Source organism: Acinetobacter pollinis (genome assembly GCF_015627175.1).
GTDB classification, from domain to species: Bacteria; Pseudomonadota; Gammaproteobacteria; order Pseudomonadales; family Moraxellaceae; genus Acinetobacter; species Acinetobacter pollinis.
On the sequence record NZ_VTDQ01000004.1, the window covers coordinates 57672 to 115342 of the forward strand.

At 36.5% G+C, this 57671-nt stretch carries 54 protein-coding genes, 1 other RNA gene and 1 pseudogene (1 of these 56 only partly in view); 35 read left to right on the top strand and 21 right to left on the bottom strand.

The features are described from left to right. On the bottom strand, positions 1–864 hold the 5' portion of the coding sequence (locus I2F23_RS02930) for a beta-ketoacyl synthase N-terminal-like domain-containing protein (RefSeq protein WP_195771076.1). 366 nt of this gene lie to the left of the window's left edge; the window shows 864 of its 1230 coding nt (coding positions 1–864); its start codon is at positions 862–864; the stop codon falls past the left edge of the window. A gap of 254 nt (positions 865–1118) precedes the next feature. On the opposite strand from I2F23_RS02930, the gene I2F23_RS02935 reads away from it, so the two are divergent. The 6 genes from I2F23_RS02935 to rimI all read left to right on the top strand — a co-directional run bounded on the left by I2F23_RS02935 (position 1119) and on the right by rimI (position 7534). Beyond that, entirely contained in the window at positions 1119–2132 is a 1014-nt protein-coding gene (locus tag I2F23_RS02935; protein WP_195771077.1) for an EcsC family protein, read from the top strand. Between the two features lie 282 nt (positions 2133–2414). Continuing rightward, positions 2415–2789, top strand: coding sequence for a 30S ribosomal protein S12 (gene rpsL, locus I2F23_RS02940; RefSeq protein ID WP_023272703.1), 375 nt, complete (start codon positions 2415–2417; stop codon positions 2787–2789). 156 nt (positions 2790–2945) lie between these two features. Beyond that, on the top strand, positions 2946–3416 hold the full coding sequence (gene rpsG / locus I2F23_RS02945; RefSeq protein WP_070069440.1) for a 30S ribosomal protein S7: 471 nt from the start codon (positions 2946–2948) through the stop codon (positions 3414–3416). 125 nt (positions 3417–3541) lie between these two features. Further along, the gene (gene fusA / locus I2F23_RS02950) at positions 3542–5674 is read left to right on the top strand and encodes an elongation factor G (protein WP_195771078.1); all 2133 of its coding nucleotides are present in this window, start codon (positions 3542–3544) and stop codon (positions 5672–5674) included. Between the two features lie 92 nt (positions 5675–5766). Beyond that, entirely contained in the window at positions 5767–6957 is a 1191-nt protein-coding gene (gene tuf, locus I2F23_RS02955; protein WP_195771079.1) for an elongation factor Tu, read from the top strand. A gap of 118 nt (positions 6958–7075) precedes the next feature. Then, positions 7076–7534 carry a ribosomal protein S18-alanine N-acetyltransferase gene (rimI, locus tag I2F23_RS02960; protein WP_195771080.1) on the top strand — a complete coding sequence of 153 codons (459 nt, stop codon included), beginning with the start codon at positions 7076–7078 and terminating at the stop codon, positions 7532–7534. A gap of 4 nt (positions 7535–7538) precedes the next feature. Here rimI and I2F23_RS02965 read toward each other — a convergent pair whose 3' ends face one another. From I2F23_RS02965 to trxB, 3 genes are all read right to left on the bottom strand, one after another. Continuing rightward, positions 7539–8354 (bottom strand): arginyltransferase, encoded by an 816-nt coding sequence (locus I2F23_RS02965; RefSeq protein ID WP_195771081.1) that lies wholly within the window; start codon positions 8352–8354, stop codon positions 7539–7541. A 21-nt stretch (positions 8355–8375) separates the two neighbouring features. Further along, the gene (gene aat, locus I2F23_RS02970) at positions 8376–9110 is read right to left on the bottom strand and encodes a leucyl/phenylalanyl-tRNA--protein transferase (RefSeq protein ID WP_195771082.1); all 735 of its coding nucleotides are present in this window, start codon (positions 9108–9110) and stop codon (positions 8376–8378) included. A 62-nt stretch (positions 9111–9172) separates the two neighbouring features. After that, a complete protein-coding gene (trxB, locus tag I2F23_RS02975) occupies positions 9173–10123 on the bottom strand; it encodes a thioredoxin-disulfide reductase (RefSeq protein WP_195771083.1) in 951 nt (316 codons plus the stop codon). Positions 10124–10366: 243 nt separating this feature from the next. On the opposite strand from trxB, the gene I2F23_RS02980 reads away from it, so the two are divergent. Next, positions 10367–13288: a DNA translocase FtsK gene (locus I2F23_RS02980; protein WP_195771084.1), complete on the top strand. Its 2922-nt coding sequence runs from the start codon at positions 10367–10369 to the stop codon at positions 13286–13288. A 24-nt stretch (positions 13289–13312) separates the two neighbouring features. Here the strand turns inward: I2F23_RS02980 and I2F23_RS02985 are convergent, their stop codons facing one another. Then, complete coding sequence (locus tag I2F23_RS02985) at positions 13313–14377, bottom strand: RNA-guided endonuclease InsQ/TnpB family protein (protein ID WP_195771085.1); 1065 nt, start codon at positions 14375–14377, stop codon at positions 13313–13315. A gap of 20 nt (positions 14378–14397) precedes the next feature. Between I2F23_RS02985 and tnpA the strand changes: the two genes are divergently transcribed. From tnpA to I2F23_RS03025, 8 genes are all read left to right on the top strand, one after another. Beyond that, positions 14398–14805 carry an IS200/IS605 family transposase gene (tnpA, locus tag I2F23_RS02990; protein WP_195771086.1) on the top strand — a complete coding sequence of 136 codons (408 nt, stop codon included), beginning with the start codon at positions 14398–14400 and terminating at the stop codon, positions 14803–14805. A 265-nt stretch (positions 14806–15070) separates the two neighbouring features. Next, entirely contained in the window at positions 15071–15856 is a 786-nt protein-coding gene (locus I2F23_RS02995; RefSeq protein ID WP_195771087.1) for a chymotrypsin family serine protease, read from the top strand. A gap of 21 nt (positions 15857–15877) precedes the next feature. Then, entirely contained in the window at positions 15878–16123 is a 246-nt protein-coding gene (locus I2F23_RS03000) for a DUF4124 domain-containing protein (protein WP_195771088.1), read from the top strand. A gap of 103 nt (positions 16124–16226) precedes the next feature. After that, complete coding sequence (locus I2F23_RS03005) at positions 16227–16604, top strand: hypothetical protein (RefSeq protein ID WP_195771089.1); 378 nt, start codon at positions 16227–16229, stop codon at positions 16602–16604. A gap of 678 nt (positions 16605–17282) precedes the next feature. After that, positions 17283–17783 (top strand): hypothetical protein, encoded by a 501-nt coding sequence (locus tag I2F23_RS03010; RefSeq protein ID WP_195771090.1) that lies wholly within the window; start codon positions 17283–17285, stop codon positions 17781–17783. Between the two features lie 11 nt (positions 17784–17794). Then, positions 17795–18403: a hypothetical protein gene (locus I2F23_RS03015; RefSeq protein WP_195771091.1), complete on the top strand. Its 609-nt coding sequence runs from the start codon at positions 17795–17797 to the stop codon at positions 18401–18403. Positions 18404–18546: 143 nt separating this feature from the next. Next, complete coding sequence (locus I2F23_RS03020) at positions 18547–19053, top strand: hypothetical protein (RefSeq protein WP_195771092.1); 507 nt, start codon at positions 18547–18549, stop codon at positions 19051–19053. Between the two features lie 10 nt (positions 19054–19063). Continuing rightward, a complete protein-coding gene (locus I2F23_RS03025) occupies positions 19064–19672 on the top strand; it encodes a hypothetical protein (RefSeq protein WP_195771093.1) in 609 nt (202 codons plus the stop codon). A 43-nt stretch (positions 19673–19715) separates the two neighbouring features. Here the strand turns inward: I2F23_RS03025 and I2F23_RS03030 are convergent, their stop codons facing one another. The 6 genes from I2F23_RS03030 to I2F23_RS03055 form a co-directional block, all read right to left on the bottom strand. Next, positions 19716–20003 (bottom strand): PA4642 family protein, encoded by a 288-nt coding sequence (locus I2F23_RS03030; RefSeq protein WP_195771094.1) that lies wholly within the window; start codon positions 20001–20003, stop codon positions 19716–19718. 81 nt (positions 20004–20084) lie between these two features. After that, positions 20085–20357 carry a cell division topological specificity factor MinE gene (gene minE / locus I2F23_RS03035; RefSeq protein WP_195771095.1) on the bottom strand — a complete coding sequence of 91 codons (273 nt, stop codon included), beginning with the start codon at positions 20355–20357 and terminating at the stop codon, positions 20085–20087. A 2-nt stretch (positions 20358–20359) separates the two neighbouring features. Further along, a complete protein-coding gene (gene minD, locus I2F23_RS03040; RefSeq protein ID WP_195771096.1) occupies positions 20360–21172 on the bottom strand; it encodes a septum site-determining protein MinD in 813 nt (270 codons plus the stop codon). Between the two features lie 78 nt (positions 21173–21250). Then, on the bottom strand, positions 21251–21964 hold the full coding sequence (minC, locus tag I2F23_RS03045) for a septum site-determining protein MinC (RefSeq protein WP_195771097.1): 714 nt from the start codon (positions 21962–21964) through the stop codon (positions 21251–21253). Positions 21965–22018: 54 nt separating this feature from the next. Continuing rightward, on the bottom strand, positions 22019–23065 hold the full coding sequence (locus I2F23_RS03050; RefSeq protein ID WP_195771098.1) for a preprotein translocase subunit SecA: 1047 nt from the start codon (positions 23063–23065) through the stop codon (positions 22019–22021). Between the two features lie 19 nt (positions 23066–23084). Continuing rightward, a complete protein-coding gene (locus I2F23_RS03055; RefSeq protein ID WP_195771099.1) occupies positions 23085–24011 on the bottom strand; it encodes an acyltransferase in 927 nt (308 codons plus the stop codon). A 242-nt stretch (positions 24012–24253) separates the two neighbouring features. Between I2F23_RS03055 and I2F23_RS03060 the strand changes: the two genes are divergently transcribed. From I2F23_RS03060 to I2F23_RS03100, 9 genes are all read left to right on the top strand, one after another. Beyond that, positions 24254–24916, top strand: a complete 663-nt coding sequence (locus tag I2F23_RS03060) for an OmpA family protein (protein WP_195771100.1) — start codon at positions 24254–24256, stop codon at positions 24914–24916. A 156-nt stretch (positions 24917–25072) separates the two neighbouring features. Next, positions 25073–27118 (top strand): UvrD-helicase domain-containing protein, encoded by a 2046-nt coding sequence (locus tag I2F23_RS03065; RefSeq protein ID WP_195771101.1) that lies wholly within the window; start codon positions 25073–25075, stop codon positions 27116–27118. An 18-nt stretch (positions 27119–27136) separates the two neighbouring features. Beyond that, positions 27137–27589 carry a dUTP diphosphatase gene (dut, locus tag I2F23_RS03070; protein WP_195771102.1) on the top strand — a complete coding sequence of 151 codons (453 nt, stop codon included), beginning with the start codon at positions 27137–27139 and terminating at the stop codon, positions 27587–27589. Positions 27590–27722: 133 nt separating this feature from the next. Next, complete coding sequence (locus tag I2F23_RS03075) at positions 27723–29165, top strand: phosphomannomutase/phosphoglucomutase (RefSeq protein WP_195771103.1); 1443 nt, start codon at positions 27723–27725, stop codon at positions 29163–29165. A 39-nt stretch (positions 29166–29204) separates the two neighbouring features. Further along, complete coding sequence (gene argB / locus I2F23_RS03080) at positions 29205–30104, top strand: acetylglutamate kinase (protein ID WP_195771104.1); 900 nt, start codon at positions 29205–29207, stop codon at positions 30102–30104. Positions 30105–30298: 194 nt separating this feature from the next. After that, positions 30299–31147 (top strand): class II glutamine amidotransferase, encoded by an 849-nt coding sequence (locus I2F23_RS03085; RefSeq protein WP_195771105.1) that lies wholly within the window; start codon positions 30299–30301, stop codon positions 31145–31147. Between the two features lie 191 nt (positions 31148–31338). Continuing rightward, entirely contained in the window at positions 31339–31794 is a 456-nt protein-coding gene (locus I2F23_RS03090) for a bacteriohemerythrin (RefSeq protein ID WP_195771106.1), read from the top strand. A 119-nt stretch (positions 31795–31913) separates the two neighbouring features. Next, a complete protein-coding gene (locus I2F23_RS03095; RefSeq protein ID WP_195771175.1) occupies positions 31914–32996 on the top strand; it encodes a hypothetical protein in 1083 nt (360 codons plus the stop codon). Then, on the top strand, positions 32997–33311 hold the full coding sequence (locus I2F23_RS03100; protein ID WP_195771107.1) for an RnfH family protein: 315 nt from the start codon (positions 32997–32999) through the stop codon (positions 33309–33311). Between the two features lie 63 nt (positions 33312–33374). Here the strand turns inward: I2F23_RS03100 and I2F23_RS03105 are convergent, their stop codons facing one another. Continuing rightward, positions 33375–33758 carry an outer membrane protein assembly factor BamE gene (locus I2F23_RS03105; RefSeq protein WP_195771108.1) on the bottom strand — a complete coding sequence of 128 codons (384 nt, stop codon included), beginning with the start codon at positions 33756–33758 and terminating at the stop codon, positions 33375–33377. Positions 33759–33866: 108 nt separating this feature from the next. On the opposite strand from I2F23_RS03105, the gene fur reads away from it, so the two are divergent. Next, positions 33867–34304 carry a ferric iron uptake transcriptional regulator gene (fur, locus tag I2F23_RS03110; protein WP_195771109.1) on the top strand — a complete coding sequence of 146 codons (438 nt, stop codon included), beginning with the start codon at positions 33867–33869 and terminating at the stop codon, positions 34302–34304. A gap of 61 nt (positions 34305–34365) precedes the next feature. Here the strand turns inward: fur and I2F23_RS03115 are convergent, their stop codons facing one another. Beyond that, positions 34366–35478: a PilT/PilU family type 4a pilus ATPase gene (locus tag I2F23_RS03115; protein WP_195771176.1), complete on the bottom strand. Its 1113-nt coding sequence runs from the start codon at positions 35476–35478 to the stop codon at positions 34366–34368. 25 nt (positions 35479–35503) lie between these two features. After that, complete coding sequence (locus I2F23_RS03120) at positions 35504–36541, bottom strand: type IV pilus twitching motility protein PilT (protein WP_195771110.1); 1038 nt, start codon at positions 36539–36541, stop codon at positions 35504–35506. 105 nt (positions 36542–36646) lie between these two features. Between I2F23_RS03120 and I2F23_RS03125 the strand changes: the two genes are divergently transcribed. Both I2F23_RS03125 and I2F23_RS03130 read left to right on the top strand, forming a co-directional pair. Beyond that, positions 36647–37330 carry a YggS family pyridoxal phosphate-dependent enzyme gene (locus tag I2F23_RS03125; RefSeq protein WP_195771111.1) on the top strand — a complete coding sequence of 228 codons (684 nt, stop codon included), beginning with the start codon at positions 36647–36649 and terminating at the stop codon, positions 37328–37330. 13 nt (positions 37331–37343) lie between these two features. Next, complete coding sequence (locus I2F23_RS03130; RefSeq protein ID WP_195771112.1) at positions 37344–38741, top strand: DHA2 family efflux MFS transporter permease subunit; 1398 nt, start codon at positions 37344–37346, stop codon at positions 38739–38741. Here I2F23_RS03130 and I2F23_RS03135 read toward each other — a convergent pair. Together I2F23_RS03135 and sbcD are read right to left on the bottom strand one after the other, a co-directional pair. Further along, positions 38738–42331, bottom strand: coding sequence for an AAA family ATPase (locus I2F23_RS03135; RefSeq protein WP_195771113.1), 3594 nt, complete (start codon positions 42329–42331; stop codon positions 38738–38740). The genes I2F23_RS03130 and I2F23_RS03135 overlap by 4 nt on opposite strands. 3 nt (positions 42332–42334) lie before the next feature. After that, the gene (sbcD, locus tag I2F23_RS03140; RefSeq protein ID WP_195771114.1) at positions 42335–43600 is read right to left on the bottom strand and encodes an exonuclease subunit SbcD; all 1266 of its coding nucleotides are present in this window, start codon (positions 43598–43600) and stop codon (positions 42335–42337) included. A 116-nt stretch (positions 43601–43716) separates the two neighbouring features. Here sbcD and I2F23_RS03145 point away from each other — a divergent pair. Further along, positions 43717–44191, top strand: a pseudogene (locus I2F23_RS03145) (OsmC family protein). A gap of 140 nt (positions 44192–44331) precedes the next feature. Here I2F23_RS03145 and I2F23_RS03150 read toward each other — a convergent pair. Then, the gene (locus I2F23_RS03150) at positions 44332–44511 is read right to left on the bottom strand and encodes a hypothetical protein (protein ID WP_195771115.1); all 180 of its coding nucleotides are present in this window, start codon (positions 44509–44511) and stop codon (positions 44332–44334) included. 504 nt (positions 44512–45015) lie between these two features. Here I2F23_RS03150 and I2F23_RS03155 point away from each other — a divergent pair. Further along, positions 45016–45471: an ABZJ_00895 family protein gene (locus I2F23_RS03155; RefSeq protein WP_228284733.1), complete on the top strand. Its 456-nt coding sequence runs from the start codon at positions 45016–45018 to the stop codon at positions 45469–45471. Here I2F23_RS03155 and thiO read toward each other — a convergent pair. Further along, positions 45448–46566: a glycine oxidase ThiO gene (gene thiO, locus I2F23_RS03160; protein WP_195771117.1), complete on the bottom strand. Its 1119-nt coding sequence runs from the start codon at positions 46564–46566 to the stop codon at positions 45448–45450. The two genes, I2F23_RS03155 and thiO, sit on opposite strands and share 24 nt — an antisense overlap. 9 nt (positions 46567–46575) lie before the next feature. Next, positions 46576–47589, bottom strand: a complete 1014-nt coding sequence (gene hemB, locus I2F23_RS03165; protein WP_195771177.1) for a porphobilinogen synthase — start codon at positions 47587–47589, stop codon at positions 46576–46578. Positions 47590–48049: 460 nt separating this feature from the next. On the opposite strand from hemB, the gene I2F23_RS03170 reads away from it, so the two are divergent. The 6 genes from I2F23_RS03170 (at position 48050) to I2F23_RS03195 (ending at position 56393) form a co-directional block, all read left to right on the top strand. Further along, positions 48050–49198, top strand: coding sequence for an HlyD family secretion protein (locus tag I2F23_RS03170; protein WP_195771118.1), 1149 nt, complete (start codon positions 48050–48052; stop codon positions 49196–49198). Positions 49199–49204: 6 nt separating this feature from the next. Next, positions 49205–50728 carry a DHA2 family efflux MFS transporter permease subunit gene (locus I2F23_RS03175; protein WP_195771119.1) on the top strand — a complete coding sequence of 508 codons (1524 nt, stop codon included), beginning with the start codon at positions 49205–49207 and terminating at the stop codon, positions 50726–50728. A gap of 54 nt (positions 50729–50782) precedes the next feature. After that, positions 50783–51142: a transfer-messenger RNA gene (gene ssrA / locus I2F23_RS03180) on the top strand. A 174-nt stretch (positions 51143–51316) separates the two neighbouring features. Next, a complete protein-coding gene (locus tag I2F23_RS03185) occupies positions 51317–52465 on the top strand; it encodes a tyrosine-type recombinase/integrase (protein ID WP_195771120.1) in 1149 nt (382 codons plus the stop codon). A 1015-nt stretch (positions 52466–53480) separates the two neighbouring features. Further along, positions 53481–55010 (top strand): hypothetical protein, encoded by a 1530-nt coding sequence (locus I2F23_RS03190; RefSeq protein WP_195771121.1) that lies wholly within the window; start codon positions 53481–53483, stop codon positions 55008–55010. 510 nt (positions 55011–55520) lie between these two features. Beyond that, on the top strand, positions 55521–56393 hold the full coding sequence (locus I2F23_RS03195; RefSeq protein ID WP_195771122.1) for a YagK/YfjJ domain-containing protein: 873 nt from the start codon (positions 55521–55523) through the stop codon (positions 56391–56393). A 61-nt stretch (positions 56394–56454) separates the two neighbouring features. Here the strand turns inward: I2F23_RS03195 and I2F23_RS03200 are convergent, their stop codons facing one another. Together I2F23_RS03200 and I2F23_RS03205 are read right to left on the bottom strand one after the other, a co-directional pair. Then, the gene (locus tag I2F23_RS03200; RefSeq protein WP_195771123.1) at positions 56455–57051 is read right to left on the bottom strand and encodes a DUF805 domain-containing protein; all 597 of its coding nucleotides are present in this window, start codon (positions 57049–57051) and stop codon (positions 56455–56457) included. A 22-nt stretch (positions 57052–57073) separates the two neighbouring features. Further along, positions 57074–57436, bottom strand: a complete 363-nt coding sequence (locus I2F23_RS03205; RefSeq protein ID WP_195771124.1) for a hypothetical protein — start codon at positions 57434–57436, stop codon at positions 57074–57076. Between the last annotated feature and the right edge of the window lie 235 nt (positions 57437–57671).

Here is a 57671-nt window from a genome sequence, read left to right on the forward strand (position 1 = left end):
CTGTTTTGCTTCGTCAAGTGCCATCAGTACACAACGTGTTGCACCTTCACCACTTGGAGCAACCATATCTGCACCATCACTATTTGCAGCGTAAGCAACAATTTCTGCAATAATATTTGCACCACGTGCTTGAGCATGTTCAAGTGATTCAAGAACAAGGAAGCCACCGCCACCTGCAATGACGAAACCTGCACGGTCTTTAGAGTATGGGCGAGAAGCAGACTCTGGTGTGTCATTAAATTTATTACTTAATGCACCCATTGCATCGAACAGTAAGCTTTGTGACCAGTGGTCTTCTTCCCCACCACCTGCAAGCATAAGATCTTGTTTGCCAAGTGCAATAAGGTTATAAGCGTAGCCAATCGCATCTGCAGAAGTTGCACAAGCACTTGCTACAGAATGAGCGACACCTTGCAATTTAAATGCAGTGCCAAGGTTCGCTGTGATTGTGTTTGTCATGTTTCTTGGTACAAAGAATGGACCAACTTTACGAGCACCTTTGGTCTCTAGTATTTCATTCATTTCAACAACTGAAGCTGTTGAACCACCACCTGAACCACCTGCGATACCGTAACGAGGGTTGCCACCCAAGTCAGAAACCTCTAATCCTGCTTGTTTTAATGCATCTAATGCAGAGTTGTATGCATACATTGCACATACACCCATAAAGCGCTTTGTTTTACGATCAATATGGTCAAACTCTTGCTCAGCAGGTGCACTCACATGGCTCTTAAAGTTTAGATCTACATGTACTTGATTAAGGCGAGTACCTGAGATCCCTTTTTTTAAAGATTCAGTGACTTGTTCTAATGAGTTACCAATGCATGAGTTAATTCCCATGCCTGTAATGACGACACGTTTCATCGACAGATCCCTTTAATATGGTGATGAGTAAGTATTATCATTATGATATCAATTACTCATATATTGATGTTTAATGCATAATAACAGAAAGCTTTTTTAAATCTTATGGCAAATGGTATATGTATTTTTAGGATTCATATAAAAAATGAGCATGTTGTCGTATTTAATGAAAAGATACATATTAAAGTTGAGATAAATGGTGTGTAATTCTAATATTTATTAAGTATCTAAAGAAAAATAATTGGGAGATGGATATGCCAAAAACAGGTAATAACCCTTCATTAAAGCCAGTCCATCATATTTTTGGAGTGGCTAAAAAGCTCAGTAGCGAAGCGTTTCAAAAACTCAATGACCATACAATGAAAACAGATCCCATGAAAATGCAAACGAATAATACAACAAAACTAAATAACCAAACTTTAGATAAATCACAATTAGTCATGCGCCAGTACGTGCCAGATATGTCGCAAAAAATATTTGGCAGACATTATGGTTCTGTTTCTAAAATTGCGAGTTTTTTATCTCCAATTGGAGGAGATCAGGTTGCAGATTATTTGTATAATAAGATAAATCAAACAGCTGAAAAAATGAGTGCAACAGATCTTATTTTATCGCAAGCTGGTGTAAAATCGTTGCAGGACTTAGAGCACGATATTTTACGTGCAGGACGTTTAAGTCAGGCACTCATTGAACAAAATAAATGGCTTGTAAGTATACAAGCAGGCATTTGTGCGCCATTAGGTATTGTAGGATTGGCCATAGATGTACCTTTATCTTTAATTTTTGTATTAAAAACAGTTTACCAGACAGGTCGTGCTTATGGTTTTGAGTTGACCGATAAAGATCAAGATGTAATTCAATTTATTTTTCAAAATATTCCAATTGAAAAGATCGTAGAAAAGCAAAGTCTACTTTTGTTAATTCGATCAATTTCAGGTGCTTTAGAAACACATGATATTCAGAAATTACAAAGTTTTATGGGATCACAAAGTGACTTTGAATGGTTCTCTAATTTATTGAAAGATCAGTCGATTCAGCCTGAATGGCTTGAAAAAATATCTAAGATTTCTTTAGCAAATAAGCTCACGCCAGTTATTTTATCTGGTTTGGGGGCAGTATACAGTTGGAAGCTTATTGATGAAGCGGGGCAACAATCACAGCATATCTTTTCTATTGCACGTGATTATCTTTTAAACCACCCCAATGAGCCACTTTCAATTCTTGATGCTTATCAGGCTTCGGTAAAGTCGATAGGAAACAGAAATTAGATATTTTTGTCTAGTTTCATGCTGTATTAAAAGATAGCCTGATCAAGGTGTGTTTATATCAATTTTTTTGTCAATAAATATATTCTTTCATACTTAATTATGCCGATGAAATAGTTAATATTTGTTTTATATAAATTTTTATTAAGTAATCGATTGGATTGACTCTAAAAAGGCTTTTTCATCTTATATTGACCAAGATACAGTTTTTGAATACAATTATGTGCCCTCAAAAAGAGTTAAATTTCCTTTTGTGGGGTTTTTTATTAACGGGAGAATTGCCATATGGCAACAACAAATCAATTGATCCGTAAGGGTCGTTCAACTTTGGTTGAAAAATCCAAAGTTCCTGCGTTGAAGGCTTGTCCACAACGTCGTGGTGTATGTACTCGTGTTTATACAACTACACCTAAAAAACCAAACTCAGCAATGCGTAAAGTTTGCCGTGTACGTTTAACTTCAGGTTTTGAAGTTTCAAGCTACATCGGTGGTGAAGGGCATAACCTACAAGAGCACAGTGTTGTGCTTATCCGTGGTGGTCGTGTTAAAGACTTACCAGGTGTACGTTACCATACCGTTCGTGGTTCATTAGACTGTGCTGGTGTAAAAGATCGTAACCAAGCACGTTCTAAATACGGTACTAAGCGTCCTAAGAAATAATTAGGCCTTAAAACCAAAAAAACCTTTAGCGTTTCGCTTGTTTGATCATTTAGATTTTTAAATCAAGCGACGTATAGTAAGGCCAGCGTCATGTGCATGACACTTTGCACAAACTGCTGGATCATCCTGAAGTGTCATATTATTAGGTGTATTAAAATGCCAAGACGTCGCGTAGTCGCTGCCCGTGAAATCCTTCCGGATCCTAAGTTCGGTAGCCAAACAATCGCTAAATTCATGAACCACGTTATGCAAGACGGTAAAAAATCGATTGCAGAAAGCATTGTTTATGGTGCTTTAGACCGCGTTCAAGAAAAAAATAAAGTAGACCCAGTTGAATTCTTCGAGACTACTCTTGAAAAAGTTCGTCCTATGGTCGAAGTAAAAGCTCGCCGTGTTGGTGGTGCTACATACCAAGTACCTATGGAAGTGCGCCCATCCCGTCGTACTGCTCTAGCTATGCGTTGGTTAGTAGACGCTGCTGCAAAGCGTTCTGAAAAAACTATGGCTTTACGTCTTGCTGGCGAGTTGCTTGATGCGGCTGAAGGCAAAGGTGCTGCAATTAAAAAACGTGAAGACGTGCACCGTATGGCTGAAGCTAACAAAGCCTTCTCTCATTACCGTTTCTAAGCGGATAAAACAGGCCTTCAAAAAAATAATATTAAAAATACTTGTATTTTTAATATTTGAACGCATTAAGTCATTTAGACTTAATGCGTCCTGTTTTATAAATAACATTAGGAATGTAAAACATCATGGCTCGTCAAACTCCTATTTCTCAATACCGTAACATCGGTATTTCTGCACATATTGACGCAGGTAAAACGACCACTACAGAACGTATCTTGTATTACACTGGTGTATCTCACAAAATTGGTGAAGTGCATGACGGTGCTGCAACGATGGACTGGATGGCGCAAGAACAAGAGCGTGGTATTACAATTACCTCAGCTGCAACAACTTGCTTCTGGTCTGGTATGGCTAACCAATTTAAACAACACCGTATTAACGTAATTGATACTCCAGGACACGTTGACTTCACAATTGAAGTAGAACGTTCTATGCGTGTTCTTGACGGTGCTTGCATGGTTTACTGTGCAGTTGGTGGTGTTCAGCCTCAGTCTGAAACTGTATGGCGTCAAGCAAACAAATATAAAGTACCTCGTTTAGCATTCGTGAATAAGATGGACCGTACAGGTGCAAACTTCTTCCGTGTTGTTGAACAGATGAAAACACGCCTTGGTGGTAACCCTGTACCTATCGTAATTCCAATTGGTGCAGAAGATACATTTACTGGTGTTGTTGACCTTCTCGAAATGAAAGCAATTATTTGGGATGAAGAATCTCAAGGCATGAAATTCGATCTAGGTGAAATCCCAGCTGATCTTGTTGACACTGCAGAAGAATGGCGTGTGAACATGGTTGAAGCAGCAGCAGAAGCTTCTGAAGAGCTCATGGACAAATACCTTGAAGAGGGTGATCTTTCTAAAGAAGACATCATGAAAGGTTTACGTGCGCGTACATTAGCATCTGAAATTCAAGTGATGCTTTGTGGTTCAGCATTCAAAAACAAAGGTGTTCAACGTATGTTGGATGCTGTGATTGAATACTTACCATCGCCAACTGAAGTACAAGCGATTCGCGGTATTTTAGATGACAAAGCTGAAACTGAAGCAACTCGTGAAGCATCTGATGATGTTCCGTTCTCTGCACTTGCATTCAAAATTATGAATGACAAATTCGTAGGTAACTTAACGTTTATTCGTGTGTATTCAGGTGTTCTTAAGCAAGGCGATCCTGTATTTAACCCAGTTAAGTCTAAGCGTGAACGTGTTGGCCGTATCGTGCAAATGCACGCAGACCAACGTCAAGACTTAGATGAAATTCGTGCGGGCGATATCGCTGCATGTGTAGGTCTAAAAGACGTAACAACTGGTGATACGCTATGTGATGAGAAAAACATCATTACACTTGAGCGTATGGAATTCCCTGAGCCAGTAATTGCACTGGCAGTTGAACCAAAAACAAAAGCTGACCAAGAAAAAATGTCAGTGGCGTTAGGTCGTTTAGCAAAAGAAGATCCTTCATTCCGTGTACGTACAGATGAAGAATCTGGTCAAACAATTATTGCTGGTATGGGTGAACTTCACCTTGACATCATTGTTGACCGTATGAAGCGTGAATTCGGTGTTGAAGCAAATATTGGTAAACCAATGGTTGCTTACCGTGAAACAATTCGTAAAACAATTGAACAAGAAGGTAAATTTGTTCGTCAAACAGGTGGTAAAGGTAAATTCGGTCATGTATATGTTCGTTTAGAGCCAATGGATCCTGAAGGCGATAAAGAATACGAATTTGCTGAAGAAGTTGTTGGTGGTGTAGTACCTAAAGAATTCTTTGGCGCTGTGGATAAAGGTATCCAAGAGCGTATGAAGAATGGTGTCCTTGCTGGTTACCCAGTTGTAGGCATTAAAGCGACATTGTTTGATGGTTCTTACCACGATGTCGACTCTGATGAATTGTCGTTCAAAATGGCAGGTTCTTACGCATTCCGTGACGGTTTCATGAAAGCAGATCCTGTTCTTCTTGAACCAGTTATGAAAGTTGAAGTAGAAACTCCAGAAGACTACATGGGCGATATCATGGGTGACTTAAACCGTCGTCGTGGTATGGTTCAAGGTATGGATGACCTACCTGGTGGTACTAAAGCAATTCGTGCTGAAGTTCCACTTGCTGAGATGTTTGGTTACGCGACACACATGCGTTCTATGTCTCAAGGTCGTGCAACTTACTCTATGGAATTTGCAAAATATGCTGAAACTCCGCGTAACGTGGCTGAAGGCATCATTACTAAATTCCAAACAGGTAAATCAGGTGACGACGAGTAATCTTTCGATTACTATATTACCTAACCCAATTTGAGTTAAAAACCTATTGCTCATAAGTGACCCTTATGAGCAGTTAATAAAGGAAGATCATCATGGCTAAAGCCAAGTTTGAACGTAATAAACCACACGTAAACGTGGGAACAATTGGTCACGTTGACCATGGTAAAACAACTTTAACAGCTGCTATCGCAACGATCTGTGCGAAAACTTATGGCGGTGAAGCTAAAGATTACGCAGCAATCGACTCTGCGCCTGAAGAAAAAGCTCGTGGTATTACAATTAATACATCTCACGTAGAATATGATTCTCCAACTCGTCACTACGCTCACGTAGACTGCCCAGGACACGCCGATTATGTTAAAAACATGATCACTGGTGCTGCTCAGATGGACGGTGCGATCCTTGTATGTGCTGCGACTGATGGTCCTATGCCACAAACTCGTGAACACATCCTTCTTTCTCGTCAGGTAGGTGTACCTTTCATCATCGTATTCTTAAACAAGTGTGACCTTGTTGATGATGAAGAGTTACTTGAATTAGTAGAAATGGAAGTTCGTGAACTTCTTTCTTCTTACGACTTCCCTGGTGATGACACTCCTGTAATCCGTGGTTCAGCATTAGCTGCACTTAACGGTGACCAAGGTGAGTATGGCGAATCTGCAGTAATTGCTCTAGTAGAAGCGTTAGACTCTTACATTCCTGAGCCAGAGCGTGCTATCGATAAAGCATTCTTAATGCCAATCGAAGATGTATTCTCAATTTCTGGTCGTGGTACAGTTGTAACTGGCCGTGTAGAATCAGGTATTGTAAAAGTTGGTGAAGAAGTTGAAATCGTTGGTATTAAAGACACGGTTAAAACAACTGTAACTGGCGTTGAGATGTTCCGTAAACTGCTAGACGAAGGTCGTGCAGGCGAGAACTGTGGTGTTCTTTTACGTGGTACTAAGCGTGAAGACGTACAACGTGGTCAAGTATTGGCTAAGCCAGGTGCAATTAAGCCACACACTAAATTCGACGCAGAAGTATATGTACTTGCGAAAGAAGAAGGTGGTCGTCATACTCCATTCTTAAATGGTTACCGTCCACAGTTCTATTTCCGTACAACTGATGTAACTGGTGCAATCCAGTTGAAAGAAGGCGTTGAAATGGTTATGCCAGGTGACAACGTTGAAATGTCAGTAGAATTGATCCACCCAATCGCAATGGACGCAGGCTTACGCTTCGCGATTCGTGAAGGTGGTCGTACTGTAGGTGCTGGTGTTGTTTCTAAAGTAACAGCATAATCACTGAAAAGTAAAAAAACGCTCCTTTGGGGCGTTTTTTTATTGCAAAAAATTTGTTTTATCTAGAAAAAACGCTTAAAAAGATTATAATCAGCAAAAATTTACTGACTCATCAATTATGATTCGTTTTATGGAGCAAGCTGATATTGCTCAGGTTTATGAAATAGAAAAAGCAGTACAAACACATCCTTGGTCATTAAAGCAATTTGAAGAAGCTTTAAACTATCAGGCAACAGTATATGTTAAAGATAATAAAATATGCGGTTTTTGTATTTTACAGCCCGTTTTAGATGAGGCGAATTTATTACTTATGGCAGTGATGCCTTCAGAACAAGGTCAAGGAATTGGTTTTAAATTATTAGAAGGATCTTTAAATTTATTAACGAATCATCCAATACAAATTTTTTTAGAGGTTCGTGAAAGTAATCTGGCAGCAATAAAATTATATGAAAAAGCTGGATTCCATCAAATTGATGTTAGAAAAAATTATTATCCCAATAAAGATGGTTCACGAGAACATGCGATCATCATGATTAAATTGTGTAGTGATGATTTTAGTGCATACATGAAAAAATAATCATTTATTTCCCCAAAAGATTTTGCAAATCTGTAGGATAGGTTGTCATTAAAGACTCGCCTAAATGAATGATTTCTTCTGATGATAATTGCTTATTTAAAGTATGCCATTGACCATCAATAAATAATTGAAAAGGGGCATATTGTGATTTGTAATTCATTTTATTAGAGTGGGGTACCCAATAACCAAGATAAACATAATCCAGATTAAGTGATTTCACATATTCGATTTGTTTAAGAATAGCGAATACACCAAGTGAGCGTTTATTCTCTTCAGGTTCAAAAAATGTATAGACTGCAGATAGTCCATCATCTAAAGCATCGCATACAGAAACACTAATAAGCTGTTCATTTTTCCAAAGTTCCAAGAAAAAACTTTCTGTACATGTATGCAGTAAGAACTTTTCAAATTGTTCTTGGCTTGCAGGGTACATATCACCATCTTTATGTCGGATGTTAATATATTTCTCGTACAAGTGATAATGCTGTTCAGTAGCTTCCTGAATCGGTGTGATTTTCATACTTAAGTCTTGGTTACGTTTCCAAGCCTTTTTCTGTTGGCTATTCATTGTGAATTCTTCAACAGGAACACGGCAAGAAAGACATTGTCGGCAAGAGTGACATTCTGGTCTGTAAATATAATCGCCACTGCGCCGAAAACCAGTTCTAGATAGGTCTGACAATGTAAGTACGTCAATACGTTGTTTCGGGTCAAGAAAAACCATTCTTGATGGACGTGCATTTAAGTAGCTACAGTCATGTGGAGGCGTAATAAAATACTGTAGCGTACTTAAAGGGGACTTCGGGGTGTATGTATTCATATTCGTCTCCCTCCAGTTTGATTATTTGGAAAGTAATTGCTTCATATTTGCAATGTTCTTACTAGAAAATACACTGTCCTGATACTTTTTCCAATCAATTCTAGGATGTTTTATAACAGATTGTAACGAATTTAAATAATTCTCTCGACTCATCGTAGTAGCACCTAAGCTGAGTAGGTGATCATTTACCAATTGACAATCGATCCATGGTAGATTTTGTTCAGTTCCTACTAGCATTAGTGTATAAAAAGCCATTTTTGATACATCTGTACGTTGACTAAACATGGACTCACCAAAACAGCCATGACCAATAGTTAAACCATATAATCCACCAATTAGCTCATCTTTGTCCCAAACCTCTATGCTATAACCAAAACCCTGCTCAAACATGGAGACATAGCTTTCAATAATATCTTCGCTAATCCATGTTTCATTGGTGTAATTTCTTGGTAGTGCGCATTTACGTATGACTTGCTCAAATGCATGATTAATCGTGATTTTATAATCATACTTTTTCATATTTCTTAATAACGACTTACTTGGAATATAAGCATTCGGCAAGATAATACAGCGTGGTTCAGGACTCCACCAACAAATGGGTTCATCTTCATTAAACCAAGGAAATAGTCCATGTGTGTATGCTTCAAGCAGAGTTGAAGGGGAGAGGTCAGCGCCGAAGCAAATTAAACCATGTCCTTCTGGGTCGGCATCTTTAGGCAATGGAAATGTATAATGCGATGGGTGAATATGACTCATAGTTAGATAACAATTTTATTTTAGGTATAAAAGAAAAGCCGTAATAATTACGGCTTTTAAAGTTATTCGATATTGTCTAGATATTTTTCAGCATCTAGTGCAGCCATACAGCCTGATCCGGCAGAGGTAATCGCCTGACGATAAACGCTATCTGCAACATCACCAGCAGCAAAAACACCCGCGACAGAAGTTGCTGTTGCATTACCCGTAGTTCCGCTGTGAATTTGGATATAGCCATCTCGTAATTCTAATTGGTCTTTAAACATCTCTGTATTTGGTTTATGGCCAATTGCAATAAATAGACCTTGGACATCTATATTTTGCGTTGAATTATCTACTGTAGATTTTAAGCGTACACCAGTAACACCAGTCTTATCGCCTAATACTTCATCTACTTGATGATTCCAAACAATTGAAATTTTACCTTCTTTTTCTTTTTCGAAGATATGATCTTGTAATATTTTCTCAGAGCGTAGGCTGTCTCTGCGGTGAACAAGTGTTACATGTGCAGCAATATTAGAAAGATACAGTGCTTCTTCAACTGCAGTATTACCACCACCAACAACCATTACATTCTGATTTTTATAGAAAAAACCATCGCAGGTTGCACAGGCACTCACGCCTTGGCCCATAAATGCTTGTTCAGAGGCTAGACCTAAATACTGTGCAGTCGCACCAGTAGCAATAATGAGCCCATCACAAGTATATTCACCCATATCACCTTTCAGGGTAAATGGACGATTTTTTAAATCAACTTCATTAATATGGTCATAAAGAATTTCTGTACCAAATCGTTCCGCATGTGCTTGCATACGTTCCATTAATGCAGGGCCTGTAAGACCTTCAGGGTCACCTGGCCAGTTATCTACTTCGGTCGTCGTTGTTAATTGACCACCAAGTTGTAGCCCTGCAATAAGTGTAGGCTTTAAGTTTGCACGTGCTGCATATACCGCTGCGCTATAACCTGCAGGGCCCGAACCTAAAATGATCAATCGCGAATGGCGAGCGCTCATAAGAATTCCTTTATAATAAATCGTTAATAAAATTATACGCCAAAGAAGAATCTTTGTGTTGTGCGTAAATGTTGATATTATGGATGGGCTAAATCGATTTTAGCTATGTTAATATATAAATACTAACAAAGCGTTGCATATTTTCTTGTATAACATGTGCATAATATTAAAATTAAATCGTTGAAAAAAGTAATTTACTTTATTTCATAAATATTCATTGATTTTTCAAGTACAGGACAGTATATGACTGCGGTGTCGAGTGTGTATGCACAGCGCTTAATTACGACATTATTTTTAGTATCGTTTGGTATTTATTTGTTTTTAGCAACGGTCACATATACACCATTTGATCCTGGGTGGATGCACATATCAAGTGACACCCAACAAGTATCAAATGCAAGTGGTGTTGCTGGTGCTTGGATTGCAGATTTATTATTTGGATTTTTAGGATGGGCAAGCTTACTCATTCCCATTTTTTTGTTCATTGAGGCGATTCAAGTGTGGTGGCCAAGAAGCTTTTTAAGTCGCCCATTCCGCTATGCTGCTCAGTTCTTTATATTGCTCGCAACTTCAAGTTTACTTTACCTATTTTGGAATGTACCAACCGATGCACTAACGAATGCGTCCGGTGGTATTATTGGTTACGAACTTGGAGAAAGTCTTTCTCATCTAATTACAATTTATGGTGCTAGTTTATTCTTAATTGTACTTTGGGGCGTACTTTTTACACTTGCCTTTGGTATACAGTGGAACAAAACATGGGCAACGCTGCAAGCGACGCCTAAATATTTACAGGATTTATTTTATCGTAACGTACCAGAAGCAGAAGCGGCTTACGATAAAACAACTGCGCCGAAAAAAATTGAAAAATTAGAAGAAAATGAAGCAATCACTCAGGAAGCTGAAAAGGCACCTATTGAAAACATAAAGAAAGCACCAGATGCAGATCCTGCTGCTGAAAAATTATTTGATGATTTAGTCGTAAAACAAGCTGAGCACGAGTCTGTTACATCAAAAGTTTCAACGCCTACAACGAAGGCTACTCCTCATTCGTCTAATTCGACTGTTGCAACTGGTCAAGTTTGGCGTGTACCGGATCAAAATACTGAAGATGAACAGCAAAAAGAAATTCATGCATTACTTAAAGCTTCAGAAGACGAAAATATTACTCATACACCTCATTCCAGTGTGAATTGGGATGATGACCAAGTATTTAATGATTTATTAAAGACTGTGCCAAAAGATGCGGTTGCACCAGATGTACACACACCTTTTCATATTGAGTCTGAAAAAACTGAAAATACATCTGTAGCTAAACCATCGGTTGCATCTACAAGTTATGATTCTCATGTTGATGATATTGAAAAATTACTTGCATTGGATCAAAAGGAATCTGAGCCTGAAATTCAGCACACTCCAGTAGAAGAAACCAATAAGTCAGTTGTAGAGAGTAAACCTAGAGAAACAAATAGTTATGCACAGTCTTCCGCTTTTGTCCAAGCAGATATTCAAACACATTTAAATACCACACTTTCAAAAGAAGAGTTTTTAAGTGCATGGCAAGAAACTGCTGGAAAACCTGATGAAGAAGAAGATGAGTTTGATTTTGATGCACCATTGACAGATGCATCTGGTCGACCAATGTCAAGAGCAATGCAGGTTGTTGCAAAAAGGAAAGGTTTATCTACTTTACCCGAGAAAAGCTTACTTGATGAAGTAGATCCTAATAAAAAAGTAAATTTTACTGAAGAGCAGCTTGCACGACTGTCTGAACTTCTCGAAATTAAGTTACAAGAATTTAATGTCAAAGCAACAGTGGTCGAAGCACAACCAGGCCCTGTTGTTACACGTTTTGAGCTAGATTTAGCACCTGGTGTAAAAGCTTCGAAGGTAACGAATATTTCACGAGATTTAGCACGTTCTATGTCTATGGCATCTGTGCGTGTGGTAGAGGTTATTCCGGGTAAACCTTATATTGGTATTGAGGTACCCAATAGTAGCCGTGAAATGGTACGTTTAACTGAGCTACTAAATACTCAAGAGTATTTAGATCCTAATGGCCTAATTAGTATGGCTATGGGTAAAGATATTTCTGGACAACCTGTTTTAACTGATCTGGCAAAAGCACCACATATGTTAGTTGCAGGAACAACAGGCTCTGGTAAGTCTGTGGCAGTCAATGCAATGCTTTTATCTATGTTGCTTAAATATACCCCTCAAGATTTAAGATTAATTTTAATTGATCCTAAACAGTTAGAGCTTGCTAACTATAGCGATATTCCTCATTTATTAACACCAGTTGTTACAGATATGAAAGATGCTGTAAGTGCACTAAACTGGTGTGTGAATGAAATGGAACGCCGTTATAAACTAATGTCATTTCTTAAAGTTCGTAAAATTGTAGATTATAATAGAAAAGTAAAAGAGGCATTAGAGACAGGCGAGGACTTGATTGATCCAACATGGAAACCAAGTGATTCAGCGACTCAGGAGCGTGCACCAAGATTACAAACTTTGCCAATGATTGTGATTGTTGCTGATGAATTTGCTGACATGATTATGCAGGTGGGTAAAAAAGCAGAGGAAATGATTACTCGGTTGGCACAAAAATCTCGTGCTGCTGGTATTCACTTGTTACTGGCGACTCAGCGTCCTTCTGTAGATGTTATTACAGGTCTAATTAAAGCCAATATTCCAACGCGAGTTGCTTTACGTGTAAATAGTAAAATTGACTCAAGAACTATTTTAGATGCCGGTGGGGCAGAAGATCTTTTAGGCCATGGCGATATGCTGTTTTTAGGACCCGGAAAAATTGAACCTGAACGTTTACATGGCGCATTTATTAGTGATGATGAAGTAAATAGAATTTGTGATGCATGGCGTGAACGTGGTGATCCAGATTATGTGGATGAAATTCTAACGCCATACGATGAGGAGCCATCGGCAAGAGCTGGTGGCGAAGGTGGCGAAGGTGCCTCAGATCGTGATGTACTTTATGATCAAGCCGTGGCTTTCGTACTTGAAAGTAGAAAAGCTTCCGCTTCATCTTTACAACGTAAATTTAGTCTAGGCTATAACAGAGCAGCAAGGCTAATTGATCAGATGGAAGACAATGGCGTGGTGAGTGCTGCTGGACCCAATAGTAAACGTGAAATTTTAGTTTGACATCTTTCTCGCTTTTAGAAGCTTTTAGCTTCTAAAAGCGAGAATTTCTCCTGCGAGACGCTCATGTCCGAGCGCAAGAATATTCAGTGCTGAGTTTACATCCCGATCATGGAGCGTACCACACTCCATGCACTGCCATTCTCTTATTCCAAGACCTGTTCTACCTTTCGGACTACTGAGCCGTGAGCTACAGCACGAACACGTTTGGGTGGTATACATTTCATTGACTTCCTCAAACCATACACCTGCGTTCTCGCATTTGTACTTGAGCATGGTCCTTAAGGTCGTCCAACTTGCATCGAGTACAGACTTAGCTAATTTTGTCTGTGCCAATGCTTTGGCATTTACATTGCCAACAATGATCATTGCATGGCTATTCACAAGTTTGTATGTGAATTGATGTAACATATTCTGTCTAATATTCTTAATCTTGGCATGAATCGCTTTGACACGTTTTTTGTTATTAGCTCTTTGGGCGATGCCAAGCTTTTGTTCATACTGACGATATATTTTAGGGGCTTTGAGTTTTACACCATCTGAGCATGTAGCAAGGTCTTTTAACCCTAGATCAATGCCTATTGCTGTGGTTGATACTGTTTTCTCAATCTTTGGTGTATCTACGACCAAACACACATACCAACGCCCACGACTATCTTCAACGAATGAGCCTGTCTTAACTTTGTATTTTGAAAGTCCGTAGCTATCCCATAGTTTGAATTGATGTTTACCGTATTGAACATAGCCATCAGCGTACTTCACAGCAACTTTTTTGAATGGAATCCAACCGAGTGAACGTCTTGCAGATTTCTTATTACTTACACGCCAATTCAGCTTGGCTTTCTTAAACTGTTTGCGTCTTATGATGAGTTCTTCTGTCACTGCTTGAACAGTTTGGCTATGCAAGCCACACTCTTTTGATGTGCCTTTGGTGTATTTCGCAACATCATAGGCTGAGAAGAATTGACCTGTTTTTTTGAGATGCTTAAAACACAAATTATTCACATAGTTCCAAACAAAGTTCACCTCAGATGCCAATTGGTCTAGCACCTTGCAATGTTTGTCTTTTATGCGTAATTTAAGTGTTTTCATTGTTTGAATATATTTGGTCTATGAGTAATAGTCAAGAGATTAGAACAGGTCGACACTGTGTTTTTAACATGCACGTTCATTTAGTCTTTGTGGCTAAGTATCGTAGAGATGTATTTTCAAAAGAAATACTTTTAACCATGCAAGAAGTCTTTAAGTGTGTCTGTATAGACTCTGAAGCAGAGTTAGTTGAGTTTGACGGTGAACACGACTATGTTCACTTACTTGTAAATTATCCACCTAAAGTTGCTATTTCTAGTTTGGTGAATAGTTTAAAAGGTACATCTAGCCGTATTTTACGAAAGAAACACCCTGAAATTAGAAACAAATTATGGGGAAATGCCTTATGGTCGCCTAGCTATTTCGCTTCGTCCTGTGGAGGAGTACCTATTGATATTATGAAAAAATATATTAAGTATGAGTGTCACTAAAACTTAAATTCATCTCATTTGATACAAGAAGCAGTAGTAGACTGTAGGTTTATGTTTCGCTTAAGCTAGAAATTCAAATGGGTAAAAATCTCCCATGTTTATAAGTCCTTTTATTTTTGTACTCTTCTGATTGGTAAGGGATAGATTAATTATATATAATTAATTGAAATGTAAAACAATACAACAATAATCTATTTTTTTTATGCAATTGTACTTGTTTAAAAAGCAACTATATTTCTAAAAACGAAAAGTTGATGGAATTTTTATGTTGAATGTTTATAAAAGTACACTGGTCTTAGTAGCAATATTAAGTACTTCTTCAGTTTTTGCTGTAGAGTCATTTCGTACACGTACACCAATTCTTTCTGGTACACAGCTAGTATTTCCACAAGGTGAGTGTACAGCAGGATTAGTACTTAAAAAAACAGGTATGTGGGAAAATATGACACCATACCGCAGGGCTGTTAGATATGTCCTTACAGCAAGTCATTGTGGTAGAACAAATGATGATGTTAAGGTAGGTAATCAAGTCGTTGGAAAGTTTGTATGGCGGTCAGAAAGAAGTGATCTTGGGCTTGTTAGGATAGAGCCATCTAGGAGGAACTTTACACATTGTTCGGCCCCGTCTACAGGTTTGACATGTTCTATTGTGACCACTTATGAGCCATTGGCCTTAGGGAAGATATTTGTATCAACAACAGGTATTGCATTAAGCATACGTGGTACAGGTGCACCAAATACTAACGAAGTCTTTTGTACTAGTGGGCATACAACAGGCATTAATTGCACATGGGGTAAAGTACCGACACCTCCAGGATGGATGCATCCAGTGACCCCACAAATTACTAAGTCTGCAGAAACCTACGGTAGAAATGTTGAAGGTGGTGATTCTGGAGGGCCAGTAGCAAGTTTTGGTACGCGGGGCTTAATCTACGGAATTATTTCCACTAAAGGTATGCATTGGAGCGAGCATCCGAATAAAATGACATATGTGCCAATTGCACAATTCTTCCAAGAACAACCTGGCTATGAAATAGCTCCATCTAACTAATTAAGTTGTTAAATTGCTTGTATGTTTATTTTTTTTAGGAATCTGACATTAGTATTTTTCATTATATCTTCTGCCATTAATAGTGCATTTGCAAAGGATTTTTATAAATGGGTAGACAGTCATGGGTCTACACATTATACAGAACAGCCTCCTATGCAAGACAAGAAGATTCGACGTATAGGAACTGTTAAGACTTTCAATAGCCCTTATACTGAAAGCAATCGCCAGGATATGCAGTATGATGAACGTTACAATCTTAATAATTAAAATAAATACTAAATTTTTATGGAGGTGGAAAATAACTTAAAACCTGTTTGATTTTTCAGTTAAAAAAAATCTAAATACATGCAATTAATCTGAGTAATTAAAAATGAACAAGATATTAAAGACGGTTTTACTTTTTACTTTTGTACCTAGTATTGCTTTTGCAACAGGTACACCACATTATATTTCTGTAACTTCATCAAAACAATCTATACAAAGATGGTCGGTTGATGCCGATCTATATGCTGGAAACGGTAGACATGTTTACCATTGGCAGGAACAAAACCATAAACCAGGTAGTCAACTACGTTGGAATTATACTGATGGCGGCGATCGTGGATGGTTAGATATCAATGTACATGCTTCACCAGTACAGACACTAGCTTTAAAGCATTTACCGTTAAATAAAAATCATTGTTTCTATATCACAGACCCAGTGCTAGGTAGTATATCGAAGGCTATAGAAGTAAATTGTCCAAATTAAAGTTATAACTATAAAGGGGAGGCATATTCCTCCTCTTTTTTCTTGTGATTAGTATCTATATTTTCTGCTAGATAAGTTACTTAATAATTTTTATATTCTAAAATATGTTTGATTTTAAATAAAAAATACTTGTAACCATAACAAAAATAGAAATCATACATGTTTACCATATCTAATGGTGTCAGCAAAACTTCCTGCCTGAGATTTCATTATAATAAGTGATGAGTATGCAAGATCTTAAATAATGTCTAATTTTATAGAAAATTGACCAAAAATAATGCATTTTTATTCTTTTGGAATATTATGCAAATTAATAATATGTGAAAATTAATATAAACAAATAGTCATTTAACAATTATTTAATAATTTTCTTATAAGATAAATTATTTTTTTATATTATGTTTAGGCATTAAAAAATTGACCCATAGATGGAAAGTTAAGTAAAAGATTATCTTTTTTTTGTTTTTTTGTGAAATGTTTAACAATTAAATAAAAAAATAATAACGGTAAAATTTAATTTAATTTAATTTTTTCTTAATCTTTATGGAATTAAATGATAATTATTATCACGTAAATGTTTTATATGATGATGAAAGATGAAAACTAGATATTTCAGTTTTATCGTAAAATCTGGTATTTGTTGAAAATTTCTTTTATGACGGTACGGGGTATAAAAAATTGTTTAAATTGAATAAAGCGGTTCTAGTATTAGTTTCCGCAATGATTTTAGGAAATACAGCTGCTTTTGCAGAAGATATGGTTGATTATGATGGTAAACCAGCGCAAAAAGTTATTTATGCAGTTAATGGGAAATCTGGCTTTGTTTTCAATAAATTAAGCCAAGCTTTTAAAGTCAGTTCTAGTGGTTATAACACTATTATTGTAGATAGTAGTGTACCACTTTCGAGTAATCAAGTTTCACAAATCCAAAAATACCTAGATCAAGGTATTACAGTAATTGTTGATGCTAAAGCAGGCATGGGAACAGCTCAGGCAGTTGCGCAAAAAATTGCTGGTTTTTCAGTTAATGCAGAAGCAATTATGATTAAGAAAAGTACAGACAGTAGTGGTGGTTACGACGTAACTCCTGTTTCATCGAACGTATATGGTTCAAAAGCATCTACAGATGGTAGTGATACCCAAGTATCTAATACTGTAGATGATGTATTTGGTCTATAAGGAGATAACACATGAAAATTAAACATATTGCGGTATCTCTTTTAGCGATTACATCGACACAAATCTTTGCAGACGAATGTCTATATCCTAATAATGCTCCTCTAGTATTAGGTGATGGCTCTCAAAAGATTATACAGCAGCAAGCGCGTAACACTTGGCAGGACTGGATTTGGCGAGGTCAGGTATACAAGTGCCAATCAGTAGGCGTTCAAAGATGTGACTATCAGTGGAGTAAAGCTGTAGCCACTGCTTACGCATGGAATATTGGTGGTACATTAAATTTAGATGAACTTCCGGTTGTTGGTAAGTATCTACCTGGAAGTATTAATGGTGGGTTTACAAAGACAAAAACTTTGACAACAACATTTGGTTGGAACGTATCTTTAGAACCTGGCTATTCAGCACAACCAATTCAGGTGGTAACCCGTCGTTGGATGCGTGGTGTTTATAAAGGCGTTTATGTACAGACAGGTGGTATGTGTAATGGTTCCACAAAATGGGCAATTAGCCCTAGACCAGATAGAACAAGTATGTATCGTTGGGATGCTAATCGTATAGGTACAAGTTGGCAGTCGAATGTCGCTGTTAACTCGTATGCTACTTATCATGTATTTAAATAGTTAAAGTAAAAGAAGCCTCATTCGTGAGGCTTTTTTATATACCTATAATTAAAAGATTTAATAACAAATTGTGACATAAGTCACATTTTATTTTTAATTATCAACTTATATTATATTTTTTCTTTATTTATTAGAATTGAAACATGTTTATAATTTTCTTTCGTCAGTTTTTATTTTTATTTTCTATTACATTTGGTGTAACGATTTTTGCGGAGGATGTGACTGATTATGATGCTAAACCTGCACAAAAAGTAATTTATCCAGTAAATGGACAAACTGGTTTTGTTTTTAACAAATTAAACCAAGTCTTTAAGTCGAGTACACAAGGCTATAATACCATCATTGTTGACAGTTCGACAGCTCTTTCAGCCGCTCAAATTACTGAAATCCAGAAATATTTGGAGCAAGGCATCACTATTATTATTGATGCGAAAGCAGGTATGGGGACAGCGCAAGCAGTTGCACAAAAAATTGCTGGATTCTCAATTAACTCAGAAGCGATCATGATTAAGAAAAGTGCTGATAGCCTTGGTGGTTATGATGTAACACCAATTGCATCTAATGCTTATGGTTCGAAAGTTGCAGCAACAGATAGCACAAGTACAGCAGAGCATGTATCTAACACGATTGATGATGTATTTGGGTTATAGGAGATAACACATGAACATGAAACATATTGCGGTATCTCTTTTAACACTAATTTCTACACCACTTTTTGCAGATGAGTGCCATTATCCCCACAATCAGCCGTTGTTGCTTGGTGATAATTCTCACCGAATAGTACATCAAACTGCTTACAGAACATGGGATGACTGGGTATGGCGTGGTCCAGAATATCAGTGTCCTGCTCGGAGCCCTGAAAATTGTAAATACGTATTTAATAAAACACATACCACTGAATATAGTTGGGCTGTAGGTGGTACATTGAATCTAGAAAATATTCCTGTAATTGGCAAATATATGCCTGGCAGTATTACGGGTAGTTACAATAAAAATAAAAGTCTAACGACTTCATATAATTGGGAAGTAAGTGTTAGACCTGGTGATTTTGCAAAACCTATTCAAGTGGTCACTCGTCGTTGGATGCGTGGTGTATACAGAGGTGCATATGTACAAACTGGCGCTATGTGTAATGGTTCTAGTAAATGGGTTTTGAGTCCTAGACCAAGTAGACATAGTATGTACCGTTGGGACCCAAATAAAATTACCGATCAATGGAAGACTAATGTTGCTGTTCGTACATATGCTACATATCATGTCCATAGATAAATTAGATATTAAATAAAAAAAGCCTCATTCGTGAGGCTTTTTTTTATGCGTATTTTTTTAATATTTCTAAAAAAGGAGTCCTTTGCTTTGGAAACTCTGCAATGACTTCTTCTATATTTTGACCTTTTGGATTTGTTGCCTGAAGGTTACGACCATCTTCGATAAATTTCTGAATGAGTCTTTCGAAGTCATGTGCACGCATATGCTTAAAAGCATTATAAAGTACATGATAGTCTGCATCTACACCTGCAGGAGGTAGATGATTTAAGTAAGCATATACACGTTCGTCTGACCATTCTTCATTGAACGTTGCGGGTTGTGAGACAGCCATGACTTATCCTCAAATAAAAAAAGCAAAATAACGTGAGTTATTTTGCCTTGAAATTTAGTAATAAGCTAATCAGTATTGAAATTAACGATCTTCAGGTAAATTGATATTCATTTCAAGCATTTCTAAATTTGCTTCAGAACGAACTTGCATCTGTATGTGTTGCTCATCGACGCCACGTACATACCGATTAACCACTTGCATGATTTCTTTTTTCATTTGATCTATTTTGTCTTGGCTTAGACGACGGCCTAAACCTTGCTCAGAAGCAACAATAACTTTTAAACGATCTTTTGCCGTCTGAGCGCTACTCTGGCGCTCATCGTTGCCGAATATTTTACTCCAGAATCCTGCCATTGTTATGCTCCAAATAAACGTGCCAACCAGCCTTTAGGCTTTGATGTAATATGACGATACGGGCGATCTTCTCCTAAGAAGCGTGCAACAAGATCATCATATGCTTGGCCAGATTGTGTCTCTGTGTATAGGATAACTGGTTTTCCTTCGTTAGAGGCCTGTAAAACACTCGTACATTCAGGAATAACGCCTAAAGTTGGAACACGTAAAATATCTTTGGAAATATCATCGATAGTTAACATTTCTTGACGGTCTGCACGTTCAGGGTTGAAACGTGTAATACATAAGTGTTTACGAATACGTCCTTCGTTTTGCTCAATTTTTTTGGTCTTACTGTCAAGCATTCCAATAATTCGATCAGAATCTCGAACTGATGAGATTTCAGGGTTTGTGACAATAATCGCTTCGTCAGCATGGTACATTGCTAAAATTGCACCGCGCTCAATACCTGCTGGTGAGTCACAAATAATATAGTCAAACTCTTGAGAAAGCTCTTCAATGACACGTGCAACACCCTCATCTGAAAGTGCGTCTTTGTCTCTTGTTTGTGATGCAGGAAGAATATAAAGATTTTCAATATCTTTATCGCGGATAAGCGCTTGTGGTAAGCGAGCCTCATTATTAATGACATTTACAAAGTCATATACGACACGACGTTCACAACCCATAATAAGGTCTAAATTACGTAGACCAACGTCAAAATCGACAACTACGGTTTTGTGGCCACGTAAGGCTAGACCTGTTGCAAATGATGCGCTCGTTGTGGTTTTTCCCACACCGCCTTTGCCTGATGTTACGACAACAATTTTGGCCACCTAATCCACTCCTGTTATGTCACTGTGTTTTACGCGACAACGCGTATTCTAAAATTTAATTAATAGGTAAGTTATACCCTAAATATCCAATGCTTCAAATACAAGTTCTTGATGTTCATTTAAGTAAATATGAACAGCCTTTTTCTGTACATGTGATGGAATATCATCTGCTACACAATAGGTTCCTGCAATGGAAATAAGTTCTGCATTTAACTTATAACAAAATATACGGGCAGAAGGGTTTCCACTTGCACCTGCAATAATACGACCTTGTGCTGAACCATAGATATGAACATTTCCACTTGAAATGATTTCTGAGCCGCTGTTCATACTTGCGTTGAGAATAACGTCTCCATTTTCTTGGATTAAACACTGACCTGTACGTAGCATGTCATTATGATAAGAAGTTATATGTGCAGTCGCGTTTGTTTTTTGTGTATTATTGGCTGAATCTTGATCATTTTCAGTCGTTTGCTCAAGGATTTGCTCTGTAGTTGGTTTTATACGTTGTAATGGTCGATCTGCAGGTAAAACAGGAAACTGAATACTACGTGCTTGATCAGTAAGTAGTCCATCAATGACCGCCATAGGCTGTAAATCTAAGCTGAGTAAAAGTTGAATGAGCTCAATGAGCTCTTGTTCCACTGTACTATCAATAATGATAGAAGCACCATGAGATGATGTATCATCAAGCATTTGGGTAAGTTGTTGGCGAATAGCATCATGATTATTCGTATCGAAGGTTAATCTTGAAAAATTAACCATCCTGCCGGTAATGCGTATATCAGCCATAATTGATCTCAAATAAGTTAAAAAGTTTAATAAAGTACATATGTTGTTTAAAATTTAAATGTCATTATCTTGTTGATCTTTCATTTGTAAAACTTGTTGCCATTGTTTTACTTTCACTTGTTTGCGTATAGATTTTAAACTGTCATAGACCACAGATTCAACCAATTGTTCCAAAGATCTATTATGAATATTAACTTCACTAAGTTTATTGGCAATTAAACGATAGGTCTCGTTGGGTTGATGGCGATTTCCTTCGGTCAGTGGAGAAATAATACCTTGTGTCATGTTTTCAGTTAGTTTTCTGGCAATGGTTTTAAGTTGGTCTTCTATACGACCACCGACTATTGGAAAAAGGCGCAATAAATGATGTATTTCAGGGGTTTCTGTAATTGCATTTTCAATAATTTCCCCCATATTTTTTGAAATAGCAATGCGTTGTTCTTCTAATGTTTTGGCGAGGGTATCTTGAAGAATTTCTGCAAAAGCTTCAGCAAATAGTGTTCTATGGCGATCAACCATGTCATGAATAATTGCTTTATGTGTGGAACTGGTATCGAGTTCTTGTTTAACGCCATCCAGTAGGGTAATAACTACGCGATCTGAAAGCTCTTCCATCACGACACTGTAATAAAAACGTCCAGAGTCTTGCCAAGATTTCGGAATGACTTGATAACCAATTTCATGGAGTCTATAAGCAATAAGGCCTGCGCGTAATAATCTTAAGAATCGAAGTTGAGGAAAAATCGCAAGGACTTCATACCAATGTATAAATGGAAAGAAGAACCACTTTTGATGATGTCGATTTAAGATTGCAATACCCCATCGAATCAGAAGTTCGATCACTAAAAAGCAAATAAACCATCCATCTGTACGTTCTACCCAAGGATGAATATGTATTTGATAATGCGATAACCATTCTGGCAGATGAATGAGTTTTGCAAACCAATGTGCAAAATTACTCATAAGAATGGCATCGCTTGTAATACAAAATAAATTAAATATGATGATTAACATCATAAAAATGTCATAGACCAAATAAGCTTTCCATGTCAGGGAATTATGGTCTATGCGATGAAACTTATTTTTAGATGCTTTGGGCATGCGATCTTAGCTCAATGAATCAGTCGGCAGAATTTTGATACTCTTTTTTAATTTCATCAATAAGCTCATCTTTTTCTTTCCAGCATTTACTTAACCACTGATAGAATTTTGCACGAAATTCACGATCTTCCTCATAATTTCCAGCCAATATCCAATCTGGAATTTCAATTTTACGCATATGTACAACAATTCGCGGTACTTCACCAAGCCAGAATTCACCATAGCCCGGTACACCATCTGGATAAACAATAGTCATATCGACCAATGCATCAATTTTATTTCCTAAGATATTTAAAGCAAGTGCTAAACCACCTGCTTTGGGTTTAAGTAAATGTGCATAAGGTGATTTTTGTTGTTTATGCTTTTCAGGAGTGAGGCGTGTTCCTTCTACATAGTTTAATAGAGTAAATGGTTGGCTTAGAAGTTGCTCACATGACTTTCTAGCTTCCATCATGTCACGATGTTTTAACTCAGGGTTCTTAGCGATCTGTGATTTTGTATGGCGTTTCATCATTGGGAAGCCGAGAATTTTAAATGCTTGGCCAACAAAAGGAATAAAGATGAGTTCCCATTTTGTAAAAAATCGAGTGAGTGGCATACGTGTACGACCAAAATATTGGTTGACTGTCGTATCTACCCAGCTTTGATGGTTAGAGGTCATGATGTATCTACCATCTAAGCGCAAATCTAGCGATGGGTCGATTCGTATATCCCATTGAGTTTCTGACAATACATTGTCGATGAGCCAGTTATTGACAGTAAGCCAATTGTTTGTAATTTGAACGTTAGTTTCATCAACTTTTTTTGATTGTTTAAATAGTTTGGTTAAACCTAAAGCTAAAATAGGAGATCCATGAATTAATGTATTACCGGTAATAACAGAGCCAACGGTAAGCCCACGTGTAATTTTTTTAAATACACTTGATTTTTTCTGTGTTGATGACATGGAGTATCCTAAAATCTGCTTTAAACAAGATAATAATCTGAATTGTATAATTTTAGACGAAAAAACTTAAGAAGCTAGAATATCAATCATATTTTTTTTCGTGAAAGAAGATATTTATTTTTAAAAGGTGTTTCCTAATTGTTAATAGAATTGATTTTTTTAACAAAAAATACATGTGAATCATTGGATGAATCTTCCATAATCTTATACAAGACATAAACATAACAAAGGGAGTCTACACAATGCGTGCACTCGTTATTACAGGCCTAGTTGGGGCATTAACACTTTCTGGTTGTCAATCTATGGACAACGGAACAGGTAGCGGAAGTGGCTTGAGCCAATACAACAAAACTGCGATTGGCTCACTAATTGGTGCAGCAGCGGGTTATGGTATTTCTCGTTCAAACGCAAACTCATCTGCACAAAATAACCGTGCTTTAGCAATTGGTGCATTGGTTGGGGCAGCAAGTGGTCTTTATTTAGATAAAAAAGAACAACGCTTACGTCAGCAAATGGCTGGTACAGGTGTTGAAGTAAATCGTAATTCAGATGGTTCAGTTGGCCTTGTTATGCCAGGTAACATTACATTCGATACGAATCAGTCAACAATCAAATCGAACTTCTATACAACTTTAAATAAGGTTGCGCAAACCTTAACTGAAGACAATAAGAGTGCAATTTTAGTGACTGGTTATACAGACAATACAGGTAATGACAGTATTAACATGCCATTGTCTCAAGCACGTGCTCAGGCTGTTGCAAATTATTTAGTTGCTCAAGGCGTTTCAAGCAACAAAATTAATGCACAAGGTCATGGTGCAGCGAATCCAATCGCTTCTAATGCTACGCCATCTGGTCGTGAGCAAAACCGCCGTGTAGAAATTAGTATTTATGAATCTAAATAAAGTATTTAGAAAATAAAAAAAGCCACCCTGAGTGGCTTTTTTTATTTTTAGGATTGTATAGAAGCAAGCGATATTTTGGTCAAACACCCAAAAGGAGGTTAGGAATATGAAGATGACATCGTTATAATCACCCTCTAATCATCGAGAGGAAGAACTATGTCATCGGCAAGCCAATTAAATGACAAGCAACAAGAGGCCATGAAGTATACGCAGGGGCCATTGTTAGTACTTGCTGGCGCTGGTTCTGGTAAAACATCGGTGATTACAAGAAAAATTGCACATTTGGTTCAAAACTGTCGTATTCCTGCTCATCGTATTACAGCAATGACATTTACAAATAAAGCGGCACGTGAAATGAAAGAGCGTGTTACTGCATTGCTCAGTCGTGAAGAAGCAAAAGGATTATCAGTTTCTACCTTTCATACATTTGGCTTAAATTTATTGCGTTTAGAATTGAAGCATTTACCCTTAAAAGGTAATTTTTCGATTTTAGATGCAGATGATTGTAAACGTGTACTCATGGATTTAATGCATCAAGATAATTTATCTGGAGCGGAGAGTCGTGAACTGATTGCAAAGGTCATGAAAAAGATTTCCGATTGGAAGAATGACCTTATTTTGCCTGAGCAGGCTCATAGTACATGTGAAACTGAAGAAGATGTTCGATTTGCGCATTTGTATCAGCTGTATGAGCGTAATTTAAGAGCATATAACGCAGTTGATTTTGATGATTTAATTGTTTTGCCGACTCGACTTTTACAAGAAAATGCAGAAGTGCGAGACAAGTGGCAAAATCGTATACGCTATTTATTGGTCGATGAGTATCAAGATACCAATACTGCACAATACATATTGGTGAAGTTACTTGTAGGTGTGATGGGACAGTTCACTGCTGTAGGAGATGATGACCAATCTATTTATGCATGGCGTGGTGCAAAACCTGAAAATATGGCACTTCTTAAAGATGATTTTCCAAATTTAAAAGTGATTAAGCTTGAGCAAAACTATCGCTCTACCAGTCGTATTCTTAAAGCAGCCAACCATGTTATTGGTAATAATCCGCATATTTTTGAGAAGAAATTATGGAGTGATAAAGGGCACGGAGAAGCGATTCGTATTATTACATGTCGTAATGATGATGATGAGGCTGAACGTGTTGTCAAAGATCTGATGACACATAAGCTCATGAATGGTAAGAACTGGAAAGATTATGCAGTACTTTACCGCGGAAATTTTCAAGCGCGTGTACTTGAAACACAGCTTCGCCAAATGCAGATTCCTTATAAGCTTTCAGGTGGAACATCTTTCTTTGCACGTAGCGAAATTAAAGACATCATGAGTTATTTGCGCTTAATTATTAACCCTGAAGATGACAGTGCATTTTTAAGAATTATTAATACACCTAAGCGTTCGATTGGGCCTGTGACGCTTGAAAAACTAGGGTTATTTGCACAAGAAAATAACCTTTCACTACTTGCTGCGGCAGGTGATCAACGTTTAACGATGGTCTTATCTAAAAAAATTAGCTCACATTTATTTGAGTTTGCACAATTCCTACAGGACTATACGCGAGAACTTTTGGAAGACGATAATCCTGTACCTATTGTTCGCCAAATGATTACCGAAACAGGGTATATCGACTACGTGCGCGAACAAGCAGCAACGCCTGCCCAAGAGAAAACTAAACTCGACAATATTGAAACGCTGTATACCAGTATTCAAAGCTTAATTAATCGTGCTGAAGATGTTGATGAAAAGAACATCGAAAGTGTGATTCGTAAAATGGTGCTGTTGGATTTATTAGAGCAACAACAAGAAGAAGAGGACACAGATAAAGTCAATCTTCTTACTTTGCATGCAGCAAAAGGTTTAGAGTTTCCATTTGTTTATATTATGGGACTTGAGGAAGAACTCTTACCTCACAAAAATTCTATTGCAGCCGATACCATAGAGGAAGAGCGCCGTTTGATGTATGTGGGAATTACACGCGCGCGCCAAGGCCTCACACTTACACTTGCCGAGCAACGTAAAGCAGGTGGTCAAATGAAACAAATGACAGCGAGTCGCTTTTTAGACGAATTGCCACAAGACGATATTGATTGGATGGGGCGTAAGAAAAAAACGCAAACACATGTCGATCCAAAAGAACAAGCAAAAGTCTATTTAGAGAATTTACGTGCGATGTTAAAGCACAAAAATTAATTGGTAAAAGGAAACGATATGAAAGTTCAAGTTAAAGTTTTAGATAAGCGTTTAGGGCAAGAGTGGCCTTTACCAACTTATGCAACGTCAGGTTCGGCGGGTCTTGATTTACGTGCATGTTTGGATGAGACCATTACGATTGAACCCGGTCAAACTGTTTTAGTGAAAACAGGCCTTTCTATTTATATTCAAGATACAAATTTTGCAGGTTTAATTCTGCCTCGTTCAGGACTAGGTCATAAGCACGGTATTGTATTGGGTAATTTAGTAGGTTTAATTGACTCAGATTATCAGGGTGAGTTAATGGTTTCGGTATGGAACCGTAGTGAAAAAGCATTTGCTTTAGAGCCAGGTGAGCGTCTGGCTCAATATGTTCTTGTTCCTGTTGTTCAAGCCGAATTTGAGCAAGTAGAAGAATTTGTTGCAACTGAGCGTGGTGTAGGTGGTTTTGGTCACACAGGAAAGCAATAATTTACATGACCTTGTGCGATAACTCGCATAAGGTCTCTTAAAAAGTACAAAATGCTATCTATAACTGTATTTACAAACAAACGAGAAATGAAGACAATTCTTGCTAAGCATATACATATAACAGTTAAATTGAATGACATATTTAAACCCAAGTCAGTTTCCTAAACATATTTTTCGTGCCTATGATATACGCGGAAATTTATCAGATTTAACCCAAGATGTTGTTATTGCTATTGCTTATGCTTTTTTAGACCAATTAAAAAAATCAAAAATAAATAAAATTGTAGTAGGTTATGATGCTCGACTAAGCAGTCCTGTGTATGCCAAGATCATCGAAAAAATATTCAAAAATCATGAGATTGAGGTGGTTGCTTTGGGGTGTTGCTCTACGCCTGTAATGTACTTTTCGGCAAAAAAATATGCAGAAGGTACAGGAATCATGATTACTGCAAGTCATAATGCGAAAGAAGATAACGGTATAAAATGGTTGTGGTGTCACGAACCACCATCTCCTGAAAATATTCAGCATATTTCCCAACAAGCAGAGGCTTATTTAAATCAGAATGTTAAGTTTGATATAGACCTTTCTAATGAGCCTCATTGTATTTATGGTCATATTTCAAAACCTTACGTAGATTATTTGATTAAAGATACAGTTTTGAATCAACCATTAAAAATTGCGTTAGATGGACTGTATGGGTCTGCTGGAAAGTACGCAAAATATGTTTTAAATGAACTCGGTTGTGAAGTTATTGATTTAAGATGCGATGCCAATGGACATTTTCCAGAGCATGCACCTGATCCTTCTAAAGAGGCAAATTTAAGTTTATTAAAGCATGCAATTCGAGAGAACGAAGCTGATTTAGGTATAGCATTAGATGGGGACGGGGATCGCTTAGTACTTCTAGATGAACATGCACAAGTAATTAGTCCAGATCGTCTCATCTGTTTATTTGCAAAAATTTGCTTAGAAACACATCCCAATCACGAAATTGTGTTTGATGTGAAATGTTCGAATTTAGTTTCAACCACGGTTCAACAACTAGAGGGTATTCCTGTGATGTTAAGAACAGGAAGTACCTTTTTACGTAAATATTTAATGCAATCTAAACACAAAGCAATTTTTGGTGGTGAGTATGCAGGGCATTATGTATTTAATGATGGCCGTGGTTTAGGTTACGACGATGGCATATATGCTGCTTTACGTGCGATTGAATATTTTACAAAAACTTCTTGTTATACTTTTTCACAACTGTTTTTAGATTATCCTGAGCGATATTTTTCGGAAGATACTTACATTCATACTATTCATTATAAAGCATCAGAAATTTTGCATTACTTTGATCAAAATATTCAAGATATGCCTGTAAAGATAACGCGTGTAGATGGTGTACGTGTCGATTTTCCTTATGGCTCAGGTATTTTAAGAGCATCGAATACAGGAGAGTATTTAACAGTAAGGTTTGATGCACAAAGCCTTGATGCATTTATTCAAATTCGTAATCAATTTGCTGTTATTTTATCGGAAAAATATCCTGAAGTTGCTGATTCGATTACACAAATTGTATTATCTTAATACGCACTCATTATTGTTATTGAAAAGAAGGAAAAGTGTATGGCACATCAACACACTGGTTTAGACAAAGCTCATGTATTAACGGAAGCTTTACCGTATATTCAGCGCTTTGCAGGAAAGACACTGGTTGTGAAATATGGTGGTAATGCCATGACAGATCCTGAGTTAGAAAGCTCATTTGCAAGAGACATTGTTTTACTCAAAACTGTTGGACTTAATCCAGTCGTGGTACATGGTGGTGGCCCTCAAGTTGATGCATTACTAAAGCGTTTAGGACAAGTTTCTGATCGTATAGATGGTATGCGTGTTACTGACAAAGAAACCATGGAAGTGGTTGAAATGGTATTAGGCGGTAGTGTTAATAAATCGATTGTAAATTTAATTAATAAACATGGTGGTCGTGCAATTGGTTTAACAGGTAAAGATGCAAATCTTATTCATGCAAAGAAACTTTTGATGGATAAGCAAAACGAAGATGGTACAACCACTAAAATTGATTTAGGTATGGTTGGAGAGGTTGCAGGTGTAAAAACTGACGTATTAGAGATGTTTACACAAAGTGACTTTATTCCTGTAATTGCACCTTTAGGTGTAGATGAGCACGGTGACACTTATAATATTAATGCCGACCTTGTTGCAGGCAAAGTCGCAGAAGCGCTTAGCGCGGAAAAACTAATTTTACTTACCAATATTACAGGTGTCTTAGACGAGAATAAAAACTTACTTACGGGTCTTTCGACAAAAGAAGTTGATCGTTTAATTGAAACAGGTGTGATCTACGGTGGCATGATTCCTAAAGTAGGTTGTGCTTTAGATGCAGTAAAGGGTGGGGTTATTAGTGCACATATTGTTGATGGACGTGTGCCTCATGCAACATTACTTGAGGTGTTTACCGACCATGGTGTGGGTACATTAATATCAAATAAAGCCACAAAATAATTATATTTTCTGTACCCGCCTTATTACCTAAGGTGGGTTTGTGACTCATATCACGTTACTTTATCTTTAAATAAACATAAGATCTAATTCTATATTCATTATTTGAATAACTATCTATCAAAAAACACTTTTACATCTATGCTGTCATATTGTAACTTTTAATTTTAATGAAATAGTTACGAAAAGATTTTGCTATGTGCCAGTTACTTGGAATGAATTGTGCGACACCAACAGATATTACCTTCTCATTTAGAGGGTTTTCTCAGCGTGCAGGTGTGACATCAGACCACTGTGATGGCTTTGGAATAGCATTTTTTGAAGATAAAACATGCCGACTTTTTATCGATAATAAATCAGCAATTGAATCTCCAATTGCTGAGTTAATCCGTAATTATCCAATTAAATCGCGTAATGTGATTGCTCATATTCGAAAAGCAACTCAAGGAAAAATTACCTTAGAAAATGCTCATCCATTTGTTCGTGAATTATGGGGTAGACAGTGGGTTTTTGCACATAATGGCGATTTACATGGTTTTAAACCAAGACTAAGTGGACGTTTTGTTCCTGTAGGGAATACAGACAGTGAATACGCATTTTGCTATTTGCTTGACCATCTAGTTGAACGATTCGGATATCATGAGCCGAGTTTAGAAGATGTGTTTGAGGTTTTAGAAGAAATATCACCTGAAATTGCTGAGTATGGTACGTTCAATTTTTGCTTATCAAATGGTCAGGCGCTCTTTAGTTATGCGGTGACTAAATTACATTGGGTTTCTCGCTCATATCCATTTAGACCTGCACATTTAATTGATCTAGATGTAGAAATTGATTTTAGAGAAGTTACTTCTCCTGAAGATCGTGTTGCAGTGATTACAACTGAACCACTCACACATAATGAAGACTGGAAAGCTTTTCAACCTGGTCAATTAATGCTGTTTAGAGAAGGGCATCTGATTAAACAAGCCAAAACACATATTGAGCGATTATTACGAGAAGCTTTAGATCCGAGTTTACGTCGTGTTACAAAGGCAGATGTGTATTAACAATTGGTTTAATAAATAATACATTTGTACATAAAATACTTGATTCTTTTAATTGGTTATTTTCACATTAATAGAAAATTCAATCACTTATTAATTCCGTTTAAAATGCTCGGAATTTTTCCTTATTTTTCAATAAGAAATAGTTGTATATCATATTTATATAATATGAGGGGAAAGATAATAGGTGTAAAATGAAAGTATTTTGGAATAAAGATTTTGAAACTGGAATTGAGGTCATTGATGAACAGCACAAACGTATTTTAGATTATATTAATGATTTAGACGAAGTGTGTTTTACTCACGACCGTGAAAAAATAAAAGAAATTTTAGATAATATTATCGATTATACACAATCACATTTTACTTTTGAGGAAAGTTTACAAGAAGAAGCAGGATATAGTTTCTGTATCCCTCATAAAAAAGTCCATGATTTATTTATAAAAAAAATTGAGAATTATCGTGAGTTATTTTTAAAAGGCGAGAATATCGAAGAAGATTTATATCAAGCTTTAACCAAGTGGTTAATTAATCATATTAAGCATGATGACGCAGATTATGTAGATGCCGTTAAAGAAAATATGAAAGGCATTATTAAAGAAAAAGAAAGAAAAAAAGGAAAAGGATGGTTTGCTCGCTTTTTTGCATAATCTATTTAAAATCACAAGAGCACAATTTCTCTTGTGATTTTTAAAATTTAATCTTCGGTAATCTTTGATTTTCAGCGCTGAGAAAGGCAAAATAACCCATCATTTTTATAAAGCTTCGGATACAGGATAGACCTATGTCTCGATGGTTATCGCCACTTATGGCGTTCTGTTTGTCATTTATGCTAATTAGTACGTTTGCACCGATGGTTGGACTATCGTTAGATAGACAATTAGATTTCTGGGCATTGTGGCTAATTACTGTATTTATTCTCGCATTGCCTTTTGCGTATGGAGAATTTGCACTCATAAAACGCGCAAAAACAACAGCTTTAAATGCACTTATGAGTTTAACCAGAGAAGCAGATGCTTCGATGCAATGGCGAATTGTAGGTTGGTTATCTGTAATATTTATGCCTTTTCTTGCAGGAGGAATGATTGCAAATACAGCGCATATAGGATTGTCCCTTTTGCATTTTTCTTGGTCTGAAAGTATTTCATTTCTAATTCTTGCAGGCATTGCTTTTGTACTTTCATTCTTGCCACGTCAAATTCTTATTATTCTAAGTGCAATTGCTGTCGTTGCAGCTATAGTCATGGGTAAAATGTTTGGTACACCATTGACTGCATGGCACATGACACCAGTGACACTGAGTGAATGGGGAAGTGCTGTATTACTTACATTGGTTGCAAGTGGACTAGGATTGGGTGTTTATGCCCAGTTCAATGCTCAGGCTGCAAAAGTAACAGAAAATACAACACCTTTAGTTTTACCTGTTTGGGTAGCACAGATATTAGCAGTTGTTGTATTCGGATTTTTCTCAGCTCAAACTGAAATATCTGAATTAACTTTATTAACAACTATGGTCTTTGGTGCTGCATTACTTTTACAGTTTGCTAAACAGCAGTTACAAGAGCGCCAAGTTTCCATTATTGTGCAATATGCTATTTTGCTTGCCCCATTGTGTATATGGACTATGACAGTTGCATTGCCTGTACTTAATATGGTGATGATGCTGTGGGGCTTAGTCACTTGTTTAATTTATGCTATTTTCGTGGGCTGGATTATGAAAATTAGCCATTTACGAAAAGCATTAAACTTTAGCAATGAAATGGTTTATAACGTGTGGCGTATTGCTATACGAGTGATTGCGCCATTGTCCATTATATTGGCAATTGTAGGTGTTGTTTTAGGTAGATTTTAAATGGATTATATTTGGGTTGTCTATGCAGGGGAGTCGAAGCAATTTCATCTGCAATTAGATTTCCAAGAAGGCATGACCATACAGCAAGCCATTTCACAAAGCGGTTTATTAGACCAAGTCACTTTACCAGATCCCTTGCATGTGGGTATCTTTGGTCAACAAATTTCTGATTTAGATCGATATGTTCATCGCGGTGACAGAATAGAGATTTATAGACCTTTAAAGATAAATCCAAAAGATATACGCCGTAATCGTGCTGCAAAAAATCCCGTAGGATGTATTACGAAGGGTAATCGGTTTAAGCAATTATCTTGAACGAAAGAAAAACCCCATGAATTGGGGTTTTTCTTTGACTGTAATCACTAAATGTCATTACAATTATGGCATGTTTACGATACCTTCTTTGGTTGGTGGTAAGCCAGGTTGTGCATTTGGAATACTGTCTAATCCCTCAACTTTACTTACGTTACCTGTATCATCGAAGTAAACACTAAGGTGTTGTCCTTTTGCCTCAGGAATCTTTGCTTTTTTAGCATATGTTCCTGGGATATAATTGTAAATATAATCCCAACGCAATGGATTTAGTGGATCAGCAATTGTTGGGCTACCTAACAAGAAGCGTACTTGTTGGTAACTCATACCAGGCTGCACTTGAGATGCTTGTGCTTTGGTTAAAGGCGTTCCTTGAGGAATGTCAATTTTATAGACACAACCTGCGAGCAATGAACTGACGAGTAACGTCGTCAAAATAATTTTTTGCATTTTGCTACACTATCCAAATCAATTTTGATGCATTTAGTCTAAGGATAGATCATACTGCATCTAAACTCTATTGCATATTCCTACTTAAAAATTGTTGAGAGACTTTTCATGGCTATTTCGAATCAAGACTTACGTAAAGCAGGACTGAAGGTAACCCTTCCAAGAATTAAAATATTAGAGCTTCTTGAAAATTCTAAACCTCACCATTTAAGTGCTGAAGACATTTATAAAACTTTGCTCGACCAAGGTGAGGATGTAGGATTAGCGACTGTATATCGTGTACTTACTCAGTTTGAGTCTGCAGGAATCGTGCAACGTCTTAATTTTGAAAACAATCATTCTGTATTTGAAATTATGCAAGACAGTCATCATGATCACCTTGTATGCCAAAACTGTAATAAAGTACTTGAATTTACCAATGATATTATTGAACACGAACAGCATGAAGTTGCCAAAAAGTTTGGTTTCACGCTTACAGGTCACTCTTTAAACCTATATGGTTTTTGTGATGAGCCTGAATGTCAGGAAGTTGCACGTAAAAAATAGTTTGCTACATAAGTCAAACAATTCAATAAGTAAAAAGGCAGCCTAAGCTGCCTTTTTATATTTATGACTGACCATCGAAGGTAAGTTTTTGAGTTGAGGAAGAACCCTCATCGGAAGATAGTTTGATTTTTAACCTTAGATCGTTTGGTGTATCTGCATGTTTTAAAGCTTCTTCATAACTGATCACATCTTCTTTATATAGGTCAAAAAGTGCATGATCAAACGTTTGCATTCCTAACTCTCTAGATTTACTCATAACCGTTTTAATGTCATTAATTTGACCTTTGCGGATGTAATCTGAAATGAGTGGACTATTAATCATAATTTCAATTGCTGCACGTCTAGACTTTTTATCTACTGTTGGAACAAGCTGTTGTGCAACGATTGCCCTTAAGTTTAAAGACAAATCCATATAAATTTGATTTTGCTTTTCAGTTTCAAAAAAGTGAGTAATACGATCTAGCGCTTGGTTTGCATTGTTTGCATGCAATGTTGCTAAAACAAGGTGACCTGTTTCCGCAAACGCAAGGGCATAGTCCATAACTTCTTTTGTACGAATTTCACCGATAAGAATCACATCAGGTGCTTGGCGCAGTGTGTTTTTTAATGCGACTTCAAATGATGCCGTATCAATTCCGACTTCTCGTTGAGTAACGATACAACCTGCATGATTATGAATAAATTCAATAGGATCTTCTACAGTAATAATATGACCTGTTGAATGTTCATTACGGTATCCAATAAGCGATGCCAAAGATGTCGATTTACCTGTACCTGTGCCACCTACAAATAAAATAATACCTCTTTTACTCATAATGAGTTCTTTCAGTACACCGGGAAGCTTTAGACTGTCTACAGATGGAATTTTATGTTCGATACGACGGATCACCATACCCGGTAAATCTCTTTGATAAAAAGCACTTACACGGAAACGACGATCTTTCTCACGGTTCGTAATGGCAAAATTACATTCTTTGGTTTTGTTGAACTCTTCCTTTTGTGTGTCACTCATAATTGAATGAATCAACTGCTTGATCATATCTCCATTTAATTTCGTACTAGAGATAGGAATCAGTTGACCATTGATCTTCATAGAGGGTTCGCGATCTGCTGTGATAAACATATCAGATCCCTTTCTTTCACTCATTAAATTGAGCAAATCATTAAAATCCATACTCATTGTTTTTCACACCTATCGCTTAATAGAATGATTCAGGAGTTTTAGCAACCGATTGTGCTGCCTGTTTAGTAATTAGACCTTGAGCAACAAGCTTTTTAAGGCTTTGATCAAGCGTAGTCATACCTTGTGCTGAGCCTGTTTGTATTGCCGAATACATTTGAGCAACTTTATTTTCACGAATAAGGTTACGAATTGATGGAACACCAAGCATAATTTCGTGGGCAGCTACCCGACCACCGCCTGTTTTTTTCAGTAATGTTTGTGAAATAACAGCTTGTAATGACTCAGAAAGCATTGAACGAATCATATCTTTTTCTTCTGCTGGGAAGACATCTACAATACGGTCAATCGTTTTTGCAGCAGAGGTCGTATGGAGTGTACCTAATACAAGGTGCCCCGTCTCTGCAGCACTTAGTGCTAAGCGGATTGTTTCTAAATCACGCATCTCACCTACAAGAATAATATCTGGATCTTCACGCAATGCAGAACGTAGAGCAGGTGTAAACCCATGTGTGTCGCGGTGTACTTCACGTTGGTTAATTAGGCATTTTTTTGATTCATGTACAAATTCGATTGGATCTTCAACAGTTAGAATATGCTCGTAGCGGTTTTCATTAATATAGTCGAGCATTGCTGCAAGTGTTGTCGATTTACCAGAACCTGTTTGTCCTGTCACTAAAATGATTCCACGAGGAGTATCGCAGAGCTTTTTAAAAATCTCTCCCATGCCTAAGTCGTCAAGTGTGAGTACTTTAGAAGGAATGGTACGAAATACAGCCCCAGCACCACGATTTTGATTAAAAGCATTCACACGAAAACGAGAAAGGTTTGGAACTTCAAACGAAAAATCAATTTCTAAACGTTCTTCAAAGTCATGTCGTTGTTGGTCATTCATGATGTCATAAACAAGACGATGTACTTCTTTGTGTGAAAGGGCAGGTAAATTAATGCGTCTTACGTCCCCATCTACACGAATCATTGGCGGTAACCCTGCAGATAGGTGTAAGTCAGAAGCTTTATGCTGTACACCAAACGCCAGTAATTCTGTAATGTCCATAGATTATCCCCAATACAATGTTATCAAACGTATAATTCTTATAGAATGATAGCGATTTTCTGAGAATCAGACCAATGCTTTTCTGTTATAAATAGGAAAAATTTCATGTATCAATTTTTAAAAGCAAGGCAAGGTGTTCTTGCACAGATTGAACAGGCTTGTCAGCAAGCACAACGAAATGTGAGTGAGGTACAGCTATTGGCTGTTTCAAAGACACATCCAAGTTCTGCTTTAAACGCAATGTATGAATCTGGACAACGTGCATTTGGAGAAAATTACCTACAAGAAGCATTGCAAAAAATTTCAGATTTAAAAGCACTCGATATTGAATGGCATTTTATAGGTCATGTGCAAAGAAATAAAACCAAACTGCTGGCTGAAAACTTTGCATGGGTTCATGGTGTAGATAGACTTATTATTGCACAAAGGTTATCGCAACAGCGTCCTGAGCAGTTAGCACCAATCAATATTTGTATACAAGTTAATATCGATCATCAAGACAGTAAAGATGGTTGTCACCCAGATGAAGTATTGGCATTAGTGAACGACATTATACAACTGCCCAATATTCACTTACGTGGGCTAATGGTCATACCTGCACCAAATCATACTCAAGCATTTACAGATGCAAAGCAATTATTTGAAAAAGTACGTGAAAATTATCCAAATTTAACGACTTGGGATACACTGAGTATGGGAATGTCTGGTGATTTGTTGGATGCAATTCAAGCGGGATCAACTATGGTGCGTATTGGTACCGCACTTTTCGGACAGCGTGATTATCAGTAAAGGAATATAAGCGTTGCAACCTCAAACCAAATATATTGCACTTTTAGTGGCACTGACATTTTTTATGGAAAATTTAGATGCCACTATTATCGTAACTGCTTTACCAACCATGGCAAAGACATTTAATGTGATGCCAATCGATTTAAATATTGGAATTAGTGCATACCTCTTGGCCGTTGCAACTTTTATTCCTATTAGCGGTTGGCTTGCAGATCGTTTTGGCGCAAGAACGATATTTATGAGTGCAATTGTCCTTTTTACAATCGCCTCTGTCTTATGTGGTTTAAGTACCAGTTTAGAGATGTTTATTTTTGCTCGCGTACTCCAAGGCATTGGGGGGGCAATGATGGTTCCTGTTGGGCGCTTGGTAGTTATTCGTAAAGCACCAAAAAATGAGTTGGTTCGAGCAATTGCTTATATTACTTGGCCGGGTCTTGTAGCACCTATTATTGGGCCCGCCTTAGGTGGTTTAATTGTTACGCATGTCTCATGGCAATGGATTTTTTACATTAATATTCCTTTAGGAGCAGCAGCGATTTATGCGAGCTATCAATTAATTGAAAATGTAAAAAATAATGATGTTGGTCAATTTGACTTTATTGGATTTACTTTATTGGCAACGGCGTGCTTAAGCGTGATGTATGCCATGGAAAAATTAGGACAACAGCTAGATCAGATGATGCCATATTTGCTATTAGCAGCATTTGGGGTTGCCATTTTTATGGTTGCTATTGCTTATATGAAGCGTATTCAGTATCCATTACTTAAATTTGATGCATTTCAGCAAGAAACATTCTCTGTCAGTATTATTGGAGGTTCAATTTTCCGAATCTCGATGAGTGCGATTCCTTTTCTACTTCCACTTTTGTTTCAGCTTTCTTTTGGGTTAAGTGCATTCCAAGCAGGATTACTCATTTTGACTGTTTTTGTTGGAAACTTAGTCATGAAACCCTTTACTACAAGACTGATGAAACATTTTGGATTTAGGAAAATTTTGATTGTAAATGGAATAATTGGAGCATGTACGATAGCCAGTTCAGCGCTATTTACTCCTCAAACACCATGGATAATTATGATTATACTCATGTTTATAAGTGGTTTAAGTCGTTCTTTACAATTTACGTGTTACAACAGTCTAAGTTTTGCAGATGTATTGCCTAAAGATAAAAGATATGCCACGACCCAATTTAGTTTGTTTTTTCAAATTAGTTTAGGTATTGGGGTTGCACTTGCTGCATTAATTTTGCGTGCAACCATGTATATGCATGGACATGCACAGGCAGAACTCATCGACTTTCAAATTACATTCTTAATGATTGCTTTCGTGTCGCTATTTGCTTTAATCGATGCTTTTCTTTTAGCAAAAGATGCAGGTGATAGCGTAAGTGGATATCAACATCGTTTAAATTAACCAATAATTTCAATCTGACTGGTGCCTGAGCCCACTGATTTTACTTGAACTTGTACAGGAATACGTTCATGCATTTCTTGTACATGAGAAATTAGAATGACTTTACGTCCTTGGCTTTGCAGACGATCTAAAGCATCCATCACAATGTGCAAGGACGAGGGATCTAAGGTGCCAAACCCTTCATCAATAAATAAAGACTCTAAACGCATGGCGCCAGAGGCCATATTTGCAATTGCTAGTGCAAGTGCTAAAGATACTAAGAAAGTTTCTCCGCCTGAAAGGGAGAGTACAGGACGAACTTCACTATTCATCTCATGGTCGATAATTGCAAGTCCTAAGCTGTGTTCAATACGTTTAAGCTCATAGCGTGCAGATAATGGTTGTAATTGTTGATTTGCATATTCAATTAGAATATCTAAATGATGTTCTTGTGCAATTCTTCTAAATTTAGCTCCATCTTTACTGCCAATTAGCTCAGAAATTTTACCCCATCGATTGACCTGTTCCTGAAGTTCTTCTATGTCTTTTGCATAATGTTTTTGTTGTGCGATTGCTTGTGTATTACTCATTAATTTGGCATTTATTTCATCGCGTGAATGGCTCAGTGTTCGAATTATTTCTTCATTTTCTCTCAGATACTCATCAAGACGATGGAATTCGTTACTAGGCTTCTTTTGCTGATGAATAAGATAACTTTGTTTGGTTTGATCATATTCAGTTTCATAACGAATATGTTGTTGCTGAATATCTTGAATATGCTGTCTAAGCTCTTGAATCTCAGTAGGCGTAGTTTTTAGGCAGTAATCAATTAAAGCATCATCAAAGACAGGATGCGCTTGTTGCCATCGTATTTGTTTTTCTCGCTGTTCTTGTTCATAAGTTTGCCACATTTCTAGATTTTGTTTAAGTGATGTGAGTTCATGCTGTTGGGTGTGGTATAAGTGCTCAATTTCTGAAAATTGATTTTTAATATTACGATATTGTGCATTGAGCTGATTTTTATGATCGTATAAGTACGTTTGCCAATCTTTTATGGTTGCAAATGTAGTAGTTGAATGCCTTTCAATGAGTTGATTAATCTGATCTCTAATATCTAAACCTTGTTGTTTTGTACCCAGTAGTTTTTGCTCTAACGCTGTACATTCTGTATGGGTGGTTGTTTGTTGATGCGCGAGTAATTGTTTTTTATGCACTAATGTATCAATTGACTGCATACATTGTTGATAATTTTGTTGAGTATGATGAAGTTGTTTAATACTTAAAATATAGCGATTTATACAATCTAACGGAGCTTGCTTCCATTGAGTTTTTTCATTGTCTGTTAACAGATGTCTATCTATAAATTGAACTAATTTTTCGAATTGCTCAATTTGATAGATAATATTTGCTTCTTGATTTTGTTGCTTAAGTTCCTGTTTAAAAGATATTAAAATTTGTTCTTCTGCCTGAAGGGTGATACTCAGGTGCGAAAGTGTAGATTCCAATATATTAATTTCATACTCAAGTACAGTATATGACTGCTCTAAGGAGAACTCTAGTGTTAATTTTTTAAAGAGTTCTTCAATTTGATTCCAATGTTCAATTTGATCATTATTTGCCTTGATCATGTCATTTCTTAGATGATGAACGGTATTTTCTAAGCGTAAATAATGTTGCTGACTGGTCTGCCATTGCGTAAAAGCATAATCCTTACGTTGTCTCGCTTCTTCTTCTTGCTGTTGATGAATGCTATTTATCGCATCCTCTAATAGTGATTTTTGTTCAATGTAAGGATGTGCTTTACTTCCACATACGGGGCAAGGATTATCTGTGGTTAATGCAGCACGTAGGCGAGTGATATGTTCTGACTGAATTAGCTTTTGTTCATTAATTATTTTTTGCAGCGCCGTCAGTTCCTGCTCAGCATTTGTAAAGGTTTCGTGACTTTTCTGAACGATTTCTTGTTCAGCTAACAGTATATTTTCTTGTTGTTTAATATCATCTTCTTGGTGCTTAATTTGCTGTTTCTTTTCATTATAATGTTTTAAATGTTGATAGAGTTGTTCAGCCAGTTGTTTTTGCGATTTTTGTGTGTCATAGACTGCTTGGTGTTGCTGATAATTGGTTTCTAATTGATCTAAGTTGCCATATGTTTTGATCGTTTGTTCGATGTTTCTTTGACGGGTCTCGTAACTTTGTTTGAATTGTACTATGTCAAACGACTCGGATTGCTGTCGATAGATATCTTGCCCAAGACGTTCAATTTCGTAGAGCTTATCGATATTTGCTTTAGGCTCTTCGGCAAGTTTTGAAAGAAACTGATATTTTTCAATATCTAACTCGAATTGTTTTTGTTGTGAAATTAAATTATTTTCTTGAATACTTATATGATTGAGTGCTTCTTCATGTTGTGTTCGTAATTTTGTTTTTTCATGAAGGTCATTTTTGATGTTTTGGTATTGTATTAGATAATGTTCACGCTTTGCATCGAGTTCAAAGCCTTTTTGTAGTTCAGGTTGAAGTTGTTGTAATTGATTTTCATAATTTGAAATATCTTCTTCATATTTTCGTACAAGCGTTTCTTGTTCTAAAAAGCGCTGTTGAGTCTGCTGAAACTGTTGTTTATAGTCAGTATAGTGTTGTCTAGATTGCTCTTGTTGTTGTTTGGCTTTAATCACTTCTTGATAAGTATTTTGTATTTCAGAAAATTCACTGAGATGTTGAAGTTGCTTTTTATACTTCGCTACTTGGGACTTTTCTACTTTTACTTTCTCTAAATTTTGTTCTTGCTCATTTATTTTATTTTCTAAGCGAGTTTGCTCCATGTACCATTGTTTTGCATATTCAAGCTGTTGTTGCTTGAGCTGTATAGCTTTAATCTCATAATCCAATTCGTGTTTATTCTTTTCAAAACTCTGTACTTCTTCTATAGATAACAGTTGGATATGCTGTGAAAATTCTTGTTTTTTATCAAGTTCGACTTTAATTTCTTTGGTTTTTTCAAAAGCACGCTGGCTAATTAAGCTAAAAATATTTGAATTTGTTAAATACTCGAGTAAGGCCGCCCGCTCATGATCTTTTGCTTTTAGAAAAGCACCCACCTCAGATTGTGCAAGTAATACAGCACGTGTAAATTGTTCAAAGCTTAAACCAATTAAGGATTGGATACACGGATTACATTCTGAAATCTTCTGTGTCAGTACACGATTGTCTTCTAAACAGGTTACAGCGCGATCGACTTTTAGGTTGCCATTGAGTTTTTTATAAGAGCGACGTATATCCCATCGTGCCCGATACCTTTTTTGATCAAGTGCAATAAATTCGACTTCTGAAAACCCACTAATTGCACCACGGCGTAAGATATGTTTAGTGTCTTTAATGGAAATATCTTGACCACTTACATCTGTTAGGCTACCTAATGCACCATTTAAACGTGGAATTTGATCAAAAAGTGCTAGGCACATTGCATCTAAAAGCGTCGATTTTCCTGCACCTGTTTTACCTGTAATTGCTATCAATCCTGCATTTGCTAAGGGCTGTGATTCAAAATCTATACAGTGTTCGCCTGCAATAGAAGCAAGATTACTTAAGCGTAAGCACAATATTTTCATGAGCTATCCTTCATTCGATGTTGTGTTTTTATGCTGCATTTCTTCAGCTTCATGGAGCAGAGTTAAAAAGTCTTGTTTGACTTGGTTGTCTGTATCGTAGCCCATGTTTTCCCATATTTGCTCAAATAAGCTTTCTGGTGTAGGTGGCTCTAAATCGATTTTTGAAATTGGTTGGTTTTTATCCTCTGATTTAATGACAGGTTTACGCATAATTCTTGTAAGTCGATAGCGTTGCTTAGGTAAAAGTTCTTCAATTTGTTGACGTAAATTGAGGGGAGGTGGTGTATAGCTGTAATATTCAATATCTACAAATTCACGTTCATCTACAGGAAGAGAGCCTTCACTGGGTAGATTTTCTAACTGATGAAAGATTTCTTTTAACTCACCTTTAAGTGCGTGTAGCGTTATTGATCTAGGGATAATTAATTTTTCATACGTTATTTGATCTTGTGTGACTTGATTGGGATCAATATGAATATCTAGTACTTGATGGTTGTAATGAAGTTCACTAAAGGATAGTGGAATGGGCGAACCACTATAACGGATGTGTGTATGACCTACTTTTTGAGGCTTATGTAGATGTCCAAGTGCAACATAATCTACATCTTTATGAAAAAGGTCAGTCGAAAGAGCATCTTGGTTTCCAATGACAATACAACGCTCAGAATCTGATTCCTGTCCACCTTGCATATGGGCATGAGACATGACAATAAGTGCTTGTTCGTGTGTTTTACGCCGTTTGGCTTCTTCGATAAGTGTTTTATGGAGATAGCAAATAGCAGATTCATTGTCCTGCGTATGCTCATTGAAGCCTGTAATTTCAGCAGGTCTTAGAAAGGGAAGAGCCACACACCAAGCAACAATAGTTCGGTTTTTATCGTAGATAGGTAAAATGAGATGATCTAAGTTAAGTTGTTTATCTTCTGTCCATTGAATAATACCAACAGCTTTTGCATTATATTTTTCAAGTAAAGGGTCAACTTGCTCGATACGATAGCCTGAGTCATGGTTCCCTGCAATCATGAGGGTTTGCATATGGGGGGCAATTTCATGAGCACGTGCTAGAAACTGATAAAGTTGTTTTTGTGAGGCCGAGGATGGATTAACAATGTCAAAAATATCGCCAGCAATAAGTAGTGCATGTGGTTGTTTTTCTAGTATTTGTTTAAGTAACCAAGTTAAAAATTTTTCATGTTCAAAATGGCGGGAGTAGTTATGAAAAAGTTGCCCTAAATGCCAGTCTGAAGTATGAAAAAAATGTACAGTCATGAGTTACTCTTGTCTAAAAGCTAGCAGAGGTAATTTAACAGAGTTTTTTTAAATATTGAATATTTCTTACAAGAGGTATGCTATAACTGTAGAAAATAGAAGAATATAGGCATGCAATGACCATACATTATTATAATGTTTCTATAACTTGGGAAGGAAACCTAGGTGAAGGAACAACCTCTTATAAAAGCATATCAAAGAGATTTTAAAATTACACATCCTCATAAACCTACTATTTTAGGCTCTGCCGATCCTGCATATTTAGGCGATAAAAGCAGATGGAACCCAGAAGACCTGATGCTTTCGGCTGCTTCAGCATGTCACAAACTATGGTATCTACATCTTTGCGCAATCAATGGTATTCATATTGTTGCTTATACTGATGATGCAGAAGCAGAAATGGAAGATTATCACCCTATAAAAAGGGGGCATATTACACAAATCTGTTTGAATCCACGTATCACTTTAAAACAAGGTGCAAACTTAGAGCTTGCAAAGAAATTACATGATTTGGCTCATCATGAATGTATGGTTGCAAATTCGGTGAATTTTCCCATTTACTGCAAACCTATATTTTCTTTTAATACTTAAAAAATAACCGACGTATTATATGTCGGTTTTATTTAAGATTTTGCGCAATAATTATTATAATAGAAATCATATACTTTGATTGTTAAATATAAATGACAATAAAAAAAGAGCCAAAATTGGCTCTTTTTTTATTTTACGGCTTAACCTACTTTTTTAGGTGCGTGATGATGTTTTTTGTGTGCATGCTTCTTATGGTGCACTTTTTTTGCATGGTGTTTGTGATGTGGTGCTGGTTGTGGTGCAGCAGGTGCAGCCATTGCTGTTGCTGTGAATGCAGTTGCAGTAAGACCAAGTGCTAATACAGATAATATTTTTTTCATAAATTAAATCTCTCGTGAGTAAAGTTGGGTTTAAATCTCGATAAACCTATAATGAACGAAAGATGTGGATTATTTATGGACGAAATATATCAACTTATATTGTCTAAGATACATATCATAGTGGTTCGACAGAACTTAAGTTAAGAGATTTTTATATTATGAAAAAATTAATAAAGAATTAATATTCATCTTTTTTGAATATCTAAGTAAGACGACATCGATAGATTTTATCTAAAAACTTAGCCAAAATGGTAGATATAGAAAAATAAAAGCCAATGATCCGAGTGATGAAGAATCATTGGCTCAAAAAAGTCTTTTCGAGTGGGTTATTTTTAGAATACCCAAGACAAGTCGAGTTTTTATCTCTGACTAAAGCCACTAGATAATCACTTTCTTATCTAGTTTTGAGGCTTTGTACCCTATATAACGTTAGAATTTTTAAATAGGTTGACAAAGAAATCAAAAAAAATTAAAAAAATAAATAAATTTTAAAGTTGGTTCATTTTGAAAATCTCTCTTAAAAAATATTATGCATGGTTTTTATTGTTTTGTTTTCTTATGACTTGCATAAGTGGTGTGTTGGCGACTGTTTTACCACGTGAATTATCACTTGTTTTCATGGTTCTTCCTTATTTGGTCTCGATGATTGCTGTTCTATATTTATTTTTGAAGCAACACCGCCGTGCACCAACAGTTGAAGAGAGAAAAAGATTTACGCTAAGTTTAAATCTTCTTTTTTGGCTATTTAATTTAAGTGGTTTCTTTTTAGGACTACTTTGGATTTCTTTTTCTGAGCCTGAAATTTGGCAATATACAATCAAGATGCTTTTTCAGCCTGCAACGTTAATGATTATCGGCTTATTTTTTATTGTAATTGCATTGCCTTTAATTGCTGTGACATTTTGGTTTTATGGAAAACAGGCTGAACGTATGGCTTTAAAAATGTTTGGTCATAGATAATAGTTGACTGGGTTGGTAGGGGGTTGGGTCTTCAATACAGGGCTGCTTTAATATAAGTTGTCTAAGAAGTCGTGCAGATGCTGCTCCCATACACAGACCGTTACGGAAGTGTCCTGTATTAAGCCAAAGATTACTTAGTTGTGGGTAGGTACCAATATATGGAATACCAGCTGGAGAGCTAGGACGTAGACCCGTCCATTGTTTAATAATGGGAAACTTTTGTAGCTCAGGAATCATTTCGAAACAAGCATTTAATATATTTTGTTGTGTGTGCATGCAAAGAGCTTTATCAAACCCAATATCTTTCATGCTAGAACCACAAACAATATGACCATCTTTACGTGGAATAAGATACATTACCTCATTCATGCACATGGTAGTTAACCAGTTCTTGGGTGTTTTAAATAAAACCATTTGTCCTTGAATGGGATAGACAGGAATTTGTAGATTAAGCTGAGCTGACCAATTTGCACTCCATGCACCTGTAGCAATAATAGTATGATCATGGGAGTAAATCACTTTTTGCTCATCTTCAATGCCAGTCACATGGCTGTCTTGAATACAGAATTTAGAAATCTTAATATTCTCGTGAAATGTAACGTTTGATTGGTGCTTTAAATAATTAATTAAAGACTGTAAAAGACGAGGATTTCGAACATTGGATAATTCAGGAAAAAAGAGTGCTTCTTGAAATTGTTTTGAAACTTTAGGGTTAAGTTTTTGTATGTCTTTTTGCGTTAAGTGCTGACATATTTGCATAGGTTCTTGGTGAGTGTTTGCATAATTTAGCCCAATATCAAAATCCTTTTGGTCAAAAATAAGCATACCTGTTTGTTGTATTTGAAAATCAATTCCTGTAGTAGGAAGAAGTTTCTGATTCCATTCGGTATAGAGTGCTTTTGCGTGTTTTGCTAGTGCATTTACCGGTTGAGGGTATCTCCAAGGATACATGGGCGATAAAATTCCACCACCAGCCCAAGAAGCTTCGCGACCTGCTTGTTGTTGGTCATAGATGTGAACTTCAATACCTTGTTCCGATAGCTCTAGTGCAGACATGAGTCCATTAATGCCTGCACCAATAATTGCAACATTCATGAATTGAAGTTATTTCATTTCTTTTAGTTTGCGTGCAGCATCTTCTGCAAAATAGGTCCAAATACCGTCTGCACCTGCACGGCGACAGCCCAATAAAGACTCTAAAATAACACTTTCTGAAAGCCAACCATTTTGAATAGCACCTGCAAGCATTGCATATTCACCACTCACTTGATATATGAATGTAGGAATACCAAATGTATCTTTTACTTCACGAACAACATCTAGATACGGCATACCTGGTTTAACAATAACCATGTCTGCACCTTCTTGGATATCTAATGCAATTTCATGAAGTGCTTCTGCGCGATTTCCAAAATCCATTTGATAGTTATTTTTATTGGCACCTTTTAGGTTCCCTGATGAGCCTACAGCATCACGGAAAGGGCCATAAAAACTAGAGGCATATTTTGCCGAATAGGCCATAATGTTTGTATAGATATGTCCATTTGCTTCTAGTGCGTGTCGAATGGCACCAATTCTTCCATCCATCATATCGCTCGGTGCAATGACATCAGCCCCAGCTTCTGCATGACTTAAAGCTTGTTTTACTAAGCATTCAACAGTTTCATCATTAAGTACGTAACCTGTTTCGTCTGTAATACCATCTTGGCCATGCGTTGTATATGGATCTAAAGCCCCATCTGTAATGAGTACCATTTCTGGTAGTTCTTTTTTGAGTAAGCGGCAAGTTTGCTGTACTAAACCATCTTCTCGCCAAGCTGCTTCGGCAGTCAGGCTTTTGTCTTCCTGTGGTGTTACGGGGAAGAGAGCTAGTTTTGAAACACCTAGTTCTAATAATGTTTCTGCTTTTTTTAAGAGGAGGTCTGCAGATAGGCGCTGAATATTCGGCATACTCGGTATATCTTGTGATTTTTTTTCACCGGGAAGCACAAAGACAGGATAAATTAAATGATCACTCGTCAGGTGTGTTTCTGTTACCATGGATCTTAATTTGTCATTTTTTCGAATTCTACGCATGCGTGTTGCAGGAAAAGCAGGACGATTGAACGTATATGTCATCACAATCTCGATCATCAAGGTTTAAATTGACTGTTATTGTAGACCTTTAGAAAAAAAATTGGGAAAAAATCTCAATTTTCATATATTTGTTATAAATAAGCTGTTTTCTCAGATAATAATATTAAAATCATGCAGTTAAGTTTTGAGAAATAATTTAATTTTAATGTATTATATTATTAATTAAATCGAAGTATTGTTTTAATTAATATGAATTTTATATATGAAATGAATAGCTTATATTGAGCTATAGGTATATTTGTAAAGTATTATAAATATGAAAATTATAAGAATTAACTATTCAATTATTGATCAATAAAATATTAATATTCTCATATTTTGATTTTTTAGTTTAATATTTGCAGTCTAATATCTATGTAAGATACGAAGCAAATCGTGTTTTCAGTACATGCACACACATGATGCAGTATCGCCAAAATAAGAGTGATTTATAGGGTTAAATATGACTGAAGAACAGACTCCCGCTTCTCAGCAAACAGTACAAAAAGCGCCAGCTTCTCAAGCAAAATCAACACGTAAAAAATGGTTATCTATCGTTGCAATCTTATTTATCATTTGTGCAATTATTTATATTGTATGGACCGTGTTCTTTAGTCATGTTGAAGATACAGACAATGCCTATGTGGGTGCAGATACTGCTCAAGTAAGCTCTATGGTTGGTGGACAGGTGAAAAGTGTGTCGGTTGAAGACACGCAACGTGTCAAAGCAGGTGATGTATTGGTTGTGATTGATGATAGAGATGCAAAAATTTCTTTAGCACAGGCAGAAGCAGATTTAGCAAAAGTTAAGCGTCAATATACGCAGACGCAGGCCAATAGTGGTTCTTTATCTTCTCAGATTCAATCGACTCACGATGCAATACAAAGTCAGAAAGCACAAGTGGAAAAAGCGAAAGCAGACTTGGAAAAAGCAACAGCTGATTTTAAACGCCGTCAAGAACTTAGTGCTTCTGGTGCAATTTCTAAAGAAGAATATGCAACGTCACAAAATGCTTTAAATACAGCAAAAGCCAATTATGGTGTTGCTCAGGCTGGCTTATCGCAAGCTGTTTCAAATCAAAAAGTTGCTCAAAGTAATTTAGATGCAAACAATGCTTTAATTAAAGGTTTAGATCAGGAAACTACACCTGATGTACTTGCAGCACAAGCTAAAGTTGACCAAGCGCAACTTAATTTAGATCGTACGGTAATTAAAGCACCTGTTGATGGCATCGTCACCAATCGAAATGTACAAATTGGTCAGACTGTCTCAGTAGGATCTTCGTTAATGCTTGTTGTTCCTGTGAATAAGCTATATGTCGATGCGAATTTTAAAGAAAACCAACTTGCCGATGTAAAACCAGGTCAGTCTGTTACGCTTACATCTGATTTGTATGGTGATGATGTTGTATATCATGGCAAAGTCGTTGGTTTTTCCGGTGGTACAGGCGCAGCATTCGCTTTGATTCCAGCACAGAATGCAACAGGAAACTGGATTAAGGTTGTACAACGATTACCTGTACGCGTGGCATTAGATGAAAAAGAGCTTGAAAAACATCCTTTGCGTGTCGGTTTATCTATGACTGCAAAAGTCGATTTAAAGTCGAAGTAATTCATCATGAGTAAATTTGTGCCTCTAGGTGATCTCACTGGGAATAAATTATTATTAGCAACACTTGTCTTGGCATTGGCCAATTTCATGGTTGTTGTAGATACAACCATTGCAAACGTTTCTGTTGCACACATTACGGGAAGTTTGGCTGTTTCGACAACACAAGGTACTTGGGTTATTACTTCCTATGCAGTGGCTGAAGCAATTTGTGTACCTTTAACTGGATGGCTGGCAGGTCGGTTTGGTGCAGTTCGCGTATTTGTATCTTGTTTAATTGGTTTTACATTATTTTCAGTCTTATGCGGATTATCTAATTCTTTAGGGCTTTTGGTATTTTGCCGAATTGGACAGGGTCTATTTGGTGGACCCTTAATGCCATTAAGTCAAACCTTATTGCGCCGTATTTACCCTCCTGAAAAACATGCACAGGCGATGGGAATATGGGCAATGACAACGGTTGTTGGTCCAATTGTTGGCCCAATTCTAGGTGGATGGTTTAGTGATAGTTTTTCATGGCACTGGATTTTCTTTATTAATTTACCTATCGGAATTATTTGTGTTTTTGGTGCATTTAAACTCTTAAAGCCTGCTGAAACTGAGACTCAACTTGTTAAAATTGATGCAATTGGACTGTCTTTGCTTATTATAGCGATTGGTGCTCTACAGCTTCTTTTAGATCTTGGTCATGACCATGATTGGTTTTCAAGTAACCTAATTTGTACCTTGGCTGTAACATCATTTATTGGCTTTATTATCTTTGTTATTTGGGAACTGACTGAAAAAAATCCTATTGTAGATATTTCTATTTTTCGGCATTCCGGTTTCTCACTTGCAGTTTTAACCATGGGATTTGCTTTCGGCGCCTTTTTTGGCAGCATTGTATTAATACCACAGTGGTTACAAACAAATATGGGGTATACCGCGACATGGGCAGGCTATTTGACGGCAACCATGGGATTGGGAAGTGTGACAATGTCTCCTGTCGTAGCAAAGCTTTCCACAAAATTTGATCAGCGTGGTTTGGCTTGCTTTGGCTTATGTATTTTAGGTGGTGTTACGTTAATGCGTGCCTTTTGGAACAATGAAGCAGATTTTATGACTTTGGCTGTGCCACAAATTTTACAAGGTTTTGGAGTCCCATTCTTCTTTATTCCATTAACTAATATTGCTTTAGGTTCTGTACTTCCAAATGAAGTTGCAGCGGCTGCAGGTTTAATGAACTTTATGCGTACAATGGGAGGAGCTATAGGCGCTTCTTTAGCTGTAACGGTTTGGGATGATCATGCCAGTATTGCACGAAGTGAAATTGTATCTAATATGGATATAAAGCCGACGTTAAACACTCTTCAACATCAAGGGTTTAGTTATGATACAGCATTAGGCACGATTTCGAACTTAGTAAATAAGGAGGCCTTAACTGTGGCAGCGGATCATGTATTTCTTGTGTTTTCTATGATTTTTCTAGTAGGGGCAATTATTATTTGGTTTTGTCCTAAGCCAAGAAAAATTGAGGGTGGACCCTCACATTAATACCTTAACCTATAGTATTTTGCTTAGAGTATGTTATAATTGCCAGACATACATGGGGATGTTATTGGCTTCGACGCTGGTGATGAAACTCATAGATGCATGCCGAGAGCGCATTTTCTCTCGTAAATAAAATTTGCAATTTTATAGTCGCAAACGACGAATCTTACGCTCAAGTAGCCTAAGGGCTACTAGTCCGCTTATCAGATTACTTGTGGCCTGATAACCCGACAGAAGCGAACGCACACAAGTCCGTATAGAATCAAGCCTTGGGGTTCTATATCAAACTTAAAGGATCGCGCTTTTAACCCTGTTCGTCGGGTCTTTAAGTGCTAAAATAATAGACGATATCTAAGCATGTAGTATTCTGGAGCGTAATGCTGGCGGACGCGGGTTCAACTCCCGCCATCTCCACCAAATTTTTATCCAGTCTCACAAGACTGATTATAAAAAGCCTTTAAATTCAATATTTAAAGGCTTTTTTATTTGCCTGTTTATCCGAAGTTATCCGATTGAATATGACCTTGTTTTTGCCTAATTGGGTAAAAAAAGGGAAAATTTACCCCAATCAATAATGAAAGGTTTTAGGTGATGGCATCAACACAATTAACAGATAGTCAGTGCAAACAAGCAAAGCCGAAAGACAAGCCTTATCGTTTATCCGATGTAAATGGTCTATCGCTACAGGTTTCTACAAACGGCACAAAATATTGGAATCTACGTTTAACGATTAATGGTGACAGGAAGTCTAAATCTATAGGTAAATATCCAGACATTAGTTTAAAGAAAGCACGTGATATAGCTTCTAGACTTAAAGTCCAATATGCAGAGGATAGTAGTCTGGAATCTCCAAAACCTCAATTTAGTGAAGTTGCCGAAGATTGGTTTGAAAATCAAAAGGGGACATGGTCAGATAAACATATTAGCAATGTTAGGGCGTCTCTAGATGAGTTGTATCTAAGTTTTGGTAATTATGAGATCGATAAATTAACAGCACCTATTATTCTAGAAGCGATTAGAAAAATTGAGAATAGAGGATCTTTGGAAGTTGCGAAGAGAACATTATCAAGATGTGGGATGGTCATGAAGTATGCGATTGCACATAGTTATAGATTAGATAATCCTGCATCGGATTTGGTATATGCATTGAAATCTAGGAAAGTAAAAAATTTAGCATCATTACAAGCTCAAGACATGCCTGAGTTTCTAAAGAAGGTACGCATGTACCCAAGTGATGCTCAAACACATCATGCAATTATGTTGATTATGCTTACAGGTGTAAGGGTAAGTGAGTTACTCAAAGCAACTTGGAGTGAATTTGATATAGAAAATAGAGTATGGGATATACCAAAAGAACGAATGAAAAATGGGTTATCTCATAGAGTACCTTTAACAAATTTAATGCTTCAAGAGTTGGAAGCACTTAGGTTGACACATAATGAAGAGTTACTTTTTCCTCATCGTTTAAATAGTAAGGAGCCTATGCGTAGTGAGTCAATTTTACAGGTGATTAAGCGTTCTGGTTACGCAGGTAAGATGACAACTCATGGTTTTAGATCATTGTTTAGTACGGTTCTGAATGAGTCTAATGTGTTTAATTATGATGTTATAGAAAGACAGTTAGCACATGTCCCACAAAACCGTATTCGTGCTGCTTACAATCGTGCTCAATATTGGGAAGAGAGGGTTAAGATGATGAGCTGGTACGAAGCTAAGGTGATTGAGTGGATTAATTCCTAGAAATTAGATGTAAAAAATAGAACTTATCGTTACGTACCTATCAGTTTACCCATCAGAAACAAGCTGACTATTCAAATCATAGCGTTTTTAAGATTATGATATTTGAAAAAATGTCTGCCATTTATGGCTTGTATATTGATTACCTTGGTCTGAGTGGATTAGTTTTTTTGCGTTCCTTTCGCAACTCTAGCCTAAATTCTAGGCTTAGAGTAGTCACACTGTGATTTAATGTCATCTACTTTTATCAGCCGATGTACTCGATGAATCCCGTAACTTTCACTAACAATTTTCAAACCGTAATGTGTAGATACCGCCAGATTTTAGCCAGAACTGTATAATCAATCCTAAAAGCTATTGCCATTTCCTTTCAACCTTACTGTTCGGTTACTTTAGCCAAGCATAATTACTAATGTGATAAGTAAGAGTTGAGTATACATGACTGACTGGCCATATGTGATGATTCTCTTTAATAAAGAGCAGCTCCAGATTTGCTTGCGGAAAACGCCATGGCTTTTTTTAATATTCATTTTTTCAGTGACCCGTTTAGCTCTTTTTCAACTTTCCTAGTTTTACATGCTTAGATTTTTTTATGGGATTATTGAGAGTCAGATTATTTCATCTAGGCATATAAACTATATATTGTTGTTACTAGTCGTATAGGAATGCTATGGTTTTTCTTTGCAACCTCCTTTACTGTTTCAATTTTAGGCTCTTCATTTTATTGTATCGTTTACTGTTCATAAGCACATTGCCAATTAGCCATTTTATCTAACTAAAAGATGTCTACAAAATCTGTGATGGCTAATATCTAAAAAATTTTTTACCATTGAGAACTAGGTAATCTAACTTGCCAAGAAATAGTAAATTTTGAGTAGTGCCTGACCAAAAAACCTAAGAATAAGCAAAGAATAAGTATAGAATAAGGCTGAAAAATATTGAGAATTAATGACTTATATCTATAACATAATTAGGTTGGAAATAAAGAATTCTTTTATAATTAGCTTGGAGTAGTCATATGTGTGAAGAAGATAAATTACAAAATCAAATAACTGATGACGAAATTAGAGGTCAAGATGAGCAATATGTAGAGAATACATATGGTGAAAAATTTGAAGATATTTCATTAAATGAAAGGTTGGCGAATCTGATCGTAGAAAAATTATTAGACAGTGAACAGTTAAAAAACTTAATCGATAGTGGCCAGAAAAACAATAGAACGAAGAGTAGATCACGAGATACAAAGCCAGAGTATCGTACTACTAGAAGTGATAGAAGAAGGTCGTCAATACGCTTTAAAGATCTTGTCGAAGGTAGATTACCTAATCTTACTCTGAGTTCAAAATACCATTTTATGGAAGAATATCTACAAGGTTTATCAGTTGTGAATCATGAACTAGATCAAGATTTTGAGCGAAGTGGTTTTCCTGTAAAAAAAACAGAAATTTTTTTAAGGCGTTACAATAGTGAATTCCCATATAGATTACCTTATGATTATTGTAAATCTAACCTTGTATTATTGAATAGAATTGAGCGATTCATGTTGATTCTTGCTGTAAAGTCATTGCCTGCATTCATTGAAGAGCCAATTGAAAATAAAAATATTAATTATGAGCAGAAAATTACAGTAATAGGGAAAGAGTTTTTATACTTGATTAGTCAATATCATCACATATCTCGATTTGACCATGAATACTTAACAACATTCGTTAAAATTTTTAGTAATTTTTTATCTGATAATTTTCAATCTTATAGCAGATACAGCAGCTCTTTAGACGTTGATGTAGATTCTAAGAGTATTATTGAATTCAATACGCTACTTTGGGGTTTGAAAAAATCATTGATTCAAGGAAAATATGAAAACAAAATTACGAATAGATATATGATGCCGCATACAAATATCATATTTCGTGATTTCAATGGGTTTAAAAAGTATTTGAAAGCTCTAGCAGGTAAGATCGAAAACTTTCGTACTCGACTGAGTCCTCTAAAAAAGGAGGACACAGTTATATATCGCTTTCAATTGGAGATATATTGTAATGGGGTATCTGTTAGATATGATTTTTTTGGAAAGTTTTTTACGGCACTAATTAAAGCTATAAAACAATCTAATGAGTTTTCTGGGCTCTGTAACCATATTTCGATTTGGAAAGAAAAGTCTAAGAATGTGTTAGAAGTAGATTTTGTATTATTTTTTAACGCGAATGAGCCTGTAGCATTCAATGGCTATATTAACCGATTTGATTGTGTAGAAGAGAAGTTAAAAGAAATTGCTAATAGTTTGTTAGAAAAAGAAGTTTTTAAACAAGTTAATTATGATGATATAAAAAAAGAATGGGAATTAGGCTTATATCAAATACCTATATTATCTGAATTTTCACCAGAATATATATGGTTACTAGAAGCTAATAGTCCAAGATGGAAGATTGTTAATACCAAGTTAATTTCTTATTTCTATATTTTGGGGGGGTATGAGCGTAATTATGTTGATGACATCTCATCTCGAGTGAGTGCAAGTCGTGGCAAGATTACAGAACCAAAAAAATAAAGTTGGTGGCTTTTAGTAAGTTGGAAAGGTAAGAGTTTACTATCCACTATTCTTGTTATTTGAATATTTTGTTACGAATAATATCTTGTTATTAGACTTGTACAATCTCGATAACTTACGTTTTTAAAGTGTGTGTATAGTGAAAAATGATGAGCTTAAACTTCAAACTTAGCCCATTTTCTTAATTAGAATGAATAAAGTGCTATCTCAGACATCTATTCTAGACTAAGGAAATTTAAGTTAACGCTTAACTTTTTCTTTTCACAGATACAACTTACTGATGTAGGAAATAGGCATTTCCTAAATTTAACTCGCGTCTACATGGAGAAAATGATTTTTGATTCATGAAGATAATTGACTAGAGCAGCAGGTGTAATCTTCGTTTTGTTGCAGGTTATTAATATTATTATATATGAGTAACACTAGACCATAAGCTATCTAAGCAAGAGTACTGAATATATTTATACTTAAGTGATGTCTTCTATGTATTCAACATAGGAGATACTTAACATGAATAATCAAAGAGAGTCAGCTTTACTCATTGAAATTGAGAATACTACTGAGAGTTGGGTCATACATGGAATAGAACGAGATGAAAGTTTTTATGATCTATTTGCTTCATTGCTATTCAGTTTTAATGAGATATATGAACCATCTTATAGCTACTTTGGTTATATCAATGCATGGTGTGATTTGATAGAGGAGTATGCAATCGATGGTCTAAGTTATAGTGAGTTGGCTGATTATCTTTATTGTGAGGATTCTCTAAATGGATGGCGGGAGTATTTCTCAAACTATAGCCCTGTACATCGCCATGACTTAAGAAGACATCGTGAAAATGAATTGAGAAACAAAAAGTCTCTTGCTAAGAGATTAAAGCATGCACTGAATCAATATTCTAAATCTTTAGTTGTTCGTGTGGATTTGGCTTATTTAAAAGAGTATGAAGATATAAATATCGATGTATTTTATAGAGATATCAGAACACTATGTGATTATCTTGGACAGCGTAAAGGGTTTCTAAAACACTTAGTAGACTATGCATGGGCATTAGAGCAGGGGTCGGATAAAGGCTATCATTGTCATGTGCTAATGATCTTTAATGGGCATAAAGTACAAAGTGGTTGGGGAGTCGCAAGCAAGCTTGGTCAAGTATGGATTGAAGATATTACTTCTAAGCAGGGAAGTTATTTTAACTGTCATGACCCTAAGCAAGTTGCACGTTATACCGATCTAGGCATATTGGGTATTGGACGAATTTATCGGGATGATATTGGGGCATGTGAGCGTTGTGAGAAAGCAGTAAGTTATCTCACTTGTCCTGAGAAGGAAGAGCAATATTTAAGAGTCAAATGCACTAAGAAAATGCGTACTTTGAATTAGTGGTTCTTGGATAAGACATGGAAAGATATCCTTATCTTTCCATGTCTTATTGCTTGAGTCGTTATTGTGGGGGTGGCCCATAAAGGTTTTCTTCAGGTGAGCCTTTTGAAACTGCCCAATAGAGTATGACGATACTTCCAATTATTGGAACAGCAGAAACCAGTACCCACCATCCTGAGCGATTAATGTCATGTAAGCGCCGAACAGTAACGGTAATTAAAGGAATGATGAAAACGGTCAGAACAATGTTGAAAGCCATTTCATCTATTCTATCTGTAATGATGAGTAAAGCTGTGGCACACAGTTGAAAGTACCAATATTCAGGGCGTGCGGCACGACCATTGATATCAAAATATTTCTTAAAGCATGTGATAACAGCTTGGTTATATGCTTTTCTAGAAGAGACAGCTTTACCAAAGATTTCTTTGGCACTTTCCGTTGCTTGAGTGAGTTGTTGTTGATTGGTATTTGGCGTCACAACAAAGTAAATGTTGATTGCATTGCCTGTCTGTTCATCAACCTCAAAATCAACGTGTTGCCCACGTTTAGGGTGGAGTTGTTCTTTCCATTGATCACCTGTGAAGTGATATCTTTTTTCATCTAGGGTAATGATCCCTTTGTTGCTTTGTACCGAGAAATCTAAAACTGTACCTTTCATTATCATTGATCCATTCTTATTGTTAAAAATTAAAGGTGTAGCTACCTTGATCTGTATCTACAACGACTTCTTTTACTTGTGTGTCTTGGCAAAGTAAGCTGGCTTGTCTTGATCGGCCAAACTTCAGGTATGTATTGCCAATCCAAGATGAGACTGAGCAGTTTCCACGGTTGATGGAAACATTCAGGATCGATACATGATCTACGACGGATTCAATATTGAGATAGCTAATGTATGGAAAAGGGTAGTATTCATTGGGTGCTTCATCGGTACTAAAGCTGAGTTCGACGGGGGCTTTATCTGAAGCAGATGAATCATTGTTATCGTTACTGCTACATGCACTCAGTGCAAAGAGTACACATAGACTTAAAACTATTTTAGTCATGGGTTATCCCTACCTTAAACGGCAGTTGTATTTGATTGTTGTATGTTTCAGAGATGAGAAGTCAGTACAGATTCAAGGTAGAGATAATGGTTTTAAGTTGTTGGGTATGGGAATAAGCGTGATAGATGTTTGCATGAGATTTGATCCTGTATGTTGTTCAAATTCTGCCAATCACTCACTGTCAATTGAGATGGTGGCAGAACGAAAGAGGGTTGACAGACTGGACATACAGAAA

Bases quoted from the DNA above. Each gene is read 5' to 3' on its own strand.
- I2F23_RS03075 (WP_195771103.1), top strand. From the start codon at position 27,723: ATGACATATTTAAACCCAAGTCAGTTTCCTAAACATATTTTTCGTGCC.
- I2F23_RS03050 (WP_195771098.1), bottom strand. From the start codon at position 23,065: ATGCCCAAAGCATCTAAAAATAAGTTTCATCGCATAGACCATAATTCC.
- thiO (WP_195771117.1), bottom strand. From the start codon at position 46,566: ATGAATGTTGCAATTATTGGTGCAGGCATTAATGGACTCATGTCTGCA.
- sbcD (WP_195771114.1), bottom strand. From the start codon at position 43,600: ATGACTGTACATTTTTTTCATACTTCAGACTGGCATTTAGGGCAACTT.
- minC (WP_195771097.1), bottom strand. From the start codon at position 21,964: ATGGCTGATATACGCATTACCGGCAGGATGGTTAATTTTTCAAGATTA.
- I2F23_RS03170 (WP_195771118.1), top strand. From the start codon at position 48,050: ATGACTGAAGAACAGACTCCCGCTTCTCAGCAAACAGTACAAAAAGCG.
- rimI (WP_195771080.1), top strand. From the start codon at position 7,076: ATGATTCGTTTTATGGAGCAAGCTGATATTGCTCAGGTTTATGAAATA.
- I2F23_RS03200 (WP_195771123.1), bottom strand. From the start codon at position 57,051: ATGAAAGGTACAGTTTTAGATTTCTCGGTACAAAGCAACAAAGGGATC.
- aat (WP_195771082.1), bottom strand. From the start codon at position 9,110: ATGAGTCATATTCACCCATCGCATTATACATTTCCATTGCCTAAAGAT.
- I2F23_RS03100 (WP_195771107.1), top strand. From the start codon at position 32,997: ATGGATTATATTTGGGTTGTCTATGCAGGGGAGTCGAAGCAATTTCAT.
- I2F23_RS03085 (WP_195771105.1), top strand. From the start codon at position 30,299: ATGTGCCAGTTACTTGGAATGAATTGTGCGACACCAACAGATATTACC.
- trxB (WP_195771083.1), bottom strand. From the start codon at position 10,123: ATGAGCGCTCGCCATTCGCGATTGATCATTTTAGGTTCGGGCCCTGCA.
- I2F23_RS03135 (WP_195771113.1), bottom strand. From the start codon at position 42,331: ATGAAAATATTGTGCTTACGCTTAAGTAATCTTGCTTCTATTGCAGGC.
- rpsG (WP_070069440.1), top strand. From the start codon at position 2,946: ATGCCAAGACGTCGCGTAGTCGCTGCCCGTGAAATCCTTCCGGATCCT.
- rpsL (WP_023272703.1), top strand. From the start codon at position 2,415: ATGGCAACAACAAATCAATTGATCCGTAAGGGTCGTTCAACTTTGGTT.
- I2F23_RS03190 (WP_195771121.1), top strand. From the start codon at position 53,481: ATGTGTGAAGAAGATAAATTACAAAATCAAATAACTGATGACGAAATT.
- dut (WP_195771102.1), top strand. From the start codon at position 27,137: ATGAAAGTTCAAGTTAAAGTTTTAGATAAGCGTTTAGGGCAAGAGTGG.
- I2F23_RS02965 (WP_195771081.1), bottom strand. From the start codon at position 8,354: ATGAATACATACACCCCGAAGTCCCCTTTAAGTACGCTACAGTATTTT.
- I2F23_RS03060 (WP_195771100.1), top strand. From the start codon at position 24,254: ATGCGTGCACTCGTTATTACAGGCCTAGTTGGGGCATTAACACTTTCT.
- minE (WP_195771095.1), bottom strand. From the start codon at position 20,357: ATGGCAGGATTCTGGAGTAAAATATTCGGCAACGATGAGCGCCAGAGT.
- I2F23_RS03195 (WP_195771122.1), top strand. From the start codon at position 55,521: ATGAATAATCAAAGAGAGTCAGCTTTACTCATTGAAATTGAGAATACT.
- I2F23_RS03120 (WP_195771110.1), bottom strand. From the start codon at position 36,541: ATGGACATTACAGAATTACTGGCGTTTGGTGTACAGCATAAAGCTTCT.
- fur (WP_195771109.1), top strand. From the start codon at position 33,867: ATGGCTATTTCGAATCAAGACTTACGTAAAGCAGGACTGAAGGTAACC.
- I2F23_RS03015 (WP_195771091.1), top strand. From the start codon at position 17,795: ATGAAAATTAAACATATTGCGGTATCTCTTTTAGCGATTACATCGACA.
- I2F23_RS03065 (WP_195771101.1), top strand. From the start codon at position 25,073: ATGTCATCGGCAAGCCAATTAAATGACAAGCAACAAGAGGCCATGAAG.
- fusA (WP_195771078.1), top strand. From the start codon at position 3,542: ATGGCTCGTCAAACTCCTATTTCTCAATACCGTAACATCGGTATTTCT.
- I2F23_RS03185 (WP_195771120.1), top strand. From the start codon at position 51,317: ATGGCATCAACACAATTAACAGATAGTCAGTGCAAACAAGCAAAGCCG.
- I2F23_RS03115 (WP_195771176.1), bottom strand. From the start codon at position 35,478: ATGGATTTTAATGATTTGCTCAATTTAATGAGTGAAAGAAAGGGATCT.
- I2F23_RS03175 (WP_195771119.1), top strand. From the start codon at position 49,205: ATGAGTAAATTTGTGCCTCTAGGTGATCTCACTGGGAATAAATTATTA.
- I2F23_RS03090 (WP_195771106.1), top strand. From the start codon at position 31,339: ATGAAAGTATTTTGGAATAAAGATTTTGAAACTGGAATTGAGGTCATT.
- I2F23_RS02980 (WP_195771084.1), top strand. From the start codon at position 10,367: ATGACTGCGGTGTCGAGTGTGTATGCACAGCGCTTAATTACGACATTA.
- I2F23_RS03125 (WP_195771111.1), top strand. From the start codon at position 36,647: ATGTATCAATTTTTAAAAGCAAGGCAAGGTGTTCTTGCACAGATTGAA.
- I2F23_RS02985 (WP_195771085.1), bottom strand. From the start codon at position 14,377: ATGAAAACACTTAAATTACGCATAAAAGACAAACATTGCAAGGTGCTA.
- I2F23_RS03150 (WP_195771115.1), bottom strand. From the start codon at position 44,511: ATGAAAAAAATATTATCTGTATTAGCACTTGGTCTTACTGCAACTGCA.
- tnpA (WP_195771086.1), top strand. From the start codon at position 14,398: ATGAGTAATAGTCAAGAGATTAGAACAGGTCGACACTGTGTTTTTAAC.
- tuf (WP_195771079.1), top strand. From the start codon at position 5,767: ATGGCTAAAGCCAAGTTTGAACGTAATAAACCACACGTAAACGTGGGA.
- I2F23_RS03055 (WP_195771099.1), bottom strand. From the start codon at position 24,011: ATGTCATCAACACAGAAAAAATCAAGTGTATTTAAAAAAATTACACGT.
- I2F23_RS03030 (WP_195771094.1), bottom strand. From the start codon at position 20,003: ATGGCTGTCTCACAACCCGCAACGTTCAATGAAGAATGGTCAGACGAA.
- I2F23_RS03005 (WP_195771089.1), top strand. From the start codon at position 16,227: ATGAACAAGATATTAAAGACGGTTTTACTTTTTACTTTTGTACCTAGT.
- I2F23_RS02995 (WP_195771087.1), top strand. From the start codon at position 15,071: ATGTTGAATGTTTATAAAAGTACACTGGTCTTAGTAGCAATATTAAGT.
- hemB (WP_195771177.1), bottom strand. From the start codon at position 47,589: ATGACATATACGTTCAATCGTCCTGCTTTTCCTGCAACACGCATGCGT.
- argB (WP_195771104.1), top strand. From the start codon at position 29,205: ATGGCACATCAACACACTGGTTTAGACAAAGCTCATGTATTAACGGAA.
- I2F23_RS03105 (WP_195771108.1), bottom strand. From the start codon at position 33,758: ATGCAAAAAATTATTTTGACGACGTTACTCGTCAGTTCATTGCTCGCA.
- I2F23_RS03205 (WP_195771124.1), bottom strand. From the start codon at position 57,436: ATGACTAAAATAGTTTTAAGTCTATGTGTACTCTTTGCACTGAGTGCA.
- I2F23_RS03025 (WP_195771093.1), top strand. From the start codon at position 19,064: ATGAACATGAAACATATTGCGGTATCTCTTTTAACACTAATTTCTACA.
- I2F23_RS02935 (WP_195771077.1), top strand. From the start codon at position 1,119: ATGCCAAAAACAGGTAATAACCCTTCATTAAAGCCAGTCCATCATATT.
- I2F23_RS03000 (WP_195771088.1), top strand. From the start codon at position 15,878: ATGTTTATTTTTTTTAGGAATCTGACATTAGTATTTTTCATTATATCT.
- I2F23_RS03020 (WP_195771092.1), top strand. From the start codon at position 18,547: ATGTTTATAATTTTCTTTCGTCAGTTTTTATTTTTATTTTCTATTACA.